We start from the raw sequence: 56334 nt of genomic DNA, 5'->3' as shown, positions 1-56334 counted from the left end.
GTGCAATATCATAAGACGAAATGACCGGCAATATCGCTTATTCTTTCATACACTCCATGGAAACAAGAGGGTGAACATGGACAGCGCTATTTTGGTCTCCCATGCACGTACTGCCACGATCACGCAGGGAGCCACGGGCTTTCTGACGATCGATCTTGCGGCACTGGGCCGCAATTATCGGAAGCTCCTGTCGATGCTGGTCCCCGTGCGCGCAGGCGCCGTTGTAAAGGCCGATGCCTATGGCCTCGGCGCGGAGCGGGTGGCGAAAACCCTCTACGCCCAAGGTTGCCGGCACTTCTTCGTTGCTCAATTCGTCGAGGCGGCGCGGCTGCGGCCGGCGCTCGCGCAGGACGCCCAGATTTTCGTGCTGAACGGCCTGCAGCCGGGCAATGAGATTGCCTGCGCAGAACTGGACATTGTACCGGTCCTCAATTCGCTCGCCCAGTGGCAGCAATGGTCCGCGGCGGCGCGCGCGCTGAAGCGCTGCCTGCCTGCCGTCCTGCAATTCGACACCGGCATGTCGCGGCTGGGCTTTCCCCCGGAGGAAAGGGCGGAACTGGCGACAGCCCTTCGCAACGGCACCAACATCGAAGTCCTGTTCATCATGAGCCACCTGGCTTCGGCAGATGAGGCCGAGGGTCAGCAGAATAGCGACCAGCTGGCAGAAATGTCCTGCATCGCCGACGAATTTCCAGGCTTCGACATCTCCTTCGCCAATTCCGGCGGGGTTTTCCTTGGCAAAGCCTATCATGGCGTGCTCGCCCGGCCGGGCATCGCGCTTTACGGCGGCGCTCCGAGCGCCGGCCCGGCGAACCCGATGGAGCCGGTCGTCAGTCTCGATGTTGCCGTCGTGCAGACGCGGACCGTATCACCGGGCACCAAGGTTGGTTATGGTGGCGCGCATGTCGCGCAACGGGAAATGCGTCTCGCCACCATTGCCGCCGGCTATGCCGACGGCCTGCCGCGCTGCCTGAGCGACCGCGGAGCCGTCTATTACCAGGGCACCCGGCTGCCGATCGTCGGCCGCGTTTCGATGGACAGCATCACGGTCGATATGTCGGCGCTGCCCGAAGGCGCGCTGACGCTCGGCAGCCTTGTCGAGGTGCTCGGTCCACATCAGACGCTCGAGGATATTGCGCGGGATGCCGACACCATATCTTATGAAATCCTGACCGGTCTCGGCGATCGGTATCACAGGCAATATCGCTGAGAGCCGGCTGGCTCCATCCTTGGGGACATCATGAAAGTCATCGTTCTGGGCGCCGGCATCGTCGGTGTCACATCCGCCTATCAATTGGCCAAGGCAGGCCACGAGGTTACCGTCGTCGATCGGCAATCGGGGCCAGCGCTGGAGACGAGCTTTGCCAATGCCGGCGAAGTCTCATTCGGCTATTGCTCCCCATGGGCGGCACCCGGCATTCCAATGAAGGCCATGAAATGGCTGTTCATGAAGCATGCGCCGCTCATCCTGCGCCCGAAATTGGACATGGCCATGCTCTCCTGGATGGCGAGGATGCTGTCGAACTGCACCTCCGAGCGCTACGCGATCAACAAGAGCCGCATGCTGCGTCTTGCCGATTACAGCCGTATCGCGCTCGCCGAACTTCGCGCCGAAACCGGTATCACCTATGACGAACGCATGCAGGGAACTCTGCAGCTGTTCCGCACGCAGCAGCAGCTCGATGCCTCGGCGAAGGACGTCAAGGCGCTCGCCGCCGACGGCATTCCCTACGAGGTCTTGGACCGGGATGGCTGCATTCGCGTCGAACCGGCGCTGAAGCACGTGCGCGACAAGATCGTCGGCGGGCTGCTGACGCCGAAGGACGAAACCGGCGATTGCTTCAAGTTCACCAATGCGCTCGCCGACAGAGCCGAGGCGCTCGGCGTCCGTTTCGCCTATGGGACGACGATCAAGGCTCTCGACGTCGAGGCCGGCCGCGTACGCGGGATCGTCACCGATCGCGATCTTGATCGCGGGCGCGAGCGGTTGAGCGCGGATGCCGTCGTGGTCGCGCTCGGCAGCTATTCGCCGCTGCTGCTGAAGCCGCTCGGCATTCGCCTGCCGGTCTATCCGGTCAAGGGCTATTCGCTGACCATCCCGATTACCGATGCCGCGCGCGCGCCGGAATCGACCGTCATGGACGAAACCTACAAGATCGCGATCACCCGGCTCGGCGACCGCATCCGCGTCGGCGGCATGGCCGAAATATCAGGCTATACCAACGATCTCGGTCTCGCCCGCCGCAGCACGCTCGAACATTCCGTCACCGATCTTTTCCCCGGCGGCGATGTTTCCAGGGCTTCCTTCTGGTCCGGCCTGCGCCCGATGACGCCGGACGGCACGCCGGTCATCGGCCCGACCAAGATCGCAGGCCTGTTCCTCAATACAGGTCACGGCACGCTCGGCTGGACCATGAGCACGGGTTCGGCGCGGCTGATCAGCGACCTCGTCGGCGGCGCCACGCCTGATATCGATGCGAGGGATCTTGCCGTTAGCCGATACGGCTGACGCGCATAGACGGCAGGAGGAATGAATGAGATGATACGCTTGTCACTTGCGGTCATCTTTTTGCGAGGTCACGAATGTCCGCTAGCTCCGATTGGCATGCCCCTGGCAACCTGGTCCAACCGTCGGGAGTAGCGAATGTGTCTTTTCGAGCAACGGTGCAGAACGGAACGGACGCGGATCAGCTCGCAGAAGCATTGTCAACGCCGACATCCAAGATAAGCGTTTCGGCGGAAGGCACGACGCCCATTGGATATCGCTGCAATTTCATCTCGATGGAAGATGTAAGCGTCGCCGATTGCTCTTACGAAGGTTCGATTTCCAGCAGGCGAGACGGGGTCGCCGATAAACTGTCTATGTTCCTGCCGACACAGGGGATGATGTTGTTCGGCGGCAAGCGGGAGCCGATATATTCGCTACCGGGTCGTGGCGTAATCCTGGAACAGGGCGCCGTCAGGGGAACGAGGATCGTCGGCCCCCGCCGTCATTTCTGCCTTTTCATCGACCGCGCCAAGATCGCTGCGCAGCTCACCCATATGTGCGAGCGGACGATCAGCGGCGATGTCGGCTTCCGCACCGACATCGATCTGACGGCCGGTCCGGGGTTTCTCCTGCAGCAACTCGTCTCGAACCTCCACAGCGGCCTCAGTGGCAACGGCGTGCTGCAACGCTCACCTCTTGCAGTCAAATCGCTCTGCGATGCAGCGGTGTACCTGCTTCTGGAGACATGTCCCCATCACTATTCGGAGGAACTGGCGCGCTCCGCGCCTCTCCCGGCCCCGCGTCATGTAAAATGGGCCATGGATTTCATGCAGGAACATATCGCGGAACCGATCTCGCTCAGCGAAATCGCCATGGCGGCCAAGGTAAGCGTTCGAACTTTGCAGCAGGGCTTCCGTCAGTTCAGGAACACCACTCCGATCGCCTATCTGCATGAAATCAGGATGGCTGCCGCCCATCGCGATCTGCTAGACTCAGACGGAACCCAGGCCATCGCCGAAATCGCGCTGAGATGGGGGTTCACCCATCTCGGGCGATTTGCAGCCGACTACCGGAAGCGTTTCGGCCTGTTGCCGTCACAGACCGTGAAGCGCTAACCTCGCTCAAGGATTTCAGCTTGGCCGGAGCCGCCGGCATACGATCCCGATGTGAAAATCTGCTGGATTCCGTAGATCTTGTCGAAGGGGAACCGTTCGAAGAGCCCGTCGGCGATCATTGCGAGAGCTCCCAGAGCCGGGTGGGATTATGCCGCGCGCTTCAGCGCATCGCCGATCGTCGAGACAATCGTGTCGATCTGGTCCTTCTCGACGATGAGCGGCGGAGAAAGCGCGATGATGTCGCCTGTCACACGGATCAGCAGGCCCCTCTTGAAGCAATCGACGAAGACGTCGTAGGCACGGGTTCCCGGTGCCCCGTCACGGGGAGCGAGTTCGATTGCGCCGACCAGTCCGAGGTTGCGGATGTCGACGACGTGAGGCAGGCCCTTTAACGAGTGAACGGCTTCCTGCCAGTGGTCGGCAAGCTCGGCTGCGCGCGTCAGCAGCCCTTCTTCCTCGTAGATTTCGAGAGTTGCGAGCCCCGCAGCGCAGGCGACCGGATGGCCGGAATAGGTATAGCCGTGGAAGAGTTCGATCGCATTGTCCGGTCCGACCATGAGTCCGTCATGAACCTTACGGCTGGCAAAGACTGCGCCCATCGGGATGGCGCCGTTGGTCAGGCCCTTTGCGGTGGTGACGAGGTCAGGCACGACGCCGAAATAATCCACCGCGAAAGCTGTGCCGAGACGGCCGAAGCCGGTGATGACCTCGTCGAAGATCAGCAGGATGCCGTGCTTGTCGGCAGTGGCGCGCAGCTTCTCCAAATAGCCTTTCGGCGGAAGCACCACGCCCGCCGATCCCGCCATCGGCTCGACGATGACGGCGGCGATGGTTTCGGCGCCGTGCAACTGCACCAGGCGTTCGAGATCGTCGGCCAGTTCCACGCCATGGGCTGGAAGACCCTTGGAAAAGGCATTACGCTCGATGTCGAGCGTGTGGCGCATATGGTCGGCCGGGATTTGCGGGAAGACGCGGCGGTTGTTGACGAGGCCGCCGACGGAAATGCCGCCGAAGCCGACTCCGTGATATCCCTTCTCGCGGCCGATGATGCGCGTGCGTGTGCCCTGGCCGATCGCGCGCTGATAGGCGATAGCGATCTTCAGAGCTGTATCCACCGATTCCGAACCGGAGCCGGTGAAGAATACACGGTCGAGCTTGGCGTCAGCCCCGCCCGGCGCGATTGCGGCGAGCTTCGCGGCGAAATCGAACGCGATCGGATGGCCCATCTGGAAGGTCGGGGCATAATCGAGGGTGGCAAGCTGGCGCTCGACCGCCTGGGAGATCTTCTTGCGGCCGTGGCCGGCATTGCAGCACCAGAGCCCGGCCGTGCCGTCAAGAACCCGGTTTCCGTCAACGTCGGTGTAGTACATGCCCTCCGCGGCGGCCAAAAGGCGCGGCGTGGCCTTGAACTGCCGGTTGGCCGTGAATGGCATCCAGAAATTTTCGAGTACGGGCGCGTTCGTTTTGTTCATCTGATCCATTCTGGCTTCCTTGGGATGGGTCGAGAATGATGATTTCTCCTTTGCAAACAAGTCCTTTTCTTTGCCGGCGCAAGTTGTTGAAATATCTTGGCCCATCAGACACATTTTAGATATTCTGAACAACGCAAACGGATCCATCATGTCAGTCGATATCGGCAGCCGCCTTCGCCATCTTCGCATCGCCCACAAGCTTTCCCAGCGCGAGCTTGCCAAACGCACCGGTGTGCCGAACTCGACGATCTCGCTGATCGAATCGAACGCCTCCAATCCGTCGGTTGGAGCCCTGAAGCGAATTCTCGACGGCATCCCGATCGGGCTGGCGGAATTCTTCGCCTTCGAACCCGAACGTCCGAAAAAGGCTTTCTACGCGGCTGAGGAGCTGGTGGAGATCGGCAAGGGTGCCATTTCCTACAAGCAGGTTGGCGAAACCCTGTTCGGGCGCAGCCTGCAGATGCTTAAGGAGTGCTACCAGCCGGGTGCCGACACCGGAAAAATTCCTCTTGTCCACGAGGGAGAGGAGGGCGGGATCGTGCTCTCGGGAAGGCTCGAGGTCACGGTCGACGACGAACGACGCGTGCTGGGGCCAGGTGACGCTTATTATTTTGAAAGCCGGCGCCCGCACCGGTTCCGCTGCATCGGGCCGGTGGCCTGCGAGGTTATCAGCGCCTGCACTCCGCCTACTTTTTAGTTCCTGCCCTCGATGCGGGCGAGCACGCCGTCGAGCGCTTCGATCAGCGCCGCGATGCCGCCCTTTTTCTCGAAGTCGGTCAGAACCTGCTCGTTCAGCCCGCCCCTGGTTGCGAATTCGCGGCTCAGCGTTCTGAACGGCTCGGCGCCGGGGCCGCTTGCCTTTTGCGCCAGGCTCGCGAAGAGAGGGGCGATGTAGGCATTTGCTTTCGCTCTTTCGAGGCCGCTCGTTTCCAGCCAGACGCCGACCGTTTCCATGATTCCGAAATAGGTAGACATCGTTGCGCTTGCGGCTGCGAGAAGGTCGTATTCCTTCCTCGACTGACATTGGACGGCCGTCCCAAGCGTGTCGAACAGCGCTGCGACCGTATCATCGGGCGGATAGATGGCGGTGACGCCCTGGCGCGTTGCGACGAAAGGCAGGGGGATCGCCTGCACGAGATGCACGTCGGCGCCGATCCAGTCGAGGAGGGCATGGCGCTCTGTCGCCGCGACGACACTGACGACCGTCTGTCCCGCCCTGAACGACAATTCCCGCACGACCTCCTCGGCGACCTGCGGCCGTATCGCCAGGAACACCATGTCGCTGCGATCGACGACGTCCTGATTGTCCTTGGCAATGTTCACGGCTGCGAATGCGCCCGCCAGCGTTTCCGCGATGTGGGCGCTTCGTGGAGAGACGTGAATCTCCAAGGCGTAGGCCGGATCAGCGAGAAGCCCGCGAACCATCGCCTCGGTGATAACGCCGGTTCCGACAAATCCGATGCTTTTGATGTTCACCTGATCACTCCTTAGCTCTAAGCGGTCCAGCGCGACATCCATTATGGCGGCGACAGGTGAGGAGCGGAAGCCCTGCTCCGTAAGATCGGGGGAACGGATTGACCGGTTAGGCCGATCTTTCCAGTCTGACGGCGCCTTTGAGTTGTGGCGCGATGCGCTCGCAGCGGCGGGGCGCATTCATGCCGTCATCGACAATGCCACATCCGCATCTACGCCCGGGGGACAGCTGGGCCTGAGCTAATCTAAGGGCGCGACGCATCGCCTGGGCGATGATCCCGCTTTCGTTTGGTACGCCATATGTTTACAAGCGGAAGGTGTAAAGATTCGATCGAACGGAGGCATTGATCTTGCATATCGTGCGTCGCGCGCTGTTGGGGTCTCTATGGGGCCTGATCGGCTGGAAACCTTCTTTAGCTATCGACACCAGCCCGGAAGCAATCACCCGGGAGGAGGCGTCGTCGGTGACACCCCGCCATGTTCTCTGTTTTCTCGGGAGAGATCGCGACCTCAGCCGCTTGTCCCAAGCGGCGGCCAAAGCGATCGGTGATTTCGCCACCGGCTTCAGCGTCGATGAGGATTATTCGCAGGCAGAGCCGGATGACCGCATGAACCGGTCATTCGACGTCTGCTGGGATCGGGTCGAGCCCGATGCCTGGAACGAGACGGACGAGAAAGGCGTCGCCGATCATCAATCCGTCCTCTACGTCCTCGGGCCGAGCATGACGCAGGCAGACACCGTCAAGGTGTCGATGACGGCGCTGCGTCTCGTCGAGCGGCTGATCGAGGCGGGAGCGGTTGCCGTCAAGGGCGAAAGCGCCGGCATCGCACATGGGCTCGATCGATGGAGAGTGCTGATCGGCCGAGGCGCCGAAGCGCAGAATGCCGGCGATCCGCTCGCCCAGCAGCGCATCGGGCGGCTGGCTTTCGCGAAGCGGCCGCTCTCGGCGCGTGGTTATCTGGAAAGCGTCGGCTTCCATCTGGTGGGGCTGCCGGAGGTCTATGTGCCGGAGACATCAGGCAGCGAAAGCCAGGTCGTTGCCATTATGGATGCAGTTGCCGACGAGATCGGCAAGCAGGGTCTCGAGCCGACGCTCAAAGCGCGGAGCGCAAGCCTCTCCTTCGATTCCAGCTATGACGTGGATGAGTTCAAGTTCAATCCCTACGGCATCGTCAAGCTCGCGGGGTGAACCGGCTCGATCTCCGGGTAATCGCCCTGCGACAGGGCGAAGCGCTGGATCGCCTTTGCAGCGACGCGCTCATATGCATGTCATTCAATCGTTCTGCTGTTCGAATGTCTCGGCAAGCTCTCCATAGTGGCGCGCTGATCCCGCATTCTTCTCGGCCGAAGGAGGCCGGCCAAGGCGGCGCGCAATGCATCATTGTCGTCATGACGGCAAGCGACCGGGGACCTGATAATCCACCGACCACGAACATTCAGTCTAGTTGTAACTGATCGTGTCGCTCACGCGCGGGCGATTGAAGAAATGGTGGTCGAAGCTGTAGCCGTTCTGTCCGGTGAAGTTCGAGAAAAACGCCGACACTGGTGTCGTCAATGTGTATTGCACCCGCGTCAGCACCACCTGGACGCCCGTCTCCTGGATCTTCGCCGGTATGTCGATCGCGCTTGTCGTCCCGGAAGCAAGCGATGAGGTGTTGAACGCGGCGGACCAGTTGACGGTCGCCTTGCCGCTATTGTCGACATCATTGACCGTGACCGTAATCGTCAGCCCGGTGGTCTCATAGGGCTGGAGGATGAAGCTCGCGCCTGAAAGAAGCTTGGTCACGTCGGTCTTCGCCCAGGTGCTCTGCTGCGCGATCATATCGCCTGTACTGGAAGCGATTTCGTCTATCTTGCGGCTGACGGTGAGGGCATGGCCAAGATCGACGGTGCCGAACAGCAGCACGATCAGGATCGGCAGCACCAATGCGAATTCCACGCCCGAGGCGGCCGTGCGGTCGCAGGCGAGGCGACCGATGCAGGATCGGGCGAGGCTGAGAAGGGGGAGGTTCCGTTTCATGATCATCTCAGAAGGGCTCATTGCGAAACAGAGCGGAGGACCCAAGGAGATAGCGGCCGTCCGAAAGCTTGGCGCTCGACAGGCTGAAGAAATTGACCGAGGCTTCCCATGGCAGAAACGCCTGTACCAGAATGTAATCGCTGCCCTTGCCGATATCATAAGTCTCGGTGACGGCGAGATTGCCGCTGTCGTCGATCGGATCGGCGCTGGTGGCGGACGACAGGTCGGAAAGCACGCTGACCTTGACGACGAGGCCGCTCGAGCAGCCGAAAGACAGAAGCATGTCCTCGCAAATTTTGCTCTTGAAAGTGGCCAGTGTGATCTTCGATGATGCCACCTCGCCGGTACGGATCATCCGGGAGATCTTATGAACGGAAGCGTCCAGCGAGGAGTTGACGAAGAACATCAGTGACACTTCGATGATGCCGAAGATCATGATGAAGAGCGGCAGGGCCAGGATCGCAAATTCGATCGCAGCCACCCCCTTGTGATCGCCGAGCAGGCGGCGAAGCAGTGCAAAGCGGTTTCTTGCGGTCATTGGGTCAGCCGGACGGAAGAGAGATATTGAGTGAAGAGCGTCGACAGGCCCGCTGTGATTTCCGTCGACGACGATGCCGATATGAACAGGCTCTTCGACGATGCGCAGTCGGCAAGTGCGTAGGGAATATAATCGCGTCTCGAAATGCTGGTCGACACGCCGCTGTCCATGGTGCCGCCCCAGGTGCTCTTCCAGTTGGCGCTCGCCATGGTCGAGCCGACCGTTGCGTTATAGCCCCAGTCCGTCGTGATCGGCAGATATTCGGTGTAGAGCACGGCCATCGTGTTCGACTGGTTCTTCAGATAGTCGCACCAAGCGGGATTGAGGGGCGCTACCTTCGGCCAGTATTTTGAGCCATTCGTCACCCATTCGCGCTGTGATTGGACACCGTCCGTCAGCAAGAGAACCAGCTTGAGCGGCGAGCCCGAGGAGGTCCCGTCCCCTCCGGCGCCGACTTTCTTTTTGAGCGTCGCAAGAGAAACGTCGAAATAAGTGGCGGCCTTCGAGGTCGCGCTGGTGAGGCCGTAGCTGCTGTCGGCGAGGCGGGCGCGCGCCGTATCCGTGCTCAGCGTCGGGGCGAGAACTTCTGAAAGCGTATCCCCGAGGCTGTATAGCCCGACCTTGATGCGTTCATGATTCTCGTCGGATTCGTCGATCATGTCGAGCACTTCGCGCACGGCGTCGCCGGCGACATCGGCGCGCAGCTTTATCTTCTTTTCCTTGCTGTAGTCATAATTGGTGGCGTATGTCGTTTTTCCGATGGTGTGCGAATCACCCGTGTGGCAGGCGAACTGGCATTTGATGCCGGTATACATGGTCGACTGACCTGACGTCGTTGCCGCCAGCAGCATCGACGGGGATGTGTCGATAACGATATAGACATTCAGATAGGACGTGGCGGGGCGTTTGACGGCGCTTCCCACGCTGACCGGAACGGTCTCGATGTTGGCGATCTTCATGAATGTCGTCGGAACGGTGCCGCTCGCCGTCGCCGTGATGTTGTGGTTCACGGTATCGATATCGATATCATCAAGCGTGTAGCTGTTATCCACCTGTGCGTGGAACCAGGCGGAAACCTTCTCCTTGAGAGCGTCGGTATCTTCGGTGTTGTTGATCTGCTTGACCGCTGCGATCAGGGCCGCGTCAAGGTCGCTCTGCATCCTCTGCCGGACATTGTAGCTGCGGATATAGTCGAAGCTCGCACCGACGGCGACGAGCATCGGCACGAGGCTGAGGGCGACGACAATTGCGACATTGCCGCCCCTGTCCCTTCCGAGACTGCGAAGGGTGCTCGTAATTCGAGCAAGCGAGTATGAAAGAGCCGACTTCAAAACACACCGTTACGCAAAACAAAAAATAGCAAAAGAAAGATGTATCTGGAAAACTTGAGCGTTTGTTAATTTCCGAATTTCCGGTAGAAGATGCACCGTCGGCACACCGTTTGCTGCGCTTATTGGACATGGTTGCGAATTATGGATATTCGCTACGCTATCGGCGAATGCGGAGGAGCCTCTCTCAGCGCTGCATCAGCAGGTCGTGCAGTCGTCTTTGAACCTCTTGCGAAAACATGGTCCTGTTGTTGAAAAAGTCTCCCAACACGGCAATCCAGCCTCCCGACATCTGGCTCGGCATGGGTTGGGATTGAGCACTGATTTCACCCTTCCTGGCCTTGATCATCTCCAGTCCGAGCTTGCCGCAACGGGCGCGTCCCGCCGGGTCGACGTCGGTCCGCCCCGGCAGCGATCCCTTGATACGGCTGAACGCGACCTGATTATCGCGATCGAGCACCATGCGGGCGAAAGCTTCCTATCCCTCGGTCGTGCCGTCGCGATTGGTGATCGGGAAGGCGAAGGCGTCGATCACCATGAAATAGGCAATCGACGTGCCGGGAACGAGGCTGCAATCGAAATCCTCGTCGACGCTGTAGCCGCGCGCCGCAGGCTCGCCCTTGCCCAGTCGCCCGCCGGCTACGCGTCCAAAGCTGTCCCGCTGAAACCCTGTAAGTCTTCGCGCAATGAAAATGAAATGACCGAGCGGGCGGGATTTTGCCGACGAGCCTATCCACTTTGCGCGCGGACGATCCGTATCGAGGAGCAGGCAGCTATCGCGATGGAGGCTCTTCGCACGGCCGGCCAGGAGGGAGTTGCCTACGGCCGATGCATCTGCATCGCCCTGCCGAGCGGCGAAACGCGGTGGTTCGAGCTTTCCGTGGCGAGACGACCGAGCGCCGATCCGACCACTGCCACCACGATCCTGGCATTCTCGCGAGAGCCGAAAGCGGATATCATCGCTCTTAGACTGCGCTCTCCGGTCGGCGGCTCCAGCCCGAGCGAGATGTGGCCTCGCGGGTGAGCGAGCCCGTCTCTCACCTGCCGCGTCGAAGCACGCGCGTGCTATTGCCCGATATCACGCTGTCTGACGAAGGGTTGCGATGACGCGGTCGCCCATGGAGGCACAGCGGGCGCCGTCGAAGGGGAACAGCGCCGAGAATGCGCCGGAGAGCTGTTTCTCGATCGATTGGCGCATCAGCTTGCGCGCCCGATGCAGCCGGGTCTTGGCGGTTTCGGGTTTGATGCCGAGAAAGGATGCGGCCTCCTCCGTGCTCATGCCCTCGACCTCGCGAAGCACGAAGATGGCGCGAAATTCGTCCGGAAGTCCGTCGACGGCCTGTTCGAGAAGATGCCGCGCCTGGCTTCGCGACAGTTCACTTTCCGGATCGGTTGCGGAGAGCGAGGAGGGGAACTGGAGGACTTCGCCGCCCCCCGATGTCGTCTGCATGTCGATTTCCTCAAGCCCGGTGGTGTTCTTTCGTGCGCGCACGCGGCCCAGCGCCTCGTTAAGCGTTATCCGGGTCAGCCATGTCGAAAGCGCGGCCTCGCCGCGGAATGTCGCCAGATTGGTGAAGGCCTTGACATAGGCGGCCTGCACGACGTCTTCCGCTTCCCAATCGCTGCGGATGATGGCGCGCGCGGTGCGGAACAGGCGCTGGTTGTGACGCTGGACAATGGCGCGGATGGCAGGCTCGTCACCCTGCTTTGCAAGGGACACGAGCTCGGCATCGGCGAGTGCTGATATATTCTGCCGGCGTCGCGCGTCCGGAACGGCAATGGCTGTCATGCAAGTCTCCGCATTGCTTTGGATCGGAGCCCGGCCTTACGGCCGGACGTCCAGTTTGCCCGTCATGGCGGGATGAAAACGGCAATAGAAATCGACCGCTCCCGCCCGGCCGACCGTCATCCGCGCTTCCGATTTCGGCGGCAGATCGACATCGAAGCTCTTGTCGCGAGCTGTCGCCGTATGCCGGAATATATCATTGTTTCCCCAGACGATCACATCGCCGACATGCAGCTCGGCAGGCGGCGCGCCGAATTTCATGCCTGCGATGGTGACCTGATATTCCGCCGCTGAAGCGACCCCGCTGCCTGCCCAGAGCAGCACCAACAACAGCGGCAGCAATTTCATCAGCGATCCCATCGCGACCCTACTTGATCATCGAAGCGAGATGCTCGGCATGCGTCTGGTGTTGCTTGAACAGGGTCAGGCCCGTTTCCAGCAGCGATTTCAGCTCCTTGTTCTGAGCCGACGGGATCAGCACCTTGGCAAGGGCATCGTTGACCGACTTGTGATAAGCGACTTCGTTTTCGACATAGGCCTTGTCGAAGGCAGCGCCGTCGAGGGCGTCAAGCGTCTTCAGCTCCTTGCTCGCCTGGGCCGAGAGCGACTGGCTGATCTTGTTGTCCTCAGGCGTCACTTTCAGCTTCTTGACGAGGGCGAGCGCCTGGTCGTTGACGGCCTTGTGGTCGCGCTCCATGGTTTTGGCGAATTCGATAACCTCGGCATTTTTGCTCTTCTTCAACGCTTGCTCGGCGGCGGTGACATCGATCTGCCCCGCCGTATAGGCGATGTGGGCGATCTGAGGATCGGTCGGCTTGGCGTCGGCGGCGATCGAGGCGGTGCCGAGCGACGCCGCGATGAAGGTTGCGCCGAGAATTCGTTTCAACATGATCTGTCTCCTTATGTCGGATGGAAGCGAGCATTGGATGCAGATCGCTCGAAAAGGTTCCCGAGAAATTTTCGAAGCGGGAAATGGTTGCCGGCCGCTTCAGTCTTCGCCGATGAAACGCTGAAGCACGATCGCATGATTGTAGGCTTGGTCTTTCGCCGCATAGAGAAGCGTGGCATCCGATTGCCCGATCCGGCGTTCGAGCTCCTCTACGGCTGATGAGTTCTTTTTGAGCTCGTCACGGTAGCGGCGTTGAAATTCGTTCCATTTGGCTGGGTCATGGCCGAACCATCGGCGCAGCGCCGGGCTCGGCGCGATGTCCTTCAGCCAGACGTCGACGGCCGCTTCCTGCTTCTTCAAGCCGCGCGGCCACAGCCTGTCGACCAGAATACGTGTACCGTCCCGGTCTTCTTTCGGCTCGTAGATTCGTTTGATGTGCAAGGCCATTTGCTCATCCGCTATGAAGGTAATTCCGAACGAATACGCGGATGAGGGATCTGGTTCCACTCACCGTCCGTGGTTTCATTTAGTCACGCTAAAGGGGCCTCCAAGCTGTCATAATTGCTTTTAGTGCGGAAGTGTCGTCTTCGGTCATCTCCCGCCGTGATTTGACCGAGCAAGAGGAGGAGGAGATTGGGGGCGCCTGTACGAGGCAGCTGCCAGTTGACAAGCGTCAGAGGCCCAAGTCGAATGGGACCCTTTCCAAGTAGGTAAGTCAGAGCGAGACGGGCGCATCATCTCGCATCAGGCCAAGCGACTTCAGGTCCTCCCACAGTTCGCGAGGGATATGTCTGTCCCGCGCCCGGTCGTTGGACGTCACTTGATCGATCGACTGGCCGCCCGGGATGACGGAAACGACAGCCGGGTGGAAGAACGGAAAGTTGAGAGCCGCGTCTGAGAGAGCGACATTGTATTTCAGGCAGACGTGCTCGATGCGCCGGACTTTATCGAGAATGTGTGACGGGGCGTCAGAGTAATTATATTGCGCGCCGGCAATCGGGCCTGTCGCCAATATGCCGGAATTATACGGCCCGCCGAGCACGATACCGATATTGCGGGCTACGCACATGGGAAGAAAGGTTTCCAACGCCTCCTGCTCGAGCAGAGTGTAGCGTCCGGCAAGCAAAAACAGGTCGAAGTCGCCACGCTCGGCAAGCGCCTGACACATCTCCCACTCGTTTATTCCGCCGCCGATGGCCTTCACCACTCCTTGGTCGCGGAGTGAGGTCATGGCCTGATAGCCACCGCTCATGAATTGCTCGAGATAATGGTCGCAGGCCGCCTTGGTGCCGTGATTGAAGACATCCAGGTCGTGCACGAACAGAATATCGAAGCTGTTGAGCCCGGTGCGCTCGAAGGACGCTTCGAAAGATCGCATGACGCCATCGTAGCTGTAGTCAAAAACCTCTCGGCGACTGGGCGTATCGAAGAATTTGCCGATGCCGGTCCGCTGTTCGGGTTGGCAGACCTTGAGGAGCCTGCCGACTTTTGTCGACACGACGTAGTCTTTACGCTGCTTCGTTGTGAGGAAGCGGCCAACCCGCCTCTCGGCGAGGCCAAGCCCGTAGAGCGGCGCGGTGTCGAAGTAGCGGATGCCGTGTTGCCAGGCCGCATCTAAAACCGCTGCCGCCTCCTCATCTGTTATCGCCCGATAAAGATTGCCGAGTGGTGCGGTGCCGAAGCCGAGTTCGGTAAAGGTAAGCCCGCCGTCTCCCCTGCGGTCCCAATGTCGCGTCTTCATGTCAGCTATCCGCATCCCATATTCGTTTGCCGCTCGTGCTCGACACTGCAGTCTAACCAATAACGCTTCCGGGTGGAATCGGAGCTAAAACGAGGAACCTTGGCCTGCGATGGCCCGGGGCAAGGGCGCCAACCCAGCAAGAATCCGTAGAGGAGCGTGATATCTGGTGCATCAGCCGGTGAATAGGGCATCCAGCTGCCCGATTTAACGAAGCCCAAACCACTATTGTGTATGACAGGGTTGTTACATGGTTTGGAAGGTGGACCCAACGCGGTGAATGGCATCTGGACGCAATTTGGTGGCAACCTTTCCTTCGTGTCTCTGGCGATGTCGCTCTGGGCGCTCTTTTCGATCCAGTTTCAGCGCCGTTCCTTCAGGCAGGAGAAGATCGCCTTCGGGATAATAGCTGGCGGCGCCTCCATCGGATCCATACTGCTTGCGATCGAATTCCATCCTGGCATCTATATCGACCTGCGTTTTTCGCCGCTTGCATTGGCCGGTATGTTCGGGGGGCCGATTGCGGCGGCTTTTGCTGCGTCGCTGGCGATCGTCTTTCGCTTTGCTGTCGGCGGCACGGCGATGGTCGACGGGATTATCACAATTGCATTCGCAACCGGCATCGGCGTGGCCGGCCATTTCTGGACCCGCAAGAGATCTCCTGGCTTCACGGACGTTGTTCTGCTGGGCCTTGCCCTTGGCGCGATACTGGTTGCAGCGATGGCCCTGCTTCCCACTCTCGTGACCGCCCATGTTCTGGCCGGAGTGGGCTTTCCCCTGACGGCCTTGAATTGTCTGGCGACCGTGATCGGTGGCTTTGTGCTCCTGAAGACGCAGCAATGGGAACTCGAACGAAGCATCCTGGTGACGGCATTTTCGCAATCGCCGGACTATCTCTACGTGAAGGACCGAAACAGCCGGTTCATTACCGTCAATGAAAACATGACGCGCCTCTTCCGTTTCAGAACGACGGCGGAGATGACCGGATTGTCGGATTTCAATCTGATGTCGCAGCCGCTCGCTGAGGAATTGTATCATCTCGAGCAGCAGGTGATGGAGACAGGGACGCCGCTGATCGACTCCAACGAGCGGATCGAAGGCCGCTTCCTGCTTGCTTCCAAGGTGCCGGTGCGGGACAAGCAGGGACGGATCATCGGTCTTGCGGGCGTAACGCGTGACGTAACGGAGCGCACAGCGCTGGAGCGGGAGCTGCGCGAAAGCAAGAAGCTGTTGTCGCATGCGATGGCGAACATGTCGGACGGCATCGCCATGTATGACAGCAAAGGCTTTCTTCTCTTTTGCAACGATCAATACCGTGACGCCTTTCCGCTCTCCGGGGCTGCCCGTGTCGTTGGCGCGCATATCAGCGACATCCTGCGCCGCGTCGTCGAAACCGGCGAGCGGCCCGCTGTCGCAGAGGGTAATGCGGAAGAGTGGATCAAGACCGCAGCCGCTTCCCTGCACAGCAATAAGGATGAGGAAATTCAGCTTCACAACGGTGATTGGCGCAGCATCCGCACAAGGATTGCCGGAGATGGCACGGCGATGGCCGTCGTCTCGGACATCACGGCGACGAAACAGGCGGAGATCGCGCTGAGGCTGTCGGCGGAGCAATTGAAGAATCTTGCCGAGACCGACGGGCTCACCGGCATTGTCAATCGCCGCGCTTTCGACGAGGCCTTCGCACGTGAGACGGCGGGCACCGCCAGGAAAAATACGCCATTCAGCCTGCTGATGGTCGATATCGACCGCTTCAAAGCCTATAATGATACCTATGGCCATCCCGCCGGCGACCAATGCCTGCGCGTCGTCAGCAAGTGTCTGCGCCAGTCCGTCAGTCGGCCGGCGGACATCGTCGCGCGCTATGGCGGAGAGGAATTCGCCGTGTTTCTTCCCGACACCAGCGCCAAGGGAGCGATGATCGTCGCCGAACAATTCGCGCGTCGCCTGGCCCAGGAGAATATCATTCATTCCGGCAGCGAGTTCGGGCGGGTCACCGCCAGCATCGGCATATCCTGCGCCACAGGCGCGACCCTGCGGACCAGCCCGAACCGGCTTTTGGCAGAGGCCGACGCCGCGCTCTATGAGGCCAAGACGCAAGGTCGCAACCGTATTCTGGCGCATTCCCGCGAGAACGGGCATGCCCTGAAGGAAACCGGTTAGAAGCACGCGCTTCAGCTCTCTCGATAGGTTTCTTCTATCGAGTCATCATTCGTGCGCCCTTGATGTTTAGCGCCCTTCATCAATACAGGGCGCATGGACACAAAATTCATTGGGAAGAAATCGGCGGCAGCCGGCGGCTGGGGCGCTCTGAAAAGCTGCGGCAAACAATTGCTGCAAAGCGGCATGCCGGTCTCGGGGGCGCGGACGATGCTGAAGGCGAACCAGCCGGACGGCTTTGATTGCCCGGGCTGCGCCTGGGGCGATCCGGAACACGGATCGTCGTTCGAATTCTGTGAGAACGGCGTGAAGGCCGTCGCATGGGAGGCCACGGAAAGGCGGGCGACACCCGCCTTCTTCGCGGCGAACACGGTCTCTGAGCTTCGCCGGCTGTCGGATTACGAGCTGGAGCTCAATGGCCGCCTCACCCATCCGATGCGTTACGATGCTGCGAGCGACCGTTACCTGCCGGTGGCGTGGGAGGATGCTTTTGCCGAGATCGGCAGCATTCTAAAGGGCCTCGATAATCCCAATCGGGCGGAGTTCTATACGTCCGGCCGCGCCAGCAACGAGGCTGCCTTCCTCTATCAGCTATTCGTGCGCATCTACGGCACCAACAACTTTCCCGATTGTTCCAACATGTGTCACGAGGCAAGTGGAATCGCCCTGAACCAGGCGGTAGGTGTCGGCAAGGGCACCGTGCTTCTGGAGGACTTCGAGGAGGCCGATGCGATCTTCGTGATCGGCCAGAACCCCGGCACCAATCATCCCCGAATGCTCGGCGACCTGCGCCGGGCGGCAATGCGCGGATCGCGGGTCGTCGTCTTCAATCCGGTCCGCGAGCGCGGGCTGGAGCGCTTCTCCGATCCGCAGGACAAGATCGAGATGCTGCGCGGCGGCTCGACCGACATTGCCAGCCTTTATCTGCAGCCGCAGCTCGGTGGCGACATGGCCGCGGTGCGTGGAATGGCAAAGGCGGTGCTGGCCGCGGAAGACGCTGCGATTGCCGCCGGTCTGCCGCCGGTTCTCGATCATGCGTTCCTGGCCGACCATTGCGCCGGTTTTGCGCAATACCGGGCCGCGGTCGAGGCGACGGCCTGGGCAGATATCGAGGACCAGTCAGGACTGAGCCGTGAGGAGATCGAACGGGCGGCCGAGGTCTATATCAGGGCTGAACGGGTCATCTGCACCTGGGCGATGGGTGTGACCCAGCATCTGCATTCGGTGGCGACGATCCGCGAGATCGCCAACTTCATGTTCCTGCGCGGCAATATCGGCAAGCCGGGCGCCGGCCTCTGCCCGGTTCGCGGCCATTCCAATGTGCAGGGCGACCGCACCGTCGGCATCAACGAAAAGCCGTCGGACGATTTCCTCGATGCGCTGGAGAAACATTTCGGCTTTGCCGTCCCCCGCAACCATGGCCACAATGTCCTTGCCGCAATCGGGGCGATGCTTGATGGCTCGGCCGAAGCTTTCATCGGCCTTGGCGGCAATTTCGCCCGCGCCACGCCCGATAGCGCGCTGGTCGAAAAGGCGCTGCGGCGGCTGAAACTGACGGTGCACATCGCCACCAAGCCGAACCATTCGCATCTGATGCCCGGCGAGGCGTCCTTCATTCTGCCCTGCCTCGGCCGCACCGAGATGGACCTGAACGCTGCCGGCAGTGGCCAGCTCGTCAGTGTCGAAGATTCAATGAGCATGGTGCATGGATCCGCCGGCATCAACCGGCCGGCCTCGCCGCATCTCCTCTCGGAAGTCGCCATCATTGCCGGCATTGCGCAGGCGACGGTCGGCTCCTCCGTGGTCGACTGGGCGGAACTCGCCGACGACTACGACCGCATCCGCGATCATATCGCGGCGACCATTCCCGGCTTTGAAAACTACAATGCCCGCCTGCGCAAGCCGCGCGGTTTCCATCTGCGCAACTCGGCCGCCCATCGGGAGTGGCAGACGCCGGCAGGCAGGGCTTCATTTTCTTGCCCGGCGCTTCCAGAGGAGACCGTGCATCAGCGTGCGCGAAGAGGCGAGGGGCGTTTCGCTCTGCAGACGTTCCGGTCGCACGACCAATACAATACGACTGTCTACGGTTTGGATGACCGATATCGCGGTGTCTACGGAGAGCGGCAGGTCATCTTCATTCATCCGGCGGATCTGAAGGCGATGAATGCCGAGGCCGGTGACCGTGTCGACGTGATCGGCGAGCACGATGACGGTATCGAACGTATCGCGCGGGATTTCCGCTTCGTGCCCTATGATATTCCGCGGGGCAGTATTGCCGGCTATTACCCTGAACTGAACGTGCTCGTGCCGCTTGGCAGCGCCGGCGAGGAAAGCGATACGCCGACCTCGAAATCGATCATGGTTTCCTTGCGCAAGCGAGACGCCGCGTGAGCAACGAGGCTATCGGCGCCGACCGGTTTCTTGCCCTTGTCGCTGCGGCGCAGGATAGGGACCTCCGACTGACCTCCTTGCAGGCCGGTCTGCTCGTCGCTGCCGAGCTCGGGATCGCGTCCGACAGCCGCTCCTTTGCGCGCATGCTGGGGATCGCGCATGCCCTTGTGTTGCGGGACCTCAGCGCGCTGGCGGAGCGTGATGATATGCTTCAAGTCGTCAAGCGGGATCCGAAGACAATGCGAGTGCACTACCGATTGGCCAAGCCTTAAAAACCGAAAGCGCAAAGAGCGAAGCTGAAAGATCGCGGTGCGCTTCAGCTGCAAGTTACCGGCGGCTCATGCGCTTTCTCGTTTCGGAAGGATATTCGCCATAGGTTGCCTTGTAGACCGCAGAAAAGCGGCCGAAATGAAAGAATCCCCATTTGAGGCAGATGGCCTTCATCGTCTCCGTGCACTCGGGATCGATCAGATCCTGCCGTGCGGCGCGCAGACGAAGCGTCAGCAGATAAGCGGCGGGGGACGTTCCCTTGAACGCGCGGAAACCGGTTTCGAGGGCTCTGCAGGAGACGCCGGCCGCTTCCGCCACCTTTGGCATGGTGATCGGCTGATCGATATTGGCCTGCATGAACTCGATCGCTCTGCGCACATGCCTCGGAGCGATAAGGGCGGCGCCTTTGTCAAGGAAATGCGACAGCCGGTGTGGCACCATGCGCACGACGAGATCGGCGAGCGCCTGGGTCATATGAGCCATAGCGATCGGCGACTGCAGCAGGGGACCGTCGCGCATCCCTGAAATGATCGTTTCGGTGAGGTTGCCGATCGTCCGTCCGGCCGGCGTCGACAGATCCAGTTCGGGCAGAAGGTCGAGCGAGCCGCTGAACGGTATTTCGAACGTCTGGCCGATCGTCTGGAGGATGACGGGCCAGTTGATCAGCAGTTCGTCGATGACGTTGCCTTGCCCGTGCATGAGAACGCTGTCGGGTTCGAAATTATTGTAGAGAAGCAGCTTGCCTTGCCGGGCCTCGGCCTTTCGCGTCCCATAGGTGACTCCCATGCCGCCACGGCGCGGCACGACGAGCGACAGATACTCCGCCGTGCTGACAGTCGGCTCGATGTTGAATTGGAACTCCGCCTCATGATAGCCCGTCAGCAGGACGGCGCTCTCGGCCACCGAAAAATCCAATCCCCAATGAAAGTCCTTGGCGCGGCCGACAGGCTCGGCATCAAACGCGCCGAAAGCGCCGCCGAGGGTTTCCACCATATTGTCGAATGACGAACCGTGGAATCGGAAGGAGAATGGCTGGGCGCTGTTTTCCGTCATGCTCTCCTCCTTATTTCATCTGACGTCGCGCATAACGCGACACTTCGGCCACTTGGATCAGAATGAAGCACGTCCCTCTTTTTGTTCACACGTCGCCGAGCGTCATCTTTCTCCTCACCCTTGCCAGGGCATGACGGACGAGGTTTGGCTGTATATTAGCGGATAAGAAGCCAGAGCGCAGTAAGCGGCAGCCAGGCGGGCAAGTTTCAACCTGATCCAGGTGTCGGTATTGCTGGGCGGGGCAAGCCGATCCAGGCAGAGCTCGCGCGTGGCGGGCGTCGGAAACGCAGACCTTTTAAATGTTTTATCGATAATTCCCATCTGTCGGATTTTCCTGGCCAGTCGGCAGGAACTGACAGAACCGGCTGCACTTGGCAAGGCCTTGGAACTGCTGCTTTGATGGTGATCCCGCGATGAAACGATTAGCCAGCGTGCGCATAGGGCACATTCAAGGCGCCATCCAAGAGTCGCCTGCCGAAGGTTCTGAAGTGGACCGCTCGAGATAGCCTTCGGCAGGCTGACAGGCAGTTGGCATACGCACGGGATGGAGTGCGTATGGATGTAATCCCCGTCCATCATATGGGGTAATCGATGGAGCGGTGGCTTTCAGACCGTAGACCATCATGGCCCCGGTCGGGCTTAGTTTAGTGTTCCCTGGCGATGGAGCAATTGGCGCGCGCCGATATTGTCGGTCAATCGGCTTTTCGTGACGCAGTCTGGACTGGTCCTGCGCAATATGTACAGGTTGACGCTTTCCGCGCCGCTTTTCGGGGCCGGGAATCAGATCTCCAGGTCCGACTCGCCGGCCGGCCCTTGGCGCAGCGCGGCGCAGCCGCCGATCTCGACGGCGTCGATGCCTAACGAGCGCAATTCCTCGCCCCGCGCACTGGCCGCCGCGTTGGTCGTGGCGAGCACCAGCTGTCGCCCTCCCCAAAGGTGCGTTCGCCGGTATTGAGATCCACAAAGTGACGCCATTGTGGTGCCGTTCCATGCTGGGCCATTTGAAGCCCAGCCTCTTCAGGGTCTGGCGCAGCGGTACGTCGGCGGTCGTGCGCTGAGAGTATTGTCGCCGAATGCCCGTCTTCGGCAGGTTTCCAGGCGGTTCGCAGCCGCACCAGCCGCCATCTTCGTCCAGCAGGAGGACTTGCCGGCAGGCCTTGCCTGTCGCGCCATGACCGGCCTCGTGATGGCCCTTTTCGATGCCGGGTAGCGTCTCAACGGATGGCAGGCCTTTCTGGAGGCCGGTTTCGGGAGAATATGAGCCTGTCGCCAGGATCACGCATCGGCGCCGACGGTCTCGATATTCGATAGGAGTTGAACCTGACGTCGACTCCGAGCTTTGTCAGTTGCCGCTCGTACTAGCCGATGAGGTCGAGGCTCTGCCCCCTGGCGAGGCTGCATCCCGGCAAGCAGGAAATTGCCGCCAAGCCGGTTCGATGCTTCACGCTAGGATGACCCTGTGGCCTCGCCGGGCGACCGCCGAGCGCTAGTCTCGCCGGCCAGCCGGGAGAGGTCGCCTGCGGAGGTTCAGAGCGCGACCGAAAGGGTGTTGTCGTGTCGGGAGGCCACCTCCTGCGAATTCACCATTGCGCCAGCGAGCTGGCGGAAGGTGACAAGGCCCAGTGTTTCCCCCGACGGCGAAACCACCCTGGCATCATCGTCCGGTGTCGAAGCCAGCATTCGGAGGGCCTCTTCCACCGTCGTGCCCGATGCGATCGTCAAACCGCCCGGCGCCACCACGGTGTGCAGAGGTGTCATGACGGCCTCGACATGGATGACCCGGCCTCGGTTGACCTCCTTGACGAAGTTGGCGATGTAGTCGTCCGCAGGGCGCAGCACGATATCTTGGCTGGTGCCCTGCTGGATAACCTCGCCGTCGCGCAGGATCGCGATCTGGTCGCCCAGGCGCAAAGCCTCGTCGAGGTCGTGGGTGATGAAGACGATGGTCTTCTTGATCTCTTTCTGAATATCGAGAAGGACCGTCTGCATATCCGTGCGGATCAAGGGGTCGAGAGCCGAATAGGCCTCGTCCATCAAGAGAACCGGGGCATCATTGGAGAGCGCCCGCGCCAGGCCGACGCGTTGCTGCATGCCGCCGGAAAGCTGGTTGGGGTATTTTTGTTCGAAGCCCTTCAGGCCGACGCGCTCGATCCAGCGCATAGCGACGTCAACGGCTTTCGCGCGCTCCATACCCTGCACTTCGAGACCGAAAATGGTGTTGTCGAGGACGTTGCGGTGCGGCAGAAGCGCGAACTTCTGGAACACCATGGCGGTCTGCTGCCGCCGGAACGTCCGCAATTCGGTCTCGTTCATCTTCACGACATCGATGCCGTCGACCAGCACTTCGCCCGATGTCGGATCGATCAGCCGGTTGATGTGCCGGATGAGCGTCGATTTGCCCGATCCGGAAAGGCCCATGATGACCTGGATTCGGCCGGAGGGAATCTCGACATTGATATCCCTGAGCCCCAGCACGTGCCCATGTTTTGCGTTTAGCTCGGCTTTCGTCAGGCCCTTCTGCACCGCTTCGACATAAGCCGTGGGATTGGGGCCGAAGATCTTGTAGAGATTGCGGATTTTGATGCCGCCGAAACGATGCTCAGCCATGGACGGTCTCCCGATGCTTCTGGAGCCTTTTGCCATATGCCTGGCTGACCCGGTCGAAGATGATTGCGATGCCGACGATGGCAAGGCCGTTGAAAATGCCCAGCGTGAAGTATTGGTTGGCGATCGCCTTCAGCACCGGCTGGCCGAGGCCCTGAACGCCGATCATGGAAGCGATGACCACCATGGCGAGCGCCATCATGATCGTCTGGTTGATGCCGGCCATGATGGTGGGAAGCGCCAGCGGCAGCTGCACCTTCAAGAGCTTCTGCGACCTGGAGGTGCCGAAGGCATCTGCGGCCTCGAGCACGTCCTTGTCAACGAGCCGGATGCCGAGATCGGTCAGGCGGATCATCGGCGGGATGGCGTAGATGACAACGGCGATCAGGCCCGGCACCTTGCCGATACCCAAGAGCATGACGACGGGGATGAGGTAGACGAAGCTCGGCATGGTCTGCATGACGTCGAGGATTGGATTGACGACGCGCTGCAGCCGGTCGGAGCGCGCCATAAGGATGCCGATCGGGATACCGATGGCGATGGAAAGAACCGTGCAGACGAAGATCATCGAGACCGTCCGCATCGTGTCGTCCCACATGTCGAAGTAGCCGATCAGCATCAGCGTCACCAGACAGCCGAGGACGATCTTCAAGCTGCGGCTCGCAAACCAGGCAATGACGAGGATGATCAGGGTAATGATCGGCCACGGCGTTTGCGTCATGAAGCGCTCGGCAGCGATGAGGAAATGCTGCAGCGGGACGAAGAGGCTTTCGATGCCGTCGCCGTAGCTGCGGGTAAATCCGCGAAAGCCGTCATCGATCGCTTTCTTCAGATTGCGAAGCGCGTCATCGTTCATGTGTGGGAATTTATAAAACCATTCCATCTCGTTCCCCTTTCGTCAAAGTGCCGCGGCAGTCTTTTTGATTTTGTCGGCGCGTGAGAAGCGGTGCGCTTTCGCGCACCGCAATTTTTTTGCTTAGAGAGCAGCTTCGATCTTCTTGGCTGCCTCGGGCGAGACCCACTTGGTCCAGATGTCCTTGTTTTCTTCCAGGAAGTGTTTGGCGCCGTCTTCGCCGGTTGCCTGGTTGTCGGTCATCCAGGCCATCAGCTTGTTGACCGTATCGTTGCTCCATGAACGCTTCTTCAGGTAGTCCATGACCTCGGGGCCGACCTTTTCAGAGAAAGGCTTGGCAACGAGAGTCACGACGTGATCGACCGGCCATGCCGCCGGCTTCGGATCGGGGCAGTCGGCAACCGTGATGCAGCGCTTCCACTCGGCAGCATTCTCCGGCACACCGGCTTCGAGCTTGACCATCTGATACTTGCCGAGCAGCGCGGTCGGCGCCCAGTAATAGCCGACCCAGCCTTCCTTGCGCTCGTAAGCCTTGGCGATCGAACCGTCGAGACCGGCGGCAGAGCCGGTGTCGACAAGGGTGAAGCCCGCCTTTTCGGCATCAAACGCCTTGTAGAGCTGCGAGGTGACGACCGTGCCGCCCCAGCCCTGCGGGCCGTTGACGATGGCGCCCTTCTTCGGGTCTTCGGGATCTGGGAAGAGTTCCGGATGCTTCAGCGCATCGCCGATCGTTTTGATGTCGGGATGGGCGTCGGCGAGATATTTCGGAATCCACCAGCCCTGTACGCCGCCATCCGGCAGCGGCGAGCCGACCTGAACGATGCGGCCTTCTTCCGTGCCCTTCTTGACGACGTCGGGCAGCAGGTCGATCCATGCTTCGGGCGCGATATCCGGCTGGCCCTTTTCGGCCATGGAGGTGATCGTCGGGACGGTGTCGCCAACGGTGATGTCGGCGCTGCAGCCGTAACCTTCGTTCAGGATGAACTTGTCCAGGTTGGAGAGAACTTCGGCGCTCTGCCAGTTCATGCTGGCGATGGTGACGCTGCCGCATTCGGCGGCGCCGGCGAAGGACGCGCCGCCGATCAGGCCGAACGTCAAGCATGTCGATGCAAGTAGTTTCTTCATTCTCGTTCCCTCTATTTAGCGGCTGATCTGGCCAGGCGGGGTGCCGCAGTACCCGCCCTCAACGGTCGTCAGGAAACAGCTCCCATACCCACCGATTTCTTGAATGCTGCCGATAGGCCTTCCCCCACCGCAGCGTCGAACCCGGCGGCGCGCATGCCTTCGATGGCTGCCGCGGTGGTGCCGTGATAATCGAGAAAGGTTTGGACGATGTCGTCGGGACATTCGTTGCGGCGCTCCAGCAGCCGGCCGGCGCCTGATATCACCGCATTGACGGCGCGGCGCGCAACCTCGGCAGGCAGGCCGCGGATGACGGCGTCGCGCATCATGGCGGCGGCGAGCAGTGCCGGGAATGCCGGCCCGGAGCCGGAAAGGCCCGTGAGATAATCGATGTCGCTTTCCCTTGCGACCTCGTCCTCAGATCCGCAGGTTTCGAAGATTGCGCGGACGACGTTCCGATCATCTCTCGTGATGTCGTTCGCGCCGATCCAGGGGGTATAGGATTTCCCCACTTCGGCAGCGGCATTCGGCAGGGCGCGGACTACGCGGCCTGTCTTGTGGCGCTCCGCAAGGGCGCCCAGGCGAATGCCGGCCATGACCGAAATCACCAGCTTGTCGGAAGCATCGAGGGCGAGCGGATGCCAGTCGTCCGGGCGGATGGAGAGAAGGATCACATCCGAGCGGTCGGCAAGTTCCTGACTGTCGGTGGTCCAGAAGGAATCTGGGAAACGGTCGGGCTGCCGGCTGCGATAGGAGAGGCAGAGATTTCGAGGATCGACCAGGCCGGAATCGACGATCGTGCTGGCGATGGCTCCACCCAGCCAGCCGCCACCGCCAACAATACCAATCCTCAAGGAAACGCTCATCTCGGTTTCCTCAGCCGGGCCTATAGCCGTGCCGCGCGAAGAAGCGGTCGAGCTCCCTCTGCAGCGGCACTTCGCCCGTGTAGATCGCAATATATTCGGGAATCCGTTTCATGCGGACGGCGAGTTCCTCCTTCGACTGCATGGAAATGTACCCGATCTGAACGAGGTAAGTTGTCCGCGCTCTGACATCCGATGTCGTTTCTGGTAACCCGAACCGTATAAACATGCGTTTGAGCGCCTCCAGCCGGATCTGATCCGCCTGCTGGACCTCGGCCAGAAGTTCGTCCGACTGCAAGGCCCAACTGCGCACGGCAAACTCGAATTTGGCGTCGAAGAGGTCGGTGTTCAGCCAGCAATCGAAAACGTTGAGCATCGCTTCTGCGAGCGACTCAGCATAGGCTTCGGACTGCTTGACGATATTGCCGGTGTTTTTCTCGCGCCACCGCGCCACGAGCGCGCTCAAGAGTTCCTCCCGATCCTTGAAGAACCAGTAGAAGCTCGTTCGCGAGAGATTGAGTTTCTTTGCGAGCGGCAGAATTTTCACCGAATCCACGCCGGATTCCAGCAATGACTGGTAAGCTGCCTCCAGCCATCCTTCCTGCGATCCGCGCCAGCCGGTGTCGTTCAAAGCCTGGTCCATGCATTATCTCCTATCAACTTCCGCGGCTTGGCACAAGAAAAATGTACATTAGTGTCGAAAATAATGACCTTCGTGTTTCCAATGTTGACACATATGTACATTGCCCTTAGCGTTTGCTTCGATGTTTTAATCCGGAACCACGGTCCATGTCGAACGATCCCCTACTTCAACCCTATCAGCTCAAGCATCTGACACTGCGCAACCGCATCATCGTAACCTCGCACGAGCCGGCCTATCCCGAGGACGGCATGCCGAAGGAAAGGTATCGGGCCTATACGGTAGAGCGGGCAAAGGGCGGGGTGGCCTTGACGATGACGGCAGGCTCCGCCGCGGTTTCAAGGGACAGTCCGCCCGTCTTCAACAACTTGCTCGCCTATAAGGACGAGATCGTCCCCTGGATCAGGGAAATGACTGACGCCGTGCACGAAGAGGGGGCGGCGATCATGATCCAGCTCACCCATCTCGGACGGCGCACGCGCTGGGACAAGGGAGACTGGCTGCCGGTCGTCGCCCCGTCGCATCATCGCGAGGCTTCGCATCGCGCCTTTCCGAAGAAGTTGGAAGATTGGGACATTGAGCGCATCATCAAGGATTTCGCCGATGCGGCCGAACGGATGAAGGCCGGCGGTATGGATGGAATCGAGCTGGAGGCCTACGGCCACCTGATCGACCAGTTCGCGTCTCCGCTCACGAACGAACTTGACGGCCCCTATGGGGGTGCGCTCGAGAACCGCATGCGCTTCTGTTTCGACGTGTTCAGGGCGATCCGCGAGAGGGTCGGGAACGAATTCATCCTCGGCGTGCGCTATACGGCGGACGAATGTCTGCCCGGCGGCAACGGGCAGGCCGAAGGCATAGAGATTTCCAAGCGGCTGCGCGACAGCGGGCTTATCGACTATCTGAACGTCATTCGTGGCCACATCGACACCGACCCGGGTTTGACCGACGTCATCCCGATCCAGGGCATGGCGAACTCGCCGCACCTGGATTTTGCCGGTGAAATCCGCGCCGCGACCAACTTCCCGACCTTCCATGCGGCGAAGATTCCCGACGCCGCCACGGCGCGTCATGCGATTGCAGCCGGCAAAGTCGACATGGTCGGCATGACCCGCGCCCACATGACCGACCCGCATATCGTCCGCAAGATCATCGAGAAGCGGGAAGAGGATATCCGCCCCTGCGTCGGCGCCAATTATTGTCTCGATCGCATCTATCAGGGCGGGGCGGCCTACTGCATCCACAATGCCGCCACGGGCCGCGAACTGACGATGCCGCATATCGCGGCAAAGGCCGAGGTCAGAAAGAAGGTCGTCATCGTCGGCGCCGGCCCGGCCGGGCTCGAGGCGGCGCGCGTCGCGGGAGAGCGCGGCCACCAAGTGACGGTTTTCGAAGCAGCGAACAATCCAGGCGGTCAGATCCGCCTCACCGCCCAAAGCGAACGCCGCCGGGAAATGATCAGCATTATCGACTGGCGCATGAGCCAGTGTGAAAAATACGGCGTCACCTTCCACTTCAACACCTGGGCGGAAGCCGACACGATCGAGGCCGAAAATCCTGATGTCGTCATCATCGCCACTGGCGGCCTGCCCCATACAGAGGTGCTCACCAGCGGCAACGAACTGGTGGTCTCGTCTTGGGACATCATCTCCGGCGATGTGAAACCCGGTTCCAACGTGCTTGTTTTCGACGATGCTGGCGACCATGCAGCGCTGCAGGCGGCGGAGTTCCTCGCCAAATCAGGTGCCAAGGTCGAGATCATGACGCCGGACCGGTCCTTCGCGCCGGAGGTCATGGCCATGAACCTGGTGCCCTATATGCGTTCGCTCCAAAAGTACGACGTGACCTTCACCGTTACCTATCGGCTGGAGGCCGTCGAGAAGAGCGGTAATCAGCTCGTCGCCCATATCGGCAGCGATTACGGCGGAATTGCCCGGCAGCACAGCTACGACCAGATCGTCGTAAATCACGGGACCATCCCGCTCGACGAACTCTATTTCGAGCTGAAGCCCAAGTCGAAAAATCTGGGCGAGGTCTCGCACGATCAGCTTCTCCAGGGGCAACCGCAATCGGTCATCCGCAATCCGGAGGGCAAGTTCCAGCTGTTCCGGATCGGCGACGCTGTCGCTGCCCGTAACACGCATGCCGCTGTCTATGACGGTCTGCGCATCGCGAAGGATATATGATTGTCAGAGCGGCCGCCTGCCGGCCGATCCGGAGGGGATGATATGAGTTTGCGCAACGAAAGCCTCCAGCATTTTCTGGAAGCCGCTTCGGTCGCTTTCGACCAGTTTGCCGAGGCTCCAGAAGCCCGCCGCTCGATCGGGCAGTTCTTCGCGGCGCTGGAGCGCCCGGGGACTGCCCGCGCGGGAGAGGGAAGCCGGTTACCGGTCTGCGCTCATCTCGATATGGCGCTCGCAGTCGATACGTCCTATGCTTCGCTGGCGCGATTGATCGAGGGGTTCAAAGGCATTGAGCCAATGCTTGAATGGCATCGCCGCACAAAGTATGACCACACCACGGCCAGCGACAATTTCGTTGATGGGCATGCCAATGCCATGATCGTCGGGCCGGGTGGATTGGAGGAGCGAAGTGACCTGTGGTTCGGTGTGACATTGATGGCGCCTCACGTGCGCTATCCCGATCACGACCATGCGCCGGAGGAGGTCTATCTCGTGCTGTCAAAGGGAGAGTTCCAGCAGGGGGAGGGGAACTGGTTTTCGCCTGGTATCGGCGGATCGTTCTATAATATTCCCGGGATCAAACACGCCATGAGGTCGGTGGAGACGCCGCTCTTCGCCTTCTGGGCGTTGCTTGCCGAGCGGTCGCATTGACGGCCGGCTGTCTAAAGCATGTCGCGCAAAGCTGTGCGGCGGTTGTGACAACGGCTTACGTGAAAACAAAGAGTTAAAGCGCAGAGCAAGCGAATCTGAAAGATCGCGACGCGCTTTGGATATAGGGGTTTGCCATGAAGATTCTCGTGCCCGTCAAGCGGGTTGTCGACTACAACGTGAAGATCCGGGTGAAGCCGGATGGCACGGGTGTCGAGCTTGCCAATGTGAAGATGTCGATGAACCCGTTCGACGAGATTTCGGTGGAAGAGGCGCTGAGATTGAAGGAAGCCGGCAAGGCGGAAGAAGTGGTGGTGGTGTCGATCGGCCCGGCCAAGGCCGAGGAAACGCTGCGCACGGCGCTCGCCATGGGCGCCGACCGGGCGATCCTGGTCGAGACCGACGACGCCGTCGAGCCCCTGGCCGTCGCCAAAATCCTCAAGGGTGTGGCCGATGCCGAACAGCCGGGGCTGATCATATCAGGCAAGCAGGCGATTGACGACGATTCGAACCAGACCGGCCAGATGCTGGCGGCATTGCTGGGCTCGGCCCAGGCGACCTTCGCCTCGAAGATCGAGATCGGTGACGGTAAGGCTCAGGTGACCCGCGAGGTCGACGGCGGCCTGCAGACGATCGAGATCAAGCTGCCGGCGGTCATCACCACCGACCTCAGACTGAACGAGCCGCGTTACGCCTCGCTGCCGAACATCATGAAGGCGAAGAAGAAGCCGCTCGACAAGAAGAGCCCTGCCGATTTCGGCGTCGACACGACGCCGCGGCTGAAGGTGCTGAAGACCGAGGAGCCGTCCGGCCGCAAGGCCGGCGTCAAGGTCAAGTCGGTCGCCGAACTCGTCGACAAGCTGAAGAACGAAGCCGGCGTGCTGTAATCGGGCTGGAACAGGAGCAACTATCATGACCATTCTTCTTCTGGCCGACCATGACGGCAATCACCTTTCCGACCAGACCGCCAAGGCGCTGACCGCCGCAAGCCAGATCGGCCCCGACGTGCATGTGCTGGTTGCCGGCAAGGCTGCCAGGGCTGCGGCCGATCAGGCGGCAAAACTCTCCGGCGTCTCCAAGGTGCTGCTCGCCGAAAGCGACGTGCTTGCCAACAATCTCGCCGAACCGCTGGCCGAGCTGATCGTTTCGCTCGCCGGCCCCTATGACACGATCGTCTCGGCCGCCACCTCGGTCGGCAAGACGGTGCTGCCGCGGGTGGCAGCCCTTCTCGACGTCGCCCAGGTCTCGGAGATCATCGAAGTCGTCTCCGCCGACACCTTCAAGCGGCCGATCTATGCCGGCAACGCCATCCAGACGGTGCAATCAAGCGACGCCAAGAAGGTGATCACCGTGCGCACTGCTTCCTTCGCCTCGGCAGCGGAAGGCGGTTCGGCAACGGTCGAGGCGATCCCGGCCGTCTCCGATCCGGGCCTGTCGCGTTTCGTCTCCGATGCCCTGTCGGCGTCGGAACGTCCGGAACTGACCTCGGCCAAGGTCATCATCTCGGGCGGCCGCGCACTCGGTTCGGCCGAGAAGTTCAAGGAGGTCATCCTGCCGGTGGCCGACAAGCTCGGTGCTGCCGTCGGCGCCAGCCGCGCCGCCGTCGATGCCGGTTATGCCCCGAACGACTGGCAGGTCGGCCAGACCGGCAAGGTGGTGGCGCCCGATCTCTATATCGCCTGCGGCATCTCCGGCGCCATCCAGCATCTGGCCGGCATGAAGGATTCGAAGGTGATCGTCGCCATCAACAAGGACGAGGAGGCGCCGATCTTCCAGGTTGCCGACTACGGCCTCGTCGCCGATCTGTTCGACGCCCTGCCGGAATTGCAAAAGGCGCTCTGAGCGAGGAGACCAAACGTGGCGCGAGCGGTGGGACGTCCAATCAGACCTGGTGCCGACCTTCTCCTGAACGATGAGGAAAAGCCGGCCTATATCAGGCTGCACGACATCGGCAGGGAAAGGCGTCCTCGGCCGCTGCAGGAATTCCTCAACGATATCGGCGGACTGATGCTGTCGGCTGAGGCTCCCGCCGTTGCCAGTTTCGTTGCCGGCAAGGTGCTGCAGAGGCTGCTCAAGACAGGCAAGGTGCGGCCGGAGGGCGACCCTCTTCCCGGCGTGCCGGGAGGGCTGGATGACGCCATCGGCCATCTGGCAAAATCCGGACGAAAATATGAGGCGATCGCCGGCCAGTTCAAAAGTCTCGCCGACAAACTGCTGTGGAGACGTGGCCGGACCGGCCCCTTTGCCAGCCTGAACTTCGGCAACACCCACTCCCACGCCGTCCTGATCGGTCCGGGCGGCCTGGAGGAGCGGGCCGATCTCCGGGTGGGCGTGATCTATATGGATCGCTACACGCGCTTTCCCGATCATGTTCAGACGCAGCCGCGTGCCTTCATTCTGCTTTCGCCGGGCGAAATCTGCCTCGACGATTCCCAATGGTTTTCCGCCGCGACCGGAACAGTTTTCGCGAATGATGCGGGGCAATCTTTTGCGATAAGATGTACGGCCCAGCCGCTTCTCGCGGTCTGGTGTCAGGTCGAGCCGGGATAACGAAGATGAGGCGGAAGCAGATCGTTTCGATGTCTAGGTCGTAGCTCTGCATATCTCGCTATCGAAATTGATTTAATAGAAAGGATTATCAAATGGACGTTCGCGCCGCCGTAGCCGTTCAGGCTGGAAAAGCGCTTGAAGTGATGACCGTGCAGCTGGAGGGGCCGAAGGCCGGCGAAGTTCTGGTGGAGGTCAAGGCGACGGGCATCTGCCACACCGACGATTTCACCCTGTCGGGCGCCGATCCGGAGGGTCTGTTTCCGGCGATCCTCGGCCATGAGGGCGCCGGCATCGTCGTCGATGTCGGCCCGGGCGTGAGTTCGGTCAAGAAGGGCGACCATGTCATTCCGCTTTATACGCCCGAATGCCGCGAGTGTTATTCCTGCACGTCGCGCAAGACCAATCTCTGCACCTCGATTCGATCAACCCAGGGCCAGGGCGTGATGCCGGACGGCACCTCGCGCTTCTCGATCGGCAAGGACAAGATCCATCACTATATGGGCTGCTCGACCTTTGCCAATTACACGGTGCTGCCGGAGATCGCGCTCGCCAAGATCAACCCCGACGCGCCCTTCGACAAGGTCTGCTACATCGGCTGCGGCGTCACCACCGGTATCGGCGCCGTCATCAACACCGCCAAGGTCGAGGTCGGATCGACGGCGATCGTCTTCGGGCTTGGCGGCATCGGCCTGAACGTCATTCAGGGCCTGCGCCTTGCCGGCGCCGACATGATCATCGGCGTCGATATCAACCCGGATCGCAAGGCCTGGGGCGAGAAGTTCGGCATGACGCATTTCGTCAATCCGAAGGAGGTCGGCGACGACATCGTGCCCTATCTGGTCAACATGACCAAGCGGGGCGGCGACCTGATCGGCGGCGCCGACTACACCTTCGACTGCACCGGCAACACCAAGGTCATGCGCCAGGCGCTGGAGGCCAGCCATCGCGGCTGGGGCAAATCGGTCATCATCGGCGTGGCCGGCGCCGGCCAGGAAATCTCGACACGTCCGTTCCAGCTGGTGACCGGTCGCAACTGGATGGGCACTGCCTTCGGCGGCGCGCGGCCGCACCGACGTGCCGAAGATCGTCGACTGGTACATGCAGGGCAAGATCCAGATCGATCCGATGATCACCCACACCATGCCGCTCGAAGACATCAACAAGGGCTTCGACCTGATGCACAAGGGTGAAAGCATCCGCGGCGTGGTGGTCTATTGAGAATGAAAACGATCGCGACTGATAAGTCTTACGGCGGCACTCAGGGCGTCTACGTGGAACGCTCCGAGACCTGCGATTGCGACATGACCTTCGCGGTGTTCGTGCCGCCGCAGGCTGCCGCCGGCAAGCTGCCGGTTCTATGGTATCTGTCCGGCCTGACATGCACGCATGCCAACGTCATGGACAAGGGCGAGTATCGGCGGCTTGCCGCCGAACTCGATCTGGTCATCGTCTGCCCGGATACCAGCCCCCGCGGGGACCACGTTCCCGATGAGGCCGACAACTGGCAGTTCGGCAAGGGTGCGGGCTTTTATGTCGACGCCACCGAGCCGCCCTATTCGGCCAATTACCGCATGTACAGCTATATCGTCGACGAGCTGCCGCGGCTCCTTGCTGCGGAGTTTCCGGTCGACATGGATCGCCAGGGGATATTCGGTCACTCGATGGGTGGACATGGCGCGATCACGATCGCGCTCAAGAACCCGGATCGCTTCCGCAGCTGTTCGGCCTTCGCGCCGATCAGCCATCCCTCGGTTTCCGGCTGGTCGAAGCCGGCCTTCCGGAAATATCTCGGGGCCGACGAGGCGACCTGGCGGGCCTATGACGCCTGCTCGCTGATCGAGGACGGTCATCGTTTCCCCGAACTGTTCGTCGACCAGGGAACGGCGGATAGCTTCCTGGAGGATGGATTGCGCCCCGACGAGCTGAGACAAGCCTGCGAGGCGGCTGATATCAACCTCAAGCTTCGCATGCAGGAAGGCTACGGCCATTCCTACTTCTTCATTTCGACATTCATGGAGGACCATCTGCGCTGGCACGCGCAGAGGCTGGGAAAATAATTGCATAGCTCGGCCGGGCATAACGCAAACGGCCAGGGAGGGAAGGAGAGAAGCAATGACCAGCACAGCCATACATCCGGCAGTGGATTCAGGCTTTCGAGCGACTGACGCTGCTTTCGCAGGCGGAACGCTTGTGTGCAATTGCGCGAGCAATCCCGTCAAGGTGAGGGTCAAGGGTGACATCGCCCACAACCACGTCTGCGGCTGCACCAAGTGCTGGAAGCCGAAAGGCGCCGTCTTCTCGGTCGTGGCGGTGGCGCCGACCGAAAGCGTCGAGGTGCTGGAAAACGGCGACAAGCTCGCAGTTGTCGATTCCACCGCCCTGATTCAGCGGCACGCCTGCAGGGAGTGCGGGGTGCATATGTACGGACCGGTCGAGCGCGAACATCCCTTCCAGGGGTTGTCCTTCGTCCACCCGGAGCGCTTCCAGGAGGGCGGCTGGGCAAAGCCGACTTTCGCAGCCTTCGTGTCGTCGATCATCGAAAGCGGCTTCGATCCTTCGAAGATGGACGCGGTCAGGGCGCAGCTGAAGGCGTCGGGGCTCGAGCCTTATGATTGCCTTTCGCCTGGCCTGATGGACTATATCGCCACCTGGACCGCCAAAAAGAGCGGCGTCCTGGCCGCCTAATTCTTCGGGGGGCGCCGAACAGGCGCTCCCCGAATGCAGCCGCCATCCGCATGTCGTAACCTCCGGCGATGACCGGCGTCTTGAGGTCCTGTAATCGACCTCGGCTTGAGCCAGTCCAGCCCACCTGCCACGACAACCCATGAGAAGAACTCCGCGAAGGCTGCCGCCGCGGAGCTTTTGCCATGCCCGTCACTTCCGAAAATAAGCAGCGGCATCAAGCCTCCCGCTATCGGCGGCAACAGTCTCCTTTGCCGTGGGACACCGATCATCGCCCGCGCTCAGAACACGCTCTTTGCAAATTGTGTAATCGAGGAATTATTAATGTGTACATAGAGTACACAATTATTGACTCTGTTCGGGCGGCGTGTCATCTTCCCCGGCGTAGAGCAACAAGCGACCGGAGATCGACGATGGCGAAGACACCCAAGAGCAATCTCTACGAAGACCTGAAACGCCAGATTCTGACGATGGAGCTGGATCCGGACGCTGATCTCGACGAGGTCAGTCTGAGCGAGAAGTACGGGCTGTCGCGCACCCCGGTGCGGGACATATTCCGTCGCCTTGCCGGCGAGGGCTATATCGACATCCGCGAGAACAGGGGTGCGCGGGTCATTCCGATGAACCACTCCACGCTGCGCAATTTCTTCCTTGTCGCGCCGATGATCTATGCGGCGATCGGCCGTCTCGCCGTGCAGAACTTCAAGCCCGCGCAGCTTGTCGATCTGAGGCAGACCCAGGAACGGTTCCGGGCCGCCAGCGAGACTAGGGACCCGCTGGCGATGGTTCTGGAGAACAATCGCTTTCATGAAATTTTCGGTGAGATGTCGGGCAATGACTATCTGCAGCCGAGCCTCGGCCGGCTGCTCATCGACCACGCACGCATCGGCCACACCTTCTTCCGCCCGAGAAACGATGACATGCGGCGGCGGCTGCAAATTGCCGTCGACCATCATGACGGCTTCATCGAGGCTCTCGGTGCTCACGACGAGAGCGCCGTGGTCGACCTCGTCTTCGAACACTGGGAACTGTCTCGCGAGAACATGGAGATGTTCATCGCCCCGCCAGGCCTTAAGGCGGATGCCCATCTCGGCGGTCCGGCCACGCAATTATTGGAGAAGTCATCGTGAAATTTGAGGGGATCTATACACCGGCCGTGACGCCGCTCGATCAGGATGGACAGATCGACCGGCCGGCATTCGCTGCCGTGCTCGAGTCGCTGATTGAGGCCGGCGTCCACGGCATTATTGTCGGCGGTTCGACGGGCGAATACTACGCCCAGAGCAGCCAGGAACGTTACGAGCTCGCGGCCTATGCGAAGGAAGTCATCGGGACGCGGCTGCCGCTCATCATCGGCACAGGCGCCACGCGGACCGAAGATTCGGTCGAATATGCCAAGGCTGCGAAGGAAATTGGTGCGGACGCGATCCTCGTGTCGTCGCCGCCATACGCATTGCCGACCGAACGCGAGAACGCAGTCCATGCGCTGACCGTCGATCGCGCCGCCAACCTGCCGATCATGCTCTACAACTACCCTGCCCGCATGGGTGTGGTGATGGGCGATGAGTATTTTTCCCGCGTCGGCAAGTCGAAGAACGTCGTCGCCATCAAGGAAAGCTCCGGCGACATGAGCAATCTTCACCTGCTGGCCCGGAAATTCCCGCACATCTCGCTCTCGTGCGGCTGGGACGACCAGGCGCTCGAATTCTTCGCATGGGGCGCGAAAAGCTGGGTCTGCGCCGGCTCCAATTTCCTGCCGCGCGAGCATGTCGCCCTCTATGAGGCCTGCGTCGTCGAGAAGAACTTCGACAAGGGCCGGGCGATCATGAGCGCGATGCTGCCCCTGATGGATTTCCTCGAATGCGGCAAGTTCGTCCAGTCGATCAAACACGGCTGCGAGATCATCGGCCTGAAAGCCGGCCCCGTGCGGTCGCCGCTGCGCGGACTGAACTCCGAAGAGAAAAGAACCCTTCAGACCGTCGTTTCCACGTTGAAGCGCACGGTCGGCCAGATCACGTCGGGAGCCAATCATGCATGAGCCATTGACCGCAGCCGAATACAAGGCGATCGCCGCCGATCTTCAACTTCCGACGAGTGCTTTCATTGACGGCACATTCCGTCCGGCCAATTCCGGCAAGACCTTCACCTCCACAAACCCTGCGACGGGCGAGGTCCTTGCCGAAATCGCCGCCTGTGATTCAAGCGACGTCGATTTCGCCGTCGAAAAGGCGAAGCAGGCATTTGACGACGGACGCTGGCGGCTTCGCTCTCCGGGCGAGCGCAAGGACGTGCTGCTGAAGCTCGCCAAGCTCCTGGAGCGCAACCGGCACGAGCTCGCCGTCATGGAGAGTCTCGACAGCGGCAAGCCGATCCGCGAATGCCAGACGGTCGACGTACCCGATACAATTCATACGCTGCGTTGGCATGCCGAACTGATCGACAAGCTCTATGACAACACCGCCCCTGTCGGCGCCAACGCGTTGACGATGATTGTGCGTGAGCCGATCGGCGTTGTCGGCTGCGTGTTGCCGTGGAATTTCCCGCTGCTGATGCTCGCCTGGAAGATCGGCCCGGCGCTTGCGGCCGGCTGCTCGGTCATCGTCAAACCGGCACAGGAAACGACGCTCACGACGCTGCGTGTCGCCGAGCTTGCCCATGAAGCGGGTATTCCTGCGGGTGTCTTCAACGTTGTGACCGGCGACGGCAAGGACGTCGGCGAACCGATCGGCCTGCACAAGGATGTCGATATGGTGGCCTTCACCGGCTCGACGCCCACCGGCCGCCGCTTCCTGCGTTATGCCGCGGACTCGAACCTCAAGAAAGTCGTGCTCGAATGCGGCGGCAAGAATCCCGCGGTCGTTCTCGACGATGCCGAAGACCTGGACCTCGTTGCCGAGCAGGTTGTCAACGGCGCCTTCTGGAACATGGGCGAGAACTGCTCGGCCACTTCGCGTCTCATCGTCCAGTCCGGAATCAAGGACGAATTGATGAAGCGCATCGGCGCCTATATGCGCGAATGGAAGACGGGCGATCCGCTCGATCCCGAAAACCGCATCGGCGCGCTCGTCAGCAAGACACATTTCGAGAAGGTGAAGTCCTTCCTCGACGACGCCAAGACGGAGAAGCTCTCCGTTGCCCATGGCGGCGAAACCTATAACGGCATCTTCATCGAGCCGACGGTGGTCGAGGGTGTGACACCTGCAAGCCGCCTCTTCCAGGAGGAAATCTTCGGGCCGGTGCTCTCCGTGACCACTTTCAAGTCGCTCGCTGAGGCGATCGCCCTTGCCAATGATACGAATTACGGCCTGACGGCCTCCGTCTATACCGGCAGCCTGCGGAATGCGATCAAGCTCTCGCGCGAGATCCGCGCCGGTGTCGTCACGGTCAACTGCTTCGGAGAAGGGGACGCCACCACCCCGTTTGGCGGTTACAAGGAGTCCGGCTTCGGCGGCCGCGACAAGTCGGTCTTCGCCCACGACAATTACTGCGAGCTGAAGACCATCTGGATCGACGTATCCGAACGATCGGTCGACGAGACGGTCCGATGATCCGCCACGTCATCAAGCGCCTGCCGATCGATACCGGCGTTTCGGGATGGGAAGCGATCAGCGGACGCGCCTTCCCCGTAATGGCGCTTGAGCGTGACATACTGGCGGACTGGCTGATCGTGGGCGCCGGCTTTGCCGGACTCTCGGCGGCCCGCCGTCTCTCGCAGGCGCGGCCTGGCGACAAGATCGTCGTCCTGGATGCCGGCGAGCTTGCCAAGGGGCCGGCTGGGAGAAACTCCGGCTTCATGATCGACGTGCCGCACAACCTCTCCTCCGGCGAGTATTCGGTGGCGGGCGAGGCGGCAACCAAGGACGAGATCCGCCAGAACCGTCTGGCGATTTCCTTCGCATCCGAAGTGGCGGCCGAATACGGCCTGTCCAAGGAGGTCTTCGACCCCGCGGGCAAGGTGAATGCGGCCGCCTCCGCGCGCGGGCTCGCGCTTAACGACAACTATCGGAAGTCGCTCGAGAAGATCGGTGAGGAGCATAGCGTTTTCGACGCCGATCACATGCGGGAAATGACCGGCTCGCGCTATTACCTCGGAGGGCTCTACACGCCCGGCGCGGTGATGATTCAGCCGGCCGGTTACATTCGCGGCTTGGCGCACGGGCTTTCCTCGAAGGTCGTCATCCACGAGAATTCGCCGGTGCTGGAACTTTCCCGGGAGGGGGGCAGCTGGAAGGCGAAGACGCCGCGCGGCTCGGTCTCATCGCCGAAGGTCATACTGGGCGTGAACGGCCACATCGAAAGCTTCGGCCATTTCCGCGGTCGGCTGATGCATATCTTCACGTATGCGTCGATGACATCGGCCTTTTCCCAGAACGAATTTGGCGGCGATGTCACCGGCGTCGATCGCTGGGCGCTGCTGCCGGCCGACCCGATGGGCGCCACTGTGCGCAAGATCTCCAAGGACGGCCTGTCGAGGATCGTCGTCAGGACGAGGTTCACCTACGATCCCAGCCTCAAAGTATCGGAAAAGCGTGTGGCCGGCATTGCCGCCGAGCAGCGGCGCTCGTTCGACGCTCGGTTCCCCGAGCTGAAAAGCCTGCCGATGGAATATAGCTGGGCGGGCGCGCTCTGCCTCAGCCGGAACCATGTGCCGGCTTTCGGCGAGGTCGAAGAGGGGCTGTTTTCCGCCTGTTGCGAGAATGGTCTCGGCACCGTCAAGAGCACACTTGCCGGCATGATGGCGGCTGACCTCGCGACAGGCGCCGCGAGTTCGGAGCTCGACACGTACAAAAACCAGCCGGAACCGACGAGATTGCCTCCCGAGCCCATCGCCTGGCTCGGCGTCAACTCGGTCATCCGCCTACAGGAATTGCGTGCAGGCCGCGAGGGATGATCCCTCGGGTCACGCAATACGAAGCTGCCCGCTCGCAGACTTCAATGGGAACGTAAAACAGGAGTAACAACAATGAAAATTTTGTGGAAGGCGCTCTGCGCCGCTGCGATGATCGGGATCAGTGTTCTGCCGGCCCGCGCGGAAGAAAAGACGATCACCATGGGCACGATGTCGTGGGAGGATCTCACGCCGATCACCGGCATCACCAAGAAGGTTCTCGAAGACGCCGGCTATACCGTCAAGGTCACCGAATTCTCCGAGTGGGGCATTGCCTATGCCGCCCTCGCCAAGGGCGACATCCAAGTGCTCACCTCGCAGACGGACTATGTCGCGCAGGACTACTGGGACAAGAACAAGAACCGCCTCGAAAAGATCTCGCCGGTTTCGCACGGCCTCTATCAGGGCGTCGCCGTTCCCAAATATGTGCCGATCGACTCGCTGGAACAGCTCAATGAAAACCCCGACAAGTTCGGCGGCAAGATCATCGGCATCGAGCCGGGCGCCGGCCTGATGCGCGACACATCGAATGCGGTCAAGGATTACGGGCTCAAGCTCCAGCTTGTCGAAGGCAGCACGGCCGCGATGACGGCGGCGCTGAAATCCGCCTACGACCGTAAGGAGTGGATCGCCGTGACGATCTGGGAGCCGTCCTGGATGGTCCAGAAGTACGAGGTCAAGTACCTCAAGGATCCGAAGGGCGTCTTCCCGCCGCCGCAGAGCTACTACTGGATCGGCCATAAGGGCTTTTCCGAAGAGAACCCGCATGCCCGCGAAGTCATGGCCAGCGTCTATGTGCCGATCGCCGACATCACGGCCATCAACGGCGAAGTCAAGGACGGCAAGACCATGGACCAGGCCGTTCAGGACTGGATCGGCGCCCATGCCGACCTGATCAAGCGCTGGGAAAACATCAAGAAGAAATAAGTGCGTCGTGGCCGTCCGATCCTTTGGGCGGCCACCCTCTCACCTAGAAGAAGCCAGCCGATTGGCTCAAAAGGGGATCGCTATGAAAACCGTCAATATCGATGCCAAGGATGTCCTGATCGACTGCCAATCCCTCTGGAAGGTCTTTGGTGACAAATCCGCTGCGGCGATGCAGTCGATAAAGGAGCGCGGTCTCGACAAGAAGGAGGTCCTGCAGAAATTCAACTGCGTCGTCGGCGTGTCCGAAGTGAGCCTCCAGGTCCGGCGCGGGGAAATCTTCTGCATCATGGGCCTGTCGGGCAGCGGAAAATCGACGCTGATCCGCCTTTTGAACAAGCTGATCACGCCGAGCGCCGGCAAGGTGCTCGTCAAGGGACGCGACCTCGCCTCCTTGTCGCCGGTCGATCTCAGGCAGATGCGCGCCAAGAACATCGGCATGGTGTTTCAGAGCGTTGCCCTGCTGCCGCACCGCACCGTCCTGGAAAATGCGGCCTTCGGCCTCGAGGTCCAGGGAATCGCGAAGGCGGAGCGAAACAAGACCGCCGCCGCCGCCCTCGAGAAAGTCGGCCTCGCCGACTGGGTGAGCCGCTATCCCAATGAGCTTTCCGGCGGCATGCAGCAGCGCGTCGGGCTTGCCCGCGCCCTTGCCTCCGACCCGGAGATCATTCTCATGGACGAGCCGTTCAGCGCGCTCGATCCCCTGATCCGGCGCCAGCTTCAGGACGAATTCCGCCAGCTGACCAAAGCCCTCGGCAAATCTGCCGTCTTCATCACCCATGATCTCGACGAGGCGATCCGCATCGGCGACCGTATCGCCATCATGAAGGACGGCGTCATCATCCAGACCGGCACGGCCGAGGAAATCATCCTCAACCCGGCCGATGCCTATGTGGCCGAATTCGTCGCCGGCATATCCCGCCTTCATTTGATCAAGGCGCATTCGGTCATGCGCAGCGTTGCCGAATTCCAGCAGAGCGCTGCGAATTCGGATATCGCGTCGCTGGCGCGCACGACGCCGGATGCCGATATCGACGAGCTTATCTCCCTGACGATGCAATCGGACCGCGACGCCATTGCCGTCGTCGATAACGATCGAGTCGTGGGCGTCGTTACACCGCGCAGCCTCTTGATGGGTGTCAAGGGAACCTCCGCCCCCGATCTGACGGCGGCGTGACCCAGGGAGCTGATTGACATGGACAGTTCAGCCTTCACCGATCTTTTCGACGAATGGACGGACTCCGCGCTCGAATGGGTGAGCGACAACGGGGAATTCCTGTTTGACTACATCAGACAGCTTCTCGAGGGTCTCTATGACGGGATCCTCTGGCTGCTGGAGCTTCCGCCGTTTTACGTGGTCGCCGTCATTGTGGCGCTGATCGGCTGGCGGCTGGTCAATGCCTGGTTCGCGGTGCTCAGCGGCGTCGCGCTGGCGCTTTGTTTTTCGATGGGGCTGTGGCCGGAGACGATGAGCACGCTGGCTCTGGTCCTGACCGCCACCACGATCGCCCTGGCGATCGGCATTCCGGTCGGCATTGCCGCCGGCTTCTTCACGGCTCTCGATCACTTCATGGAGCCGGGCCTCGATCTCATCCAGACCATGCCACCCTACATCTACCTGCTGCCGGCGATCGCCTTGCTCGGCTACGGGCCGGCGACGGCGCTGATCGCCACCGTGATCGTGGCCGTGCCGCCGGCCATCCGCCTGACCTCTCTCGGCATCCGCATGACGCCCAAGGAATTCATCGAACTCGGAGAGGCACTCGGGATGACGCCGGCGAAAATGTTCTTCAAGATCCGTCTTCCCTTTGCGCTGCCGAGCATCATGGCGGGTATCAACCAGAGCCTGATGATGGCTTTCGGTATGGTCGTCATCGCCGGCATCGTCGGCTCCGGCGGGCTCGGAGAGACGATCTATGGCGCGATCAGGACGCTCGATATCGCGACCTCGATCAATGCCGCGATCGCAATCGTGGTACTGACCATGGTGATTGACCGGATAACCCAGAGTGCTGCCCGCCTGGGAACAGGGAGGAAGTCATGAATCCTGCGATCCTGCAGTTTTCGCCGGGCGCCCTCCTGGCCCCAGCCGTCGATTGGCTCAACACCAATCTTCATCCGCTGTTTGCGGCCATCAGCACCGTGGTCGAAACGGTCCTGTCGGCAATCGAGACGGCACTGCTCTTCGTGCCGCCTTATGCGCTGATCGTCATCGTCGTCCTGCTGGCATTCTTCGCAGTCAGCCTGCGCGCCGCGATCCTCGCCGGCCTTTGCCTCGGCTTCTGCCTGCTTGTCGGGCTGTGGACGGCGTCGATGCAGACGCTTGCTCTTGTGACCGTCGCCGTTGTGATTTCCGTCCTCATTGCCTTCCCGATCGGCGTGCTTTGTTCGCGCTACAAGACATTGGAGGCGGTGGTTCGCCCGATCCTCGACGTGATGCAGACGGTGCCGCCATGGGTCTATCTCATCCCGGCGGTGATGATCTTCAGCCTTGGACGCGTGCCGGCCATTATCGCCACCATCGTCTATGGCATTCCGCCGATGCTGCGACTGACGACGCTGGCTTTCAACCAGGTGCCGAAGGTGTTCATCGAGCTCGGCAGCGCCATCGGCGCACCGCCCCGCTCGATCCTCTGGAAGATCGAAATTCCGCTCGCCAAGCAGACACTGCTCGTCGGTCTCAATCAATGCATTCTTTTGTCGCTCGCAATGGCGGTGCTCGCCGGCCTCGTCGGCGCGGGCGGTCTCGGCGCCGAAGTGACGCGCGGCCTGACGCGCATGGAGATGGGGCTCGGCCTGAGAGCAGGTCTGGCAATCGTTGCAGTCGCTCTTCTGCTCGACCGGCTGTCGCGCGGCCTGCTCGACCGCGGCGGTCTGCCCAAGGCGCGATGAGCGGGATGTGAAAAGATGAGAAACAGCTTTTTCTGCATCGATGCGCACACCTGCGGCAACCCGGTTCGTCTCGTTGCCGGAGGCGGCCCCCTGCTTCCGCACGTGCCCATGGGCGAACGACGGGAGATTTTCGTCCGCGACCATGACTGGGTGCGCAAGGCGCTGATGTTCGAGCCGAGGGGGCATGACATCATGTCGGGTTCGATCATCTATCCCGCCTATCGGCCCGATTGCGATTTCGCCGTGCTGTTCATCGAGGTGAGCGGCTGCCTGCCGATGTGCGGCGCCGGCACCATCGGCACCGTGACCGCTGCGATCGAGGAAGGGCTGGTCAAGCCGCGTGAGCCGGGAAGAGTCGCGATCGAAACGCCGGCAGGCAGGGTCGACGTCACCTATGAGGAGAAGAATGGATATGTCGATTCCGTCCGTCTCCACAATGTCGCGAGCTATCTTCATGAGGCCGATGTCGCGGTGGATGTGCCCGGAATGGGTCGCCTGCGCGTCGATATTTCCTATGGCGGCAACTATTATGCAGTCGTCGAGCCGCAGGAGAACTGGAGCGGACTCGACGGCATGAGCGCATCCGACATCGTCGGCTGCAGCCAGAAGCTCAGGACAGCGCTTGCCGATATCTGCAATCCCGTTCATCCCGACGATGCCAGGATATCGGGCGTGCATCACGCGATCTGGTGTGACGGCCCGGTGAACGACGTGTCGGACGGGCGCTGCGCTGTCTTCTACGGCGAGAAGGCGATAGATCGCTCGCCGGGCGGCACCGGCACATCGGCGCGCATGGCGCAGCTCCATGGAAAGGGACGGCTTACCGTCGGGTCGAGCTACCGTCATGAAAGCCTGATCGGAACCGTCTTCGAGGGCCGGGTGGAAGGCGAGGCAAACATCGGACCTTATCGCGGCATCCTCCCGAGCATCGGGGGCTGGGCGCGGGTCATCGGCCACAACACCATTTTTGTTGACGACCGCGATCCGCTGGCGCACGGTTTTCAGATCAGATGAGCGCATTCAGGAACGGTGATGAGATGAATATGCGACCCGGGCAGCATCGGCAGGCAGACGGCGCCGCAAAGCCCACCGCCCGGCTCAAGGTCGGATTCGTTCTGTCGCGGTCGTTCACGCTGTCCGCCTTTGCGCTGTTCGTGGATACGCTGCGGCTGGCCAGCGACGAGCAGGACCGTTCCGGAAGAGTGCTTGCCGACTGGCAGGTGATCGGCAGCACGCGGCATCTAATCACTTCGAGTTGCGGCGTCCAGGTCGCTCCGACGTCTGACTTCGTCGATCCCACGCGCTTCGACTACATCGCCGTCGTCGGCGGCCTTCTGAGCGTGGAGAACCCCGTCGATCAGCAGACCATCACCTTCCTCAAGCAGGCGGATGCCAAGAAGGTGCCGCTGATCGGCGTGTGCACCGGTACGTTCATCCTTGCCGCTGCGGGCCTGATGAAGCGGCATGAATCCTGCGTCAGCTGGCTGCATTATAAGGAGTTTCGCGAGCGTTTCCCCGAACTCAGCGTTCGCTCCGACCGGCTCTTCAATCTCGATCGCCAGCGCGGATCCTGCGCCGGCGGCAGCAGCAGTGCCGATATGGCGGCGCTGCTGGTCAGGAAATATATCAGCCGCGATGCCGAACGAAACGCGCTTGAAGTGCTGCAGATCGAGAAGGCCCGCGCTCCGGCCGACATTCAGCCCCGGCGTCCGCTTTACGACGATTATGACGATGCCCGTGTCAAGGCGGCGATGATCACGATGGAGCAGTTCGTCGATGGCAGCATGCCGATCGAGAAGCTCGCCGCCATGGTCGGACTCTCCCGGCGTCAGTTGGAGAGAATCTTCATCGAGAAGACGGGAATGTCTCCCGCCAAAGCCTACAACCGCGTCCGCATGGAGCGGGCAAAATCGATCCTGGCCCAATCGAAGGCGCCGCTGATCGAGATTGCGCTCGATGTCGGCTTTGAAAACGCGTCGCAATTCACGAGAACGTTCAAGCGCACATTCGGGCAGACGCCGTCGCAGCATCGCGCGGCAGCTTTAAGATCGCATTGAACGATGCGACCTTTCACACATTTTCCCAGGGAAAGCTGTCCAGCCGCTCCGCGCCCTTCGTCGTGGTCAAAAGCCGGTCAGCCCCCTCGGGATTGAGATAGGTCTGTTTTCTCTCGTCCTTGAAGACGGGCCGGCTCGGCGGAACGGCTTTTGTCTCGCTGCATCCGAGTGATCCCCTGTTGTCGGTGAGTAATGCGGCGTTACTCAGCGCTCGATGACGAGATCGCCGAGCGGCTTGGAGCAGCAGGGCAGGAAGAAGCCGGCGTCGATTTCGCGTTGCCGGATGCCACCATTATGGTTCATCTCCACCGAACCGGAGACAAGCTTCGACTTGCAGGTGCCGCAGACCCCATTCGAGCACGAGGAGGGCAGGCGGACGTTGCCTTTCTTTGCCGCCGCAAGCACGGTCTGGTCTGACGGGACCTCCAACGTCTTCTTCTGTTTCGAGAATTCGACCTGGAAAGTCCTCGTTGTCGGCTGTGCGTCGACGTCGAGGCCTGGCTCGTCAATGACCGCGGCGTCGAAGCTCTCTTCGATATAGTTTTCTGGCGGGACGCCGAGAGCAGCCGTGATCGAACGCGCCACTGCCATGAACGGCGCGGGACCGCAGCACATAACGACGCGTTCGGCGATGTCGGGCACGGCAAGCTTGAGGAACTCCGGCGAGATCCGGCCGGTCAGCCCTGGCCATGACAATTCGCCGGCGACCGTTTCGGGAAGAAATTGGAGACGCAGTCCCTTCATCCTCGCTGCGAGCCCCGAAAGGTCGTGGCGAAAGATCAGATCGGCAGGCGTTCTCGCCGCGTGCAGAAAGACGATGTCCGACGCTTCGTATCGGTCTGCCAGATCACGTGTGATCGACATGACAGGCGTGATGCCCGAACCTCCGGAGAGGAGCAGAAGCTTGATCTTCTCGCCCTTGGGACGGATGAAATAACCAAGCGGTCCCTGACCCTTGACGGTCATGCCTGGTGCCATATGGTCGTGGAGCCAGTTCGATATCCTGCCGCCGGGCATGCGCTTGACCGTCACCGTAAAGGTATTGCTTCGATGGGGCGACGACGAGATGCTGTAGCACCGCGCCTCACCATCCGAACCCGTCGGGAAGTCGAACAGAAAGTACTGGCCGGCATCGAAGTGGAAATGCTTACCTTCGGGCGACGCGAACGTGAAGCTTTTCACGTCATGCGTCTCCTGATGGACGTCGAGACAGACGAGGGTCTCGTCAGTCTCCGGATCCCAGACCTGCTGCGCGCTCTGACCTAGACGCATGGATGTGAGATCAATACCCATGAGCGCGCATCCGATCGATGTACCAGGTGGCGAACTTGTCGAGGTTCGTCTCGGAGAAGCGGGAATAGGGCCCTGGCTGATAGGCGGGATCGAACGTGCCGGCATGCGAGCGGGCGACGAGATCGGCATCCTGGTCCGTCGTCGCGATCCAGACGTCCGTCAGCTTGTCGAGATCGTAATCGACCCCCTCGACGGCATCCTTGTGGACCAACCACTTGGTACGCACCAGCGTCTTGCCCGCCGAAAGCGGGATGACGATCGCAACCACCGCATGGTCGCCCATGAAGTGGTTCCAGCTGTTATGACCCCAGAGATGCGTGTCGCCGAGATCCTTGCGGGTCATTTGGCCGAGCAGCTTGGAGGATGCGGCGGTGGCGTCGGGGGTCTGGGATTCGCCGGCGCCTGCTATGATCAGCCGCTGGGTGCGGAAGTTTGTGGCGCAGTCGGTGAGCTGCTCGATAGCAGCCGAGGGGAAACCGTCTGTCTCCCATGCCTGCGTGCGCTCCTCGTAAAGCCGGAAATGCTCTTCCGCCAACTCACGATCCTCGGGGCTCAGCGTCTCCGGATCGAAGCCGAAGTCGAGATCGACGAAGGAGACGCAGAGTTCCGGATGGTTGGCGGAGCAATGGTAGCACTCGCGATTGTTCTCCATCGTCAGCTTCCAGTTGCCTTCCTCGATGACGTCGGTCTGGTGGGCGATCTTGGCATTGCGGATTTCATAGGGAGCGAGACGCTCGGCCATCGCCTGCTCGAGGCCGGCAATGTCCTCGGGCGGATTGTCGGATAGACAGACGTAGACCAGGCCGCCGATCGATTTGAAAGTAACCGGCTTCAGGCCGTGACAGTCCTTGTCGAAATCCTTGCCCATATGAGGGGCGTAGCTGAGTTCGCCCGTCAGTTCATAGGTCCAAGTGTGGTAGGGACAGACGAGCTTCGAAACGATTGTCTTGCCCGGATTGAGAAGGCGGGAGCCGCGATGGCGGCAGACATTGTGCAGGACGCGAATTTCGCCATCGTCGTCACGCAGGAGGATCAAGCTCGTCTTGCCGATATCGATCACCGTGGCGTCGCCGGGCTCGGGAACGTCACAGTCGAGGCCGACGCAGATCCAGTGCTTGTGGAAGAAAACATCGACGTCCGCTTCGAACACATCTTCCCTGATGTAAAGGCCGGCCGGCAGAGAATAACCGTCGGCACGGGCGTCGAGAAGGGCCGAAATCGAAGACGGAAGCTTGTTTAGCATGAGAACCTCTTATGTGAGAGTTCCCTAGATTGCCCTTGCAGTTACAGGGTTTCAACGGCATAAAAAATTCCGATCGCATAATATTTTCTCATGTGAAAAGGTGTTCGAGATGCAGTTTCGACGGCGGCTCCCCTCGCTGACAGCACTGGTGACGCTGGAAGCGGTTCTGCGCAGAAAGAGCTTCACCACGGCCGCGACCGAGCTCGGTGTCACCCAGGCGGCGGTCAGTCGGCAGATCGCCTTGCTGGAGGAGGAACTGGGGCAGCCGCTGTTCGTGCGCAAGCACCGAGCGATCGAACCGACGGCGGCCTGCGTCAGTCTCGGCGCGACGCTCGCCAAGAGTTTCGCCGATATCGCCGAGAACGTAGAGGCGATCCAGTCGCGCAGCCAGGATGTGGTGACGATCGGGGCGACAGTGGCATTCTCGTCCTTCTGGCTGCTGCCGAGGCTGGCCGAGTTCCGCCGGGCGAATCCCGGAATTCTCGTGCGGGTAATCTCCCAGGACAACCCGATCGCGCTCGACGACGGAGAGATCGACGTGGCCATCCGCTACGGCATGCCGCCCTTCAGCGACGGAACGGTTATCGCGTCGCGCGGCGACGTCATTACCCCTGTCTGCTCACCAGATTATCTCAGGCGTCGCGGAAATGGCCCGCTGGGCTCGACCGACGAATTCATCGAAACCGACGTTCTCGACCGTTCCTGGTACAGCTGGTCGCAATGGGTATCGCTCACCGGCGCCAATATCGAGGTCAAGCCATCGCTTCGCTTCAACCACTACACCGAAACCATTGCCGCCGCGCGCGCGGGGCAGGGGATCGCGCTCGGATGGCGCATGCTAGTCGGCACGTTCCTCGAGGACGGAACCCTGGTGAGCGCCGAGGCAAGCGAACTTGCCGCCGAAGATCGCTACAATGTGATCGTGCCGGTCAAAGCCAAGCGCAGCAATGCCCGCAATCTCGCCGCCGCCTGGCTGACGGCATCGCTGCACGGGTGATCACAGACCGAGCCCCGGCGTTGCCGTCCGATGCACGCCCTTGGGGACGAAGGCGAAGTGATCCGCAAGGCCGAGGAAATCGGCTGAAAGGTGAATGACCGAAAGCCACATCTCTGTTCCCCGCAGGCTTGGCTCGGCGCCGTCGGCGAACGGGAATCCTTCGCCGTCCCGCCATCTGTCCAGGGCTCTTGTTATGAGATGTCGGGAAATCGCCTCTCCGTCTGTCCGCCGGTAATCGGTCTGCCGGGTAATCAACAGCAGCGGATGGATCGTATCGAGCAGGTTGCAGGCATTATACTTCTCGCCGACGAAGCCCTTGTGATTGCGGTAGTTGAGGCATAGGTGCCGCGCGTCAGGCGATAAAAGCCATTCACCGGCTGGAGCCATTCCCTCGGCAGCTGTTGGCTCGCCCCATAGGCCGGAGACGCTGTTGGCATTGCGGTTCAACCATTCGAACAGCGCCTGGCGTGATTGCCGGATGCCGAAATAGCTGGCGTTGAAATAGATGGCGGTGCCGATGGCATCGACCACGCTGCCGGCATGCCACGCCCTGCTTTGCCAGGGCAGGGCGCTCAGCCACGCCTCGAGCCCTGCGGCGTCGAGCTCGACCGCGCGGACAGGGTGCCGCGGATTCGAGCCGAGCAGTTCAAGCGCATAGCCGACCGAAAGGACGTTGTAGAGCGCCTTCGGATCATCCCTCAGCGCAATCGCCATCGCGGGAATGTCCCTGGTGACGACCGCCCCGGCAGCTATGAGGGCGCCGTTTCCGATCGTGACGCCATCGAGGATCACGCAATTGGCGCCGATCCATACACCGTCGCGGGTTATGATGCCGAGGCTGACGACGCCTTGGCGGTGTATGGGCAGATCAGGATCGTCAGGCTTTCGGTGAAGATCGCGGCATTCTCGGCGATATAGGAGGTCTCGGCTAGTTCGGCGGCGCATGATCGCCGGAGCGCTGCCTTGCGGGCGAGGTGAGCGGGATGATCGAGGTCCGACGCGATGCGCTCCCAGGGAAGATATTGCAGCCGGCGCGCTTCCCTCTCCTCGCTCGCCGATGCCTTAGGGCTGTTGACGTGATTCATCCTGCTCCTCATTCTCAGGTCGGTCGCCGAAGACTCGTCTATGTCAAGCCATTCATCTCCTGGCGGTATCAGACCCCGTAAGCGGTTCGCTAGCAAGATGCAGAGGATGGACCGGTCGCTGGCCGGTTGCCTCGAAGCGGTCATTGCGCGATGCCTCAGCGTGACTTACATGGCTGCCGGCTCCAGCGTGCCGAACCATGCCACTAGGCCGACGACCGCGAATGCCAAGACAATTTCGACAACGGTGCCGATCCTGAGTGCCGTCACGGCTCCATGAGACCAGGAGAGTTTTGGCACGAGCACATACCTGTGGAGGATCGCCAGTCCGATCATCGACAGGACGAGCAGTATCTTCAGGGAAAGTAGAAGCTGATAGACAACGGACCAGTCGAGCGGAAAACCCCCGATGATCATGAACATGTTGCCGGCGCCGGAGATCAAAACCATGCCGACGGCGATGTGGCCTGCCGTGGAGAAACGGACGAGCGCCGTGGTCGCGTCGCGGCCGGCCCGGTGATCGGACAACAGGGGCAAAATGATCGCGACCGGGATCAGCGCCCCGAACCAGGCGCCTCCCGCCAGGACATGGACGATATCGACTCCCCGATGCAGTGCGCGAAACCAGCCGGTGTTCATGGCGGCATGGCCGCTCGCGGCAAGACCGGCCAGCAGGAATCCCGCCGCGAACGTCATGGCGGCGGCCCGCAATCGCGTGGGCGTCGCGATGTATGCGATCAAAAGCGCGGCGGCTCCTGCCGCCTGCCACATCCACGCCGTGCCGATCGTGGTGCCGGAAAGAATATCTAGCATTGCGCTGAAATCAAATGCCTGCGCCCAATCCTCACCGAGGATCGCGGACCTGAATGGGAGGGCAAGGACCGTTGCAGCGACTGTGCAGCCGACCGCAAGGGCTCGCGGCCAAGATTGCCGTGTCAAGATATTCCCGGAAAGGGAGGCCGGAACGAGCAGCCACAGATATGCGGAGCTGCCCCACAGATACAGGGCAGCGACGTCTAGGAAAAAGCGGCAAGCGATATAGGCCGTCTCGGGCGTGATCACGGCTTGACGGTGAAGGTATAGCTGCCGTTGGTCTTATGACCGTCGGCCGAAAGCACATGCCAGCTGACTGTGTAGTCGCCTGGCGCCAATGTTGCAGAAACGGGAACCGTCAGAACCTTGCCATCGTCCTTCAGTCCGGCTTCGCCAAGCTTGATTTCCTCCTTGCTGGAGTCGGTGACCTTCACGCCGCTGAACTTGAGATCGAGTTCTTCCGTAAAAGTCAGGTCGAGTTCGCTGGGAGAGACGACGGACGTCTTCTCCGCCGGGCTCGACGTTTTCAGGTGGGCGTGAGCCAGGGCCTGGCTGGCGGCCGCGGCCGTCAAGATCAGTGCGATGGAAGCGATCAGGGGGAGTTTTGACATAGTCATCTCATCTGTTTCCTTCGAAGTTGCCAGTTGACGCGGTCGTTTGTCAAAGCGTCACCGAAGGGCTGAATGCGGATTGTCTTCATGTCGCCTCCTCAAGCGAACGCACGCCGAAGCGGTGGGATCGTGCGAATGATGGCTTGGTCGGTCGCGACCATCAGCAGGATGGCGAGACCGGTCAGCGGAAACGCCAGGGCGAAGACGGCCGTGATGGTCCATAGGCCGACATAAACCGATCGCCGCGGCGGCAGCGGTGGAACCCCCACACGTCCGGACGGGCGTCGCTTCCACCACATGACGATGCCGGTCACGCAGGAAAGAATGATCGCCAGGCAGGTGGCGAGCATCAGGAATTGATTGGCGCGGCCAAATTCGCGCCCCTGGTGAACATTGATGCCCCACTCGATGGCCTTTCCGAAAATTGGGTACTGGCGGTAGGAGATGTCGACGAGCGGTTTGCCCGAATACTGGTCGATGTGGATCGTCCGCTCCTTGGCGAGATCATCGGGATAGATCGCCGCCGAATAGACGCCGGCTTCACCGGAAGGCATGGCAATGTCGAAACCCGGCGTCAGACCGGCCGCCTTTGCGACGTCGACGGCCTTGTTCAGGCCGATCGGCTTCTTCGACCGGGCGACGGCAATGTCGGAGAGCGGGACCGGAGCCTGTTCGACTGTCCAGCCGACCACAGGCAGGATGTCCTGGGTAACCTTCCGCGATTTCGGCACATCGTCCCAGAGTTGCGTGGGATAGCCCAGGCCATGGCTTCCGAGCCAGGCCTGCACGTTCGAACCCCAGTAGCCCGACCACGGCATGCCGGTGATCGCCAGGAAGAAGATCAGTATGCCCGCGAAAGCACCGGTTACGGCATGCAGGTCGCGCCAGAAGACGCGTCGGGCCGGAGTGCCACGGACCGTGACGACGCCGCCCGTCTGGCGGCGCGGCCACCAGAGATAGATGCCGGTCACGACAAGCACCATGGCGAATCCGCCGGCAATCTCGATCAGCTTGTTTGGAAGGCTCCCAAACAGAGCAAGACTATGGATGCGCTTGACGACGTAGTTGAACTCTTCGGTTGCGCCGACCGTATCAAGAATCCTGCCTTTATAGGGATCGATGAAGACGAGCGTGGAGCCGGCATCGCTTGACACCGTTACGATGGCCGAGTGCTCAGGCGTTGCCGGGTCCTTGTAGGCGGTGACCGCGGAGCGCGGCACGGCGGCCGTCGCGATCTCCGCCAGCTTTTCCGGCGCCAGTGGTTGGCCTGAAGCGACGACGTCATAGCGGTAGGCGAAGACGCTTTCGTTGATCTCGTTCTTGAAGAGATAGAGCGAGCCGGTGATCGCGAGGTTCAGCATGAAGGTGAGGACAAAAAGTCCGGCGAAAAAGTGCCAGCGCCAGATAGCGCGATATAGCGAGACACCGGGTACGGCGCTTTCCGCCGGAGCGGTGGAAGTGATGGTCGACATGATGAAATTCCGAATCCGTGGCCGCTGGCAAAGGCGCGGCCGAGAACAAAGGGCGCGCCTCAGCGTGGCTGACGCGCTGGTTCAGGTCAGGATCGGATCGGAAGGAGGGGCTCTGGGACCAGTGTTGGGCGGGTAAATTTGCCGATGGAAGGCTTCCATGCGAATGGGAAGATCCACCCGAACGGAAAATGCCACGGCTTTCCCGGCGATGTCTGCAGGCGGCGGCAGGAGGACGGAAGCACTGATCCGGCAGGCTTCGCAGCCATGAGTGTGGGCTTTGTGATCAGCGCCCGTCTCGCCTTCGTCGTCGGCAACCGTGACGCAAAGCGTGGGCAGCGTCCCGTCCGGAAGCACATATTCGGCAAGGTTGACGGGGTCGGCCGCGATCGTCGGGGACTGGTGGGCAAATCCGACTGACACGAGTGCGACGGCGCACAGAATGCGCACCAGCCATTTCCCGATCATGTCCAAACGACTTTGCATGGGTCCCCCGCCATCCGGCGTGAACCGTTGATAATGCTGCCGAGCCGAAAGCTCAATGCGGCAATGTAGCGGTAGGATCAATAATCACGAGAGACTCGAACCGAACTTGTCCCAACCTTCCTTGATCGTCTCCATCGCAACGTTGGTCGAGGTGTTGGCCACATGCGGCAGTGTCGAAATGCGTTCACCGAGGACGCGGCGGTAACGGCCGATATCGCGGGTGCGGATCTTCAGGAGATAGTCGAACCGGCCGGCGATCATGTGGCACTCCTCGACCTCCCTGATTTTCTTGATGGCCTCGTTGAAGCTTTTCAGGGCCGCCTCGCGGGTATCGGAGAGCTTCACCTCGACGAAAGCGATGTGGTCGAGCTGCATTTTCGCAGGATTGAGGACGGCCTTGAAGCCTTCGATATAGCCTTCGTTGATCAGTCGCTTGAAGCGGAGCTGGCAGGGCGTCTTCGATAGCCCGACGCGCGCGGCGAGATCGGTGATCGACAATCTGCCATCCTCGGCGAGTGCTGCGAGGATCTTTCTGTCGAATTGGTCCAATTCACTAAAGATGTCGGGTTCGCTAGCCATTTGAGCTCTCAAATGCGATTTAATAAGTTCATACAGGCTGAAAATGGCGAAAATCAAGTGAGATCGTGATTGGCGATCTGTGATACGTTATGCGTGGATAATGGGATGGAAGGCGCAGGCGCTTGACGCATCGTCAGGATCGCATCGGCGCCACACGCAAAATGGGGTCATGCATGGGCAGGGAAAAGCAGGACGACGACGAGAAGCCGGACCTCATCGCCCACTACCGGCCGGTGGCGATAAGGGCCGTGGCGGCAGCGCTCACGTTCAAACGCGACAAGCCTGCGCGCCCGCTCTGCGAGACTGAATATTCCGGCCCTGTCGTCACGGATGATGCTGACTGGGACGATGAACCCGGCGCCTCATTCATCCGTTAAACCAGATATCGATTGATAGGGACCTCCATGCTCAACGCAGCGATCGACACCACGCCATCCAATGATCCCTACGAGGGCGCGCCATTCGCCGCCTTCGCGCCGCCGATCCGGCCGCAATCCGAGCTTCGCCAGGCAATCACCGCCGCCTATCGCCGCCCGGAAACCGAATGCCTGCCGCCGCTTGTCGCGGCCGCGCGCGTTTCCGAGGCCAAACGTTATGACATCCGCAGCACTGCCCGCACCCTGATCGAGGCGCTTCGCGCCAAGCACAAGGGCACCGGCGTCGAAGGGCTGGTTCAGGAATATTCGCTTTCCAGCCAGGAAGGCGTGGCGCTCATGTGTCTAGCTGAAGCACTGCTGCGCATTCCCGACACGGACACCCGCGACGCGTTGATCCGCGACAAGATCGCCGAGGGCAACTGGACCTCGCATATCGGCGGCGGCAAATCCATGTTCGTCAACGCCGCTACCTGGGGTCTCGTCGTCACCGGCAAGCTTACCTCGACGGTCAACGACCGCAGCCTGTCGGCGGCGCTGACGCGGCTGATCGCGCGCGCCGGCGAGCCGGTGATCCGTCGTGGCGTCGATATGGCGATGCGTATGATGGGCGAGCAGTTCGTCACCGGCGAAACGATCGAGGAGGCGCTGAAGCGCGCTCGTCCGCTGGAAGCCCGGGGGTTCCGCTATTCCTACGACATGCTGGGTGAGGCGGCGACGACCGCAGCAGACGCCGAGCGCTATTTCAAGGATTACGAGAAGGCGATCCACGCCATCGGCAAGGCGGCGCATGGGCGCGGCATTTATGACGGCCCCGGTATTTCGATCAAGCTCTCGGCCCTGCATCCTCGCTATGTGAGAGCGCAGGCCGGCCGGGTGATGGGCGAGTTGCTGCCGAAGGTCAAGGCGCTCGCCGCGCTCGCCAAGTCCTATGATATCGGCCTCAACATCGATGCCGAGGAGGCAGACCGGCTGGAGCTTTCGCTCGATCTTCTCGAAGAGCTGTGCTTTGCCCCGGAGCTTGGCGGATGGAACGGACTCGGCTTCGTCGTGCAGGCCTACGGCAAGCGCTGCCCCTTCGTGCTGGATTACATCATCGATCTCGCCCGCCGCTCCGGGCGCCGGATCATGGTCCGTCTCGTCAAGGGCGCTTATTGGGATGCGGAGATCAAGCGCGCCCAGCTGGATGGTCTCGACGATTATCCGGTCTATACCCGCAAGATCTATACCGACGTCGCCTACATCGCCTGCGCGCGCAAACTGCTGGCCGCCGCCGATGCCGTCTTCCCGCAGTTCGCCACCCACAATGCCCAGACGCTCGCCACGATCTATCATTTGGCAGGGCCTGATTTCGCAGTCGGCAAATATGAGTTCCAGTGCCTGCATGGCATGGGCGAACCGCTCTATGACGAGGTCGTCGGCAAGGAAAAGCTCGACCGGCCCTGCCGCATCTATGCACCCGTCGGAACGCATGAGACGCTGCTTGCCTATCTCGTCCGCCGTCTGCTCGAAAACGGTGCCAACTCCTCCTTCGTGCACCGCATCTCCGATCCGAACGTTTCGGTCGAGGCCCTGATTGCCGATCCGGCCGAGACCGTCGCGGCCATGCCTGTCATCGGCGCCCCGCATGTGCAGATTGCCGCGCCCAAGGCGCTTTACGGCAGCGCCCGAGCCAATTCGAGCGGTCTCGATCTTTCGAACGAAGCCACGCTTTCGGACCTGGCGCAGACGCTTGCCTCCACGGCTGCGACGCCCTGGC

Annotated in this window: 54 protein-coding genes and 3 pseudogenes (1 of these 57 running past the window's edge); 30 read left to right on the top strand and 27 right to left on the bottom strand. The window is 61.1% G+C overall.

Annotated features, from left to right (window positions below):
• Nucleotides 1-76: 76 nt before the first annotated feature.
• The 3 genes from alr (at nt 77) to NXC14_RS30960 (ending at nt 3603) form a co-directional block, all read left to right on the top strand.
• Complete coding sequence (gene alr / locus NXC14_RS30970) at nt 77-1210, top strand: alanine racemase (RefSeq protein ID WP_085781809.1); 1134 nt, start codon at nt 77-79, stop codon at nt 1208-1210.
• Between the two features lie 30 nt (nt 1211-1240).
• Complete coding sequence (locus NXC14_RS30965) at nt 1241-2509, top strand: D-amino acid dehydrogenase (protein WP_085781808.1); 1269 nt, start codon at nt 1241-1243, stop codon at nt 2507-2509.
• A 74-nt stretch (nt 2510-2583) separates the two neighbouring features.
• Entirely contained in the window at nt 2584-3603 is a 1020-nt protein-coding gene (locus tag NXC14_RS30960) for an AraC family transcriptional regulator (RefSeq protein WP_085781807.1), read from the top strand.
• Here the strand turns inward: NXC14_RS30960 and NXC14_RS33925 are convergent.
• Together NXC14_RS33925 and NXC14_RS30955 are read right to left on the bottom strand one after the other, a co-directional pair.
• Nucleotides 3600-3722 (bottom strand): hypothetical protein, encoded by a 123-nt coding sequence (locus tag NXC14_RS33925; RefSeq protein ID WP_281064636.1) that lies wholly within the window; start codon nt 3720-3722, stop codon nt 3600-3602. The two genes, NXC14_RS30960 and NXC14_RS33925, sit on opposite strands and share 4 nt — an antisense overlap.
• 27 nt (nt 3723-3749) lie before the next feature.
• Nucleotides 3750-5084 carry an aspartate aminotransferase family protein gene (locus NXC14_RS30955; RefSeq protein ID WP_085781806.1) on the bottom strand — a complete coding sequence of 445 codons (1335 nt, stop codon included), beginning with the start codon at nt 5082-5084 and terminating at the stop codon, nt 3750-3752.
• Between the two features lie 139 nt (nt 5085-5223).
• On the opposite strand from NXC14_RS30955, the gene NXC14_RS30950 reads away from it, so the two are divergent.
• Nucleotides 5224-5772: a cupin domain-containing protein gene (locus tag NXC14_RS30950; protein ID WP_085781805.1), complete on the top strand. Its 549-nt coding sequence runs from the start codon at nt 5224-5226 to the stop codon at nt 5770-5772.
• Here NXC14_RS30950 and NXC14_RS30945 read toward each other — a convergent pair.
• Complete coding sequence (locus NXC14_RS30945) at nt 5769-6551, bottom strand: pyrroline-5-carboxylate reductase (protein ID WP_085782072.1); 783 nt, start codon at nt 6549-6551, stop codon at nt 5769-5771. The two genes, NXC14_RS30950 and NXC14_RS30945, sit on opposite strands and share 4 nt — an antisense overlap.
• 347 nt (nt 6552-6898) lie before the next feature.
• On the opposite strand from NXC14_RS30945, the gene NXC14_RS30940 reads away from it, so the two are divergent.
• Nucleotides 6899-7738 (top strand): hypothetical protein, encoded by an 840-nt coding sequence (locus NXC14_RS30940; RefSeq protein ID WP_085782071.1) that lies wholly within the window; start codon nt 6899-6901, stop codon nt 7736-7738.
• 252 nt (nt 7739-7990) lie between these two features.
• Here NXC14_RS30940 and NXC14_RS30935 read toward each other — a convergent pair whose 3' ends face one another.
• The 4 genes and pseudogenes from NXC14_RS30935 to NXC14_RS30920 all read right to left on the bottom strand — a co-directional run.
• Nucleotides 7991-8575, bottom strand: a complete 585-nt coding sequence (locus tag NXC14_RS30935; protein ID WP_085781804.1) for a TadE/TadG family type IV pilus assembly protein — start codon at nt 8573-8575, stop codon at nt 7991-7993.
• A 1-nt stretch (nt 8576) separates the two neighbouring features.
• A complete protein-coding gene (locus NXC14_RS30930; RefSeq protein WP_085781803.1) occupies nt 8577-9107 on the bottom strand; it encodes a TadE/TadG family type IV pilus assembly protein in 531 nt (176 codons plus the stop codon).
• Complete coding sequence (locus NXC14_RS30925) at nt 9104-10438, bottom strand: TadE/TadG family type IV pilus assembly protein (protein ID WP_085781802.1); 1335 nt, start codon at nt 10436-10438, stop codon at nt 9104-9106. The genes NXC14_RS30930 and NXC14_RS30925 overlap by 4 nt, the downstream gene beginning before the upstream one ends.
• A gap of 184 nt (nt 10439-10622) precedes the next feature.
• Nucleotides 10623-11057: pseudogene (locus NXC14_RS30920) on the bottom strand (carbohydrate ABC transporter substrate-binding protein); the annotation flags it as partial.
• Nucleotides 11058-11132: 75 nt separating this feature from the next.
• Between NXC14_RS30920 and NXC14_RS30915 the strand changes: the two are divergent.
• A complete protein-coding gene (locus tag NXC14_RS30915) occupies nt 11133-11459 on the top strand; it encodes a hypothetical protein (protein ID WP_085781801.1) in 327 nt (108 codons plus the stop codon).
• Between the two features lie 54 nt (nt 11460-11513).
• On the opposite strand, the gene NXC14_RS30910 is transcribed toward NXC14_RS30915, so the two are convergent.
• The 5 genes from NXC14_RS30910 to NXC14_RS30890 all read right to left on the bottom strand — a co-directional run bounded on the left by NXC14_RS30910 (nt 11514) and on the right by NXC14_RS30890 (nt 14851).
• Nucleotides 11514-12224 carry an RNA polymerase sigma factor gene (locus tag NXC14_RS30910; RefSeq protein ID WP_085781800.1) on the bottom strand — a complete coding sequence of 237 codons (711 nt, stop codon included), beginning with the start codon at nt 12222-12224 and terminating at the stop codon, nt 11514-11516.
• 36 nt (nt 12225-12260) lie between these two features.
• A complete protein-coding gene (locus NXC14_RS30905; protein WP_085781799.1) occupies nt 12261-12581 on the bottom strand; it encodes a cupredoxin family copper-binding protein in 321 nt (106 codons plus the stop codon).
• A 7-nt stretch (nt 12582-12588) separates the two neighbouring features.
• Nucleotides 12589-13110: a DUF4142 domain-containing protein gene (locus tag NXC14_RS30900; RefSeq protein WP_085781798.1), complete on the bottom strand. Its 522-nt coding sequence runs from the start codon at nt 13108-13110 to the stop codon at nt 12589-12591.
• 99 nt (nt 13111-13209) lie between these two features.
• Complete coding sequence (locus tag NXC14_RS30895; protein ID WP_085781797.1) at nt 13210-13557, bottom strand: DUF488 domain-containing protein; 348 nt, start codon at nt 13555-13557, stop codon at nt 13210-13212.
• A 268-nt stretch (nt 13558-13825) separates the two neighbouring features.
• Nucleotides 13826-14851: an aldo/keto reductase gene (locus NXC14_RS30890; protein ID WP_085781796.1), complete on the bottom strand. Its 1026-nt coding sequence runs from the start codon at nt 14849-14851 to the stop codon at nt 13826-13828.
• A gap of 231 nt (nt 14852-15082) precedes the next feature.
• Between NXC14_RS30890 and NXC14_RS30885 the strand changes: the two genes are divergently transcribed.
• The 3 genes from NXC14_RS30885 to NXC14_RS30875 all read left to right on the top strand — a co-directional run bounded on the left by NXC14_RS30885 (nt 15083) and on the right by NXC14_RS30875 (nt 19671).
• Nucleotides 15083-17011, top strand: coding sequence for a diguanylate cyclase (locus NXC14_RS30885; protein ID WP_198175584.1), 1929 nt, complete (start codon nt 15083-15085; stop codon nt 17009-17011).
• A gap of 93 nt (nt 17012-17104) precedes the next feature.
• Nucleotides 17105-19399, top strand: a complete 2295-nt coding sequence (locus tag NXC14_RS30880; protein WP_085781794.1) for an FdhF/YdeP family oxidoreductase — start codon at nt 17105-17107, stop codon at nt 19397-19399.
• Nucleotides 19396-19671, top strand: a complete 276-nt coding sequence (locus tag NXC14_RS30875) for a hypothetical protein (RefSeq protein WP_085781793.1) — start codon at nt 19396-19398, stop codon at nt 19669-19671. The genes NXC14_RS30880 and NXC14_RS30875 overlap by 4 nt, the downstream gene beginning before the upstream one ends.
• A gap of 55 nt (nt 19672-19726) precedes the next feature.
• On the opposite strand, the gene NXC14_RS30870 is transcribed toward NXC14_RS30875, so the two are convergent.
• The 7 genes from NXC14_RS30870 to NXC14_RS30835 all read right to left on the bottom strand — a co-directional run bounded on the left by NXC14_RS30870 (nt 19727) and on the right by NXC14_RS30835 (nt 26807).
• Nucleotides 19727-20722, bottom strand: coding sequence for an AraC family transcriptional regulator (locus NXC14_RS30870; RefSeq protein WP_085781792.1), 996 nt, complete (start codon nt 20720-20722; stop codon nt 19727-19729).
• Nucleotides 20723-21502: 780 nt separating this feature from the next.
• On the bottom strand, nt 21503-21637 hold the full coding sequence (locus tag NXC14_RS33920; protein WP_281064635.1) for a hypothetical protein: 135 nt from the start codon (nt 21635-21637) through the stop codon (nt 21503-21505).
• A 612-nt stretch (nt 21638-22249) separates the two neighbouring features.
• Nucleotides 22250-23329, bottom strand: coding sequence for a glycine betaine/L-proline ABC transporter ATP-binding protein (locus NXC14_RS30855; protein WP_085781790.1), 1080 nt, complete (start codon nt 23327-23329; stop codon nt 22250-22252).
• Nucleotides 23322-24209, bottom strand: a complete 888-nt coding sequence (locus NXC14_RS30850) for a proline/glycine betaine ABC transporter permease (protein ID WP_085781789.1) — start codon at nt 24207-24209, stop codon at nt 23322-23324. Before NXC14_RS30850 ends, NXC14_RS30855 begins: the two co-directional genes overlap by 8 nt.
• Before the next feature lie 93 nt (nt 24210-24302).
• A complete protein-coding gene (locus NXC14_RS30845) occupies nt 24303-25304 on the bottom strand; it encodes an ABC transporter substrate-binding protein (RefSeq protein ID WP_085781788.1) in 1002 nt (333 codons plus the stop codon).
• A 68-nt stretch (nt 25305-25372) separates the two neighbouring features.
• Nucleotides 25373-26167: a pyrroline-5-carboxylate reductase dimerization domain-containing protein gene (locus tag NXC14_RS30840; protein ID WP_085781787.1), complete on the bottom strand. Its 795-nt coding sequence runs from the start codon at nt 26165-26167 to the stop codon at nt 25373-25375.
• A 10-nt stretch (nt 26168-26177) separates the two neighbouring features.
• Complete coding sequence (locus tag NXC14_RS30835) at nt 26178-26807, bottom strand: TetR/AcrR family transcriptional regulator (protein ID WP_085781786.1); 630 nt, start codon at nt 26805-26807, stop codon at nt 26178-26180.
• Nucleotides 26808-26953: 146 nt separating this feature from the next.
• Between NXC14_RS30835 and NXC14_RS30830 the strand changes: the two genes are divergently transcribed.
• The 18 genes and pseudogenes from NXC14_RS30830 to NXC14_RS30745 all read left to right on the top strand — a co-directional run bounded on the left by NXC14_RS30830 (nt 26954) and on the right by NXC14_RS30745 (nt 45628).
• Complete coding sequence (locus NXC14_RS30830) at nt 26954-28990, top strand: NADH:flavin oxidoreductase (protein WP_085781785.1); 2037 nt, start codon at nt 26954-26956, stop codon at nt 28988-28990.
• A gap of 42 nt (nt 28991-29032) precedes the next feature.
• The gene (locus NXC14_RS30825; protein ID WP_085781784.1) at nt 29033-29638 is read left to right on the top strand and encodes a dimethylsulfoniopropionate lyase; all 606 of its coding nucleotides are present in this window, start codon (nt 29033-29035) and stop codon (nt 29636-29638) included.
• Between the two features lie 134 nt (nt 29639-29772).
• Nucleotides 29773-30522 (top strand): electron transfer flavoprotein subunit beta/FixA family protein, encoded by a 750-nt coding sequence (locus tag NXC14_RS30820; protein WP_085779629.1) that lies wholly within the window; start codon nt 29773-29775, stop codon nt 30520-30522.
• A gap of 25 nt (nt 30523-30547) precedes the next feature.
• Complete coding sequence (locus NXC14_RS30815) at nt 30548-31477, top strand: electron transfer flavoprotein subunit alpha/FixB family protein (protein ID WP_085781783.1); 930 nt, start codon at nt 30548-30550, stop codon at nt 31475-31477.
• Nucleotides 31478-31492: 15 nt separating this feature from the next.
• A complete protein-coding gene (locus NXC14_RS30810) occupies nt 31493-32185 on the top strand; it encodes a dimethylsulfonioproprionate lyase family protein (protein ID WP_085781782.1) in 693 nt (230 codons plus the stop codon).
• Nucleotides 32186-32277: 92 nt separating this feature from the next.
• Nucleotides 32278-33403: pseudogene (locus NXC14_RS30805) on the top strand (S-(hydroxymethyl)glutathione dehydrogenase/class III alcohol dehydrogenase).
• A gap of 2 nt (nt 33404-33405) precedes the next feature.
• Nucleotides 33406-34242 carry an S-formylglutathione hydrolase gene (gene fghA / locus NXC14_RS30800; protein WP_085781781.1) on the top strand — a complete coding sequence of 279 codons (837 nt, stop codon included), beginning with the start codon at nt 33406-33408 and terminating at the stop codon, nt 34240-34242.
• A 55-nt stretch (nt 34243-34297) separates the two neighbouring features.
• Nucleotides 34298-34870: an S-(hydroxymethyl)glutathione synthase gene (gfa, locus tag NXC14_RS30795; RefSeq protein ID WP_085781780.1), complete on the top strand. Its 573-nt coding sequence runs from the start codon at nt 34298-34300 to the stop codon at nt 34868-34870.
• A 410-nt stretch (nt 34871-35280) separates the two neighbouring features.
• Entirely contained in the window at nt 35281-35997 is a 717-nt protein-coding gene (locus NXC14_RS30790; protein WP_085781779.1) for a GntR family transcriptional regulator, read from the top strand.
• Nucleotides 35994-36905 carry a dihydrodipicolinate synthase family protein gene (locus tag NXC14_RS30785; protein WP_085781778.1) on the top strand — a complete coding sequence of 304 codons (912 nt, stop codon included), beginning with the start codon at nt 35994-35996 and terminating at the stop codon, nt 36903-36905. Before NXC14_RS30790 ends, NXC14_RS30785 begins: the two co-directional genes overlap by 4 nt.
• Entirely contained in the window at nt 36898-38415 is a 1518-nt protein-coding gene (locus NXC14_RS30780) for an aldehyde dehydrogenase (RefSeq protein ID WP_085781777.1), read from the top strand. Before NXC14_RS30785 ends, NXC14_RS30780 begins: the two co-directional genes overlap by 8 nt.
• Nucleotides 38412-39758 (top strand): FAD-binding oxidoreductase, encoded by a 1347-nt coding sequence (locus NXC14_RS30775; RefSeq protein WP_085781776.1) that lies wholly within the window; start codon nt 38412-38414, stop codon nt 39756-39758. The genes NXC14_RS30780 and NXC14_RS30775 overlap by 4 nt, the downstream gene beginning before the upstream one ends.
• Before the next feature lie 72 nt (nt 39759-39830).
• A complete protein-coding gene (locus NXC14_RS30770; RefSeq protein WP_085781775.1) occupies nt 39831-40682 on the top strand; it encodes a glycine betaine ABC transporter substrate-binding protein in 852 nt (283 codons plus the stop codon).
• 82 nt (nt 40683-40764) lie between these two features.
• Nucleotides 40765-41856 (top strand): glycine betaine/L-proline ABC transporter ATP-binding protein, encoded by a 1092-nt coding sequence (locus tag NXC14_RS30765; protein ID WP_085781774.1) that lies wholly within the window; start codon nt 40765-40767, stop codon nt 41854-41856.
• 18 nt (nt 41857-41874) lie between these two features.
• Nucleotides 41875-42723, top strand: coding sequence for an ABC transporter permease subunit (locus NXC14_RS30760; protein ID WP_085781773.1), 849 nt, complete (start codon nt 41875-41877; stop codon nt 42721-42723).
• Nucleotides 42720-43571, top strand: a complete 852-nt coding sequence (locus tag NXC14_RS30755) for an ABC transporter permease subunit (RefSeq protein WP_085781772.1) — start codon at nt 42720-42722, stop codon at nt 43569-43571. The genes NXC14_RS30760 and NXC14_RS30755 overlap by 4 nt, the downstream gene beginning before the upstream one ends.
• A gap of 15 nt (nt 43572-43586) precedes the next feature.
• On the top strand, nt 43587-44585 hold the full coding sequence (locus tag NXC14_RS30750; protein WP_085781771.1) for a 4-hydroxyproline epimerase: 999 nt from the start codon (nt 43587-43589) through the stop codon (nt 44583-44585).
• Between the two features lie 29 nt (nt 44586-44614).
• A complete protein-coding gene (locus NXC14_RS30745) occupies nt 44615-45628 on the top strand; it encodes a GlxA family transcriptional regulator (RefSeq protein WP_085782070.1) in 1014 nt (337 codons plus the stop codon).
• 204 nt (nt 45629-45832) lie between these two features.
• Here the strand turns inward: NXC14_RS30745 and NXC14_RS30740 are convergent, their stop codons facing one another.
• Nucleotides 45833-46900: a hybrid-cluster NAD(P)-dependent oxidoreductase gene (locus NXC14_RS30740; RefSeq protein ID WP_198175599.1), complete on the bottom strand. Its 1068-nt coding sequence runs from the start codon at nt 46898-46900 to the stop codon at nt 45833-45835.
• A gap of 10 nt (nt 46901-46910) precedes the next feature.
• A complete protein-coding gene (locus tag NXC14_RS30735) occupies nt 46911-48164 on the bottom strand; it encodes an aromatic ring-hydroxylating dioxygenase subunit alpha (protein WP_085781769.1) in 1254 nt (417 codons plus the stop codon).
• Between the two features lie 109 nt (nt 48165-48273).
• On the opposite strand from NXC14_RS30735, the gene NXC14_RS30730 reads away from it, so the two are divergent.
• Nucleotides 48274-49161, top strand: a complete 888-nt coding sequence (locus NXC14_RS30730) for a LysR substrate-binding domain-containing protein (protein WP_085781768.1) — start codon at nt 48274-48276, stop codon at nt 49159-49161.
• Here NXC14_RS30730 and NXC14_RS33915 read toward each other — a convergent pair.
• The 6 genes and pseudogenes from NXC14_RS33915 to NXC14_RS30700 form a co-directional block, all read right to left on the bottom strand.
• A pseudogene (locus NXC14_RS33915) lies at nt 49162-50246 on the bottom strand (acyltransferase). It abuts the gene before it with no gap.
• A 165-nt stretch (nt 50247-50411) separates the two neighbouring features.
• On the bottom strand, nt 50412-51305 hold the full coding sequence (gene copD, locus NXC14_RS30720; RefSeq protein WP_085781767.1) for a copper homeostasis membrane protein CopD: 894 nt from the start codon (nt 51303-51305) through the stop codon (nt 50412-50414).
• Nucleotides 51302-51667 carry a copper homeostasis periplasmic binding protein CopC gene (copC, locus tag NXC14_RS30715; RefSeq protein WP_198175583.1) on the bottom strand — a complete coding sequence of 122 codons (366 nt, stop codon included), beginning with the start codon at nt 51665-51667 and terminating at the stop codon, nt 51302-51304. Before copC ends, copD begins: the two co-directional genes overlap by 4 nt.
• 98 nt (nt 51668-51765) lie before the next feature.
• On the bottom strand, nt 51766-53139 hold the full coding sequence (locus NXC14_RS30710) for a PepSY domain-containing protein (RefSeq protein ID WP_085781765.1): 1374 nt from the start codon (nt 53137-53139) through the stop codon (nt 51766-51768).
• Nucleotides 53140-53220: 81 nt separating this feature from the next.
• The gene (locus NXC14_RS30705) at nt 53221-53622 is read right to left on the bottom strand and encodes a DUF2946 family protein (RefSeq protein WP_085781764.1); all 402 of its coding nucleotides are present in this window, start codon (nt 53620-53622) and stop codon (nt 53221-53223) included.
• Nucleotides 53623-53706: 84 nt separating this feature from the next.
• Nucleotides 53707-54201, bottom strand: a complete 495-nt coding sequence (locus tag NXC14_RS30700) for an Lrp/AsnC ligand binding domain-containing protein (protein WP_085781763.1) — start codon at nt 54199-54201, stop codon at nt 53707-53709.
• Between the two features lie 173 nt (nt 54202-54374).
• On the opposite strand from NXC14_RS30700, the gene NXC14_RS30695 reads away from it, so the two are divergent.
• Nucleotides 54375-54578: a hypothetical protein gene (locus NXC14_RS30695; protein ID WP_085781762.1), complete on the top strand. Its 204-nt coding sequence runs from the start codon at nt 54375-54377 to the stop codon at nt 54576-54578.
• 27 nt (nt 54579-54605) lie between these two features.
• On the top strand, nt 54606-56334 hold the beginning of the coding sequence (gene putA, locus NXC14_RS30690) for a trifunctional transcriptional regulator/proline dehydrogenase/L-glutamate gamma-semialdehyde dehydrogenase (protein WP_085781761.1). The gene runs 1979 nt beyond the window's last position; only the first 1729 of its 3708 coding nucleotides appear in the window; it begins with the start codon at nt 54606-54608; its stop codon lies beyond the right edge, outside the window.

This window comes from Rhizobium sp. NXC14 (genome assembly GCF_002117485.1).
In the GTDB taxonomy this organism is placed as follows: domain Bacteria; phylum Pseudomonadota; class Alphaproteobacteria; order Rhizobiales; family Rhizobiaceae; genus Rhizobium.
The sequence above is the reverse complement of the archived record's forward strand: the minus strand, read 5'-3'. Positions and strand labels throughout refer to the sequence as shown.

What these genes read in the sequence shown, in the direction of transcription:
- NXC14_RS30780 (WP_085781777.1), top strand. Translation starts at nt 36,898, where the DNA reads ATGCATGAGCCATTGACCGCAGCCGAATACAAGGCGATCGCCGCCGAT.
- fghA (WP_085781781.1), top strand. Translation starts at nt 33,406, where the DNA reads ATGAAAACGATCGCGACTGATAAGTCTTACGGCGGCACTCAGGGCGTC.
- NXC14_RS30850 (WP_085781789.1), bottom strand. Translation starts at nt 24,209, where the DNA reads ATGGAATGGTTTTATAAATTCCCACACATGAACGATGACGCGCTTCGC.
- NXC14_RS30905 (WP_085781799.1), bottom strand. Translation starts at nt 12,581, where the DNA reads ATGGGATCGCTGATGAAATTGCTGCCGCTGTTGTTGGTGCTGCTCTGG.
- NXC14_RS30845 (WP_085781788.1), bottom strand. Translation starts at nt 25,304, where the DNA reads ATGAAGAAACTACTTGCATCGACATGCTTGACGTTCGGCCTGATCGGC.
- NXC14_RS30735 (WP_085781769.1), bottom strand. Translation starts at nt 48,164, where the DNA reads ATGCTAAACAAGCTTCCGTCTTCGATTTCGGCCCTTCTCGACGCCCGT.
- NXC14_RS30760 (WP_085781773.1), top strand. Translation starts at nt 41,875, where the DNA reads ATGGACAGTTCAGCCTTCACCGATCTTTTCGACGAATGGACGGACTCC.
- NXC14_RS30745 (WP_085782070.1), top strand. Translation starts at nt 44,615, where the DNA reads ATGCGACCCGGGCAGCATCGGCAGGCAGACGGCGCCGCAAAGCCCACC.
- gfa (WP_085781780.1), top strand. Translation starts at nt 34,298, where the DNA reads ATGACCAGCACAGCCATACATCCGGCAGTGGATTCAGGCTTTCGAGCG.
- copC (WP_198175583.1), bottom strand. Translation starts at nt 51,667, where the DNA reads ATGTCAAAACTCCCCCTGATCGCTTCCATCGCACTGATCTTGACGGCC.
- NXC14_RS30750 (WP_085781771.1), top strand. Translation starts at nt 43,587, where the DNA reads ATGAGAAACAGCTTTTTCTGCATCGATGCGCACACCTGCGGCAACCCG.
- NXC14_RS30825 (WP_085781784.1), top strand. Translation starts at nt 29,033, where the DNA reads ATGAGTTTGCGCAACGAAAGCCTCCAGCATTTTCTGGAAGCCGCTTCG.
- NXC14_RS30730 (WP_085781768.1), top strand. Translation starts at nt 48,274, where the DNA reads ATGCAGTTTCGACGGCGGCTCCCCTCGCTGACAGCACTGGTGACGCTG.
- NXC14_RS30710 (WP_085781765.1), bottom strand. Translation starts at nt 53,139, where the DNA reads ATGTCGACCATCACTTCCACCGCTCCGGCGGAAAGCGCCGTACCCGGT.
- NXC14_RS30935 (WP_085781804.1), bottom strand. Translation starts at nt 8,575, where the DNA reads ATGATCATGAAACGGAACCTCCCCCTTCTCAGCCTCGCCCGATCCTGC.
- NXC14_RS30870 (WP_085781792.1), bottom strand. Translation starts at nt 20,722, where the DNA reads ATGACGGAAAACAGCGCCCAGCCATTCTCCTTCCGATTCCACGGTTCG.
- NXC14_RS30950 (WP_085781805.1), top strand. Translation starts at nt 5,224, where the DNA reads ATGTCAGTCGATATCGGCAGCCGCCTTCGCCATCTTCGCATCGCCCAC.
- NXC14_RS30965 (WP_085781808.1), top strand. Translation starts at nt 1,241, where the DNA reads ATGAAAGTCATCGTTCTGGGCGCCGGCATCGTCGGTGTCACATCCGCC.
- NXC14_RS30700 (WP_085781763.1), bottom strand. Translation starts at nt 54,201, where the DNA reads ATGGCTAGCGAACCCGACATCTTTAGTGAATTGGACCAATTCGACAGA.
- NXC14_RS30775 (WP_085781776.1), top strand. Translation starts at nt 38,412, where the DNA reads ATGATCCGCCACGTCATCAAGCGCCTGCCGATCGATACCGGCGTTTCG.
- NXC14_RS30890 (WP_085781796.1), bottom strand. Translation starts at nt 14,851, where the DNA reads ATGAAGACGCGACATTGGGACCGCAGGGGAGACGGCGGGCTTACCTTT.
- NXC14_RS30930 (WP_085781803.1), bottom strand. Translation starts at nt 9,107, where the DNA reads ATGACCGCAAGAAACCGCTTTGCACTGCTTCGCCGCCTGCTCGGCGAT.
- alr (WP_085781809.1), top strand. Translation starts at nt 77, where the DNA reads ATGGACAGCGCTATTTTGGTCTCCCATGCACGTACTGCCACGATCACG.
- NXC14_RS30840 (WP_085781787.1), bottom strand. Translation starts at nt 26,167, where the DNA reads ATGAGCGTTTCCTTGAGGATTGGTATTGTTGGCGGTGGCGGCTGGCTG.
- NXC14_RS30880 (WP_085781794.1), top strand. Translation starts at nt 17,105, where the DNA reads ATGGACACAAAATTCATTGGGAAGAAATCGGCGGCAGCCGGCGGCTGG.
- NXC14_RS30765 (WP_085781774.1), top strand. Translation starts at nt 40,765, where the DNA reads ATGAAAACCGTCAATATCGATGCCAAGGATGTCCTGATCGACTGCCAA.
- NXC14_RS30790 (WP_085781779.1), top strand. Translation starts at nt 35,281, where the DNA reads ATGGCGAAGACACCCAAGAGCAATCTCTACGAAGACCTGAAACGCCAG.
- NXC14_RS30910 (WP_085781800.1), bottom strand. Translation starts at nt 12,224, where the DNA reads ATGACAGCCATTGCCGTTCCGGACGCGCGACGCCGGCAGAATATATCA.
- NXC14_RS30955 (WP_085781806.1), bottom strand. Translation starts at nt 5,084, where the DNA reads ATGGATCAGATGAACAAAACGAACGCGCCCGTACTCGAAAATTTCTGG.
- NXC14_RS30885 (WP_198175584.1), top strand. Translation starts at nt 15,083, where the DNA reads ATGACAGGGTTGTTACATGGTTTGGAAGGTGGACCCAACGCGGTGAAT.
- NXC14_RS33925 (WP_281064636.1), bottom strand. Translation starts at nt 3,722, where the DNA reads ATGATCGCCGACGGGCTCTTCGAACGGTTCCCCTTCGACAAGATCTAC.
- NXC14_RS30740 (WP_198175599.1), bottom strand. Translation starts at nt 46,900, where the DNA reads ATGCGTCTAGGTCAGAGCGCGCAGCAGGTCTGGGATCCGGAGACTGAC.
- NXC14_RS30820 (WP_085779629.1), top strand. Translation starts at nt 29,773, where the DNA reads ATGAAGATTCTCGTGCCCGTCAAGCGGGTTGTCGACTACAACGTGAAG.
- NXC14_RS30895 (WP_085781797.1), bottom strand. Translation starts at nt 13,557, where the DNA reads ATGGCCTTGCACATCAAACGAATCTACGAGCCGAAAGAAGACCGGGAC.
- NXC14_RS30755 (WP_085781772.1), top strand. Translation starts at nt 42,720, where the DNA reads ATGAATCCTGCGATCCTGCAGTTTTCGCCGGGCGCCCTCCTGGCCCCA.
- NXC14_RS30705 (WP_085781764.1), bottom strand. Translation starts at nt 53,622, where the DNA reads ATGCAAAGTCGTTTGGACATGATCGGGAAATGGCTGGTGCGCATTCTG.
- NXC14_RS30855 (WP_085781790.1), bottom strand. Translation starts at nt 23,329, where the DNA reads ATGGCTGAGCATCGTTTCGGCGGCATCAAAATCCGCAATCTCTACAAG.
- NXC14_RS30815 (WP_085781783.1), top strand. Translation starts at nt 30,548, where the DNA reads ATGACCATTCTTCTTCTGGCCGACCATGACGGCAATCACCTTTCCGAC.
- NXC14_RS30960 (WP_085781807.1), top strand. Translation starts at nt 2,584, where the DNA reads ATGTCCGCTAGCTCCGATTGGCATGCCCCTGGCAACCTGGTCCAACCG.
- NXC14_RS30900 (WP_085781798.1), bottom strand. Translation starts at nt 13,110, where the DNA reads ATGTTGAAACGAATTCTCGGCGCAACCTTCATCGCGGCGTCGCTCGGC.
- NXC14_RS30915 (WP_085781801.1), top strand. Translation starts at nt 11,133, where the DNA reads ATGACCGAGCGGGCGGGATTTTGCCGACGAGCCTATCCACTTTGCGCG.
- NXC14_RS30695 (WP_085781762.1), top strand. Translation starts at nt 54,375, where the DNA reads ATGGGCAGGGAAAAGCAGGACGACGACGAGAAGCCGGACCTCATCGCC.
- NXC14_RS30830 (WP_085781785.1), top strand. Translation starts at nt 26,954, where the DNA reads ATGTCGAACGATCCCCTACTTCAACCCTATCAGCTCAAGCATCTGACA.
- NXC14_RS30835 (WP_085781786.1), bottom strand. Translation starts at nt 26,807, where the DNA reads ATGGACCAGGCTTTGAACGACACCGGCTGGCGCGGATCGCAGGAAGGA.
- NXC14_RS30770 (WP_085781775.1), top strand. Translation starts at nt 39,831, where the DNA reads ATGAAAATTTTGTGGAAGGCGCTCTGCGCCGCTGCGATGATCGGGATC.